Raw genomic sequence first — 48,014 nt, 5'->3', positions numbered from 1 at the left:
CGCCATTCAACGCAGCAGCGAAGCTCAGCGTGCTCGAGAATCTGAGTCGCGAGGTGCTACGGGAAGTTTCACCGCGCATGCTGGTTGTCGATGAAGTTCATCACCTCTTGGCGGGAAGTTATCGCGAGCAGCGCGCCTCACTGAACCTGCTCAAATTTCTCGCCAACGATCTCCAGATGACGATCGTCCTTGTGGGAACGCACGATGCTGAGTTTGCACTTCAGACCGATGCGCAAATGAGCAGTCGCTTTGCGCGCTTCGAGATGCCTCGATGGCAGGAGTCGGAAGCCTTCCGAGGTCTCCTGGCGGCATTCGAGCGCATTCTTCCTTTGCGGCGGCCGTCAAACCTGTCGAGAAGAGAGGTTGTCTCGGCGGTTGTAGAGGCGAGCGGAGGCTTGACCGGTGAGGTTTCGCGGCTTTTGAATTAGCTTGCGATCCGCGATGGACGGGAAATGATTGATGTCTCACACATTGAACACGCCCGGAGCTGCATGCTCTAACCGGCCGAGGCCGTGGCCCGTTGCACCGCGTCCCTTTGATGGGGAGGCATTTGGAGGCTGGCTGGGACGACTCGCTGGAAAGTACTCCATGACGGTTGAACAGCTTTGGACGCACGCAGATCTCGGTCCGATGCCAACCCTGACGCAAAGGAAATGGCTACTGTTTCCGCCAGTGCCGATCGAGACCTTGGAACGTCTCTCACAGCTAACCCGCGTGAGCGTGGATCGCCTGAGAGCTATGCAGACCCCAATCGGTTGGATCTACGAAAGACGTCGCTTACCGTATTGCTATCCCTGTTTGATCCTGAATCCTACCGATGTCGGTTCGCCATTCTGGAGACTCGAGTGGCTGGATCGGGCCTCTTCAATGTGCGTGCAACATCCCGGCAAGCTTGAAACGACCTGGTACTGGAATCTCTATTACCTTGGTAACTTTAATCAACTGCTTCGAAGAGCGCACGCAACGCCCCACCGGGACCTTGTTTCGCATGGGAAAGATACAGTCGCACGAATGCTGAGCGTAAAAATGCTACGGTCGCATGAATGTTGAGCGTGGCTCGCACGAATGACGATCTTCAACAACAGATGTTGAGAAGTCTTGGAAAATAAAAACGCAATTAACCACCAGAAAAACAGCCGCGACAAGCAAAGAGAGCTTCCGGGGAAGGGGCCATCGACGTGATGGTGTCACCTCTGCATAATTTCACTTTCGTGAAAGTTATTCCACATCTATGCCGAGGCCGCTTCCTGATCCAACTCCGCCATCACGCGCGACAATCCGAAGCATTGACCAGCTTGGCGACCGGATACGGGCAACGCGGGCAAGGGTAGGCATGCCCATTGACCAGGCTGCCGCTGCGCAACGGCCTTTCGGCGTTGGACGACAAATTCCGCGACTGTGGCTCTGCGGACTGGTAATTCGACTACTGTGGGTTGAATGTTAGTTTCTGCGTATCTCCATGACTCAACCTACGGAGCGCGAATTTGCGATTGCGCGAGTTCTGCGTCCCCTTGGAAGGGGACCGCTCTCGCGCAAGCAAGCAGATTACGCTGGCAAACTGCTCAGGATGCATCGGTCCACCGTCTATCGTCTTCGGCAACGATTTCTTGCTGATCCAGTCGCGAGTGCGCTGAGCCCATATGACCGCGGTCCGAGATCCGGAAAGGGGCGACTGCCGGCGCAAGTCGAAAACATCGTGAACGATGTACTATCCACTTGGCTGCCGCAGCAGCGCTATCTGGCGCACCCGCTGTTTGAGCTGACCATTGAAATCCGCAAACGTTGTGCCGCGGCTGGCGTCACCGCACCAGCCAGGTCAACCGTTTCACGGCGTTGGGCCGCTTATCGCAAGGAAGAGGCGCTTCTGCATGCGGCGTTACCGGCGGCAGCAATTCCGCCTGGCAGTCTCGTCGCGCGTTACCCGATGGACATCGTTCAGGTCGATCACACGCTGGCCGATGTGATCGTGGTGGATGAGCTATATCGGCGCCCTATCGGTAGGCCATGGCTTAGCCTTGCTGTTGACGTTGCCACACGATGTGTCGTGGGAGTGTATGTGGGAATGGACCGCCCGAATGCGGCCACGGTCGCTCTCCTATTGACGCGCGTCGTGCTTCCTAAGGTGAACTGGCTCGCCAGTCTCGAGGTCAGTGCCGATTGGCCGATGCACGGTATCCCGAAAGTGCTTCACCTCGACAACGCGGCCGAGTTCAAAAGCAGGGCGCTGCGTTCCGGGTGTAGCCAGTACGGGGTGGAGTTGATGTATCGTCCCGCCGGACGCCCATACTTTGGCGGACATATCGAACGATTGAATCGGACCCTCATGGAGCGCGTACACAGCTTGCCGGGATCGACTGGTTCGTCCCCGAAGGGGCGCAAAGCCAGGCCGCCTGAACGAGAGGCATCCCTGACTATCCGAGAATTTGAGAAATGGCTGGTCCTGGAGGTCGCGCAGCGCTATCACCATAATGCGCACCGGGGGTTGCGCGGAGCCACTCCCTACTCCATGTGGGCCACACTTGGCGGCGAGACGCCTCCGAAGTTGCTTCCCGATACGGCGTCCGAAGCTTTGCGGTTCCTGATCCAGTTCCTGCCGATGACACATAGAACGGTCCAGGCGGATGGCCTCACGCTATTCTACATTCGGTACTGGCATCCAATCTTTACTGCGTGGCGGGCAACCAAGCAGAAGGTCATTACACGGTTTCACCCCGAAGATCTCTCCAAAATTTTTGTCAGCGTTGATGGCAAACGGTACCTCGAGGCGACCTTTGCCGACTTGCGCCGCGATCGCGTTTCGTTATGGGAGCAACGCAGCGCATTGCGGCATCTGCGCGCCCAAGGACAGGAATACGTCAGCGAGGCTATGCTGTTCATGGCCATTGATGAACAGCGCCGCATCGTTGCGCGCGCAAGAACACAGTCGTTGGGTGCAAGCCGTCGACGCAATGTCTTGAAGGATCCGGTGCCAAGGAACGCTCGGCAAGAGAACTCTCAAGTTCGGCAAGGCGAAAGCGCATCGGTGAGACCCACTGAGGCGTCCGTCGACTACAGCAAGCCAGCCATAGCGTACGATGTAGAGCAATGGTGATCCGTAATGGGCGCGCTACTCACACATCTGTTGCCTACTGCCAGACCGCTGGCACAATGCGATGACAATGTCCGGATTCGAGGACTAGCCCGTAACCGGTGGATCGACTACCCGCGTGCCACGCAGGCGCTGGAGATTCTTGAACGACTCATCCAGACACCAGAGCGCGAGCGTATGCCATGCCTGTTACTGCACGGGGACTCCAATATCGGAAAAAGCGCAGATAATCTCCAAGTTTCAGCGTCATCATCCGCCCGAGTATGACGAGGAGAAGGGCGTGGAGATGTGCAAAATCGTCGCCATGCAGATGCCGCCGACACCTGATCAGCAGCGATTCTATGCGTCACTGCTTTTCGAGCTGGGTGCGCCTTTCAATGCTACGGCCCGCCTGTCCGCGCTCGAGAAGCTGACCCGAGAGCTGCTTCGGAAGGTAGCGCCGCGGATGCTGATTGTTGACGAGGTCCATCACTTGCTCGCAGGAAGCTACCGGGAACAGAGGGCATCCTTGAATCTGCTAAAGTTCCTGGCAAATGATTTGAAAATCTCCATCGTCCTCGTTGGCACCCAAGACGCCGTGATCGCGTTGCAAACGGATCCGCAGATGGTGAGCCGGTTCACACGCTTCGAAGTTCCCAGGTGGCACGAATCAGAGGCCTTCCGATGCCTCCTTGCTGCATTCGAACGGATTCTGCCTCTTCGACGGCCGTCGAACCTGGCGCGGCAAGAGATGGTTCACGCGATTCTGGCGGCGAGCGGCGGACTAACCGGGGAGGTATCGCGGGTGCTCAATGTTGCGACTGAACTCGCCATTCGCGACGGCGGAGAGGTGATCGAACTTGGCCACATCGAGAATGCATCGCGAGGTATCCCGTGCTGAGCTTGTGAGACCTTGGCCGGTGGCGCCACGTCCGTTTGACGACGAGGCCTTTGGCGGTTGGCTGGGGCGCTTGGCAGCAACGTATCGAATCAGCGTTTCCCAGTTATGGGCGAGTGGGCACCTTGGGGAATTCCCCTGCTTGCCCCGCTGTGGATGGCTGCTGTTTCCGCCGGTTGATGAGCCGGTGCTTGCCCGTCTCGCAGCTTTGACACACGTTAACATCGACAGACTAGTGGCGATCCAAACGCCCGCGGCATGGGTGTCCGAACGCAGCGGCCTCCCGTTCTGCTTCGAGTGCCTCGCTCTGAATCCCTTCGATGTCTTTGCGCCTCGCTGGAAACGTGAGTGGCTGAATCCGGTGGCAATGGCCTGTGAAATTCACGATCACCGCTTCCGGTCATCTCATCGTTCAGATTACATCAGCTCAAAAATCTCAGTGCAGTGATGCGTTGCGTAGGGAAGCGGTACGCGGGGGATCGCGACCCGTTATGAAGCCCCCTTGGAACGCCAAGGTCGCAGTATTAGTGGTCACCATTCGCAGAATTATCGATCTGCAACAAATCTCTCGCACCGTTACTGAGGAAGGGGGTAAAACGCAATTAATCGCCCATTTTGAACGACGACCATGAACTTGCGGATAGGCAGCCGGGGAACTTGAAGCCCGGCGCGCGTGCGCTCGACGGTCAACTCACGCTCCATCTCGGCAAGACTGGTCATCACATGGGAGAGGAACCGACCTGGCAGCGGGCCGGTATCGATGGCCTCGGTCAGGCTCTTGAACTGGACTCCTTGCCGACGCAACTCACCTATCAGATCGACCAGTTGCTTGACGCTGCGACCCGATCGATCCAGCTTCCCTCGGCGAAGAGTTTGTCGTTCGAGACCTTGAAGGTTTCTACCCGATGCGGCTTGAGTCCGTGCGCCTGCCAGATGCGCCGCACGCTCGCCGCACTGATACCGCTCGCCGCTGCCATGCTTCGCGTGCTCCAATGCGTCGTGTTATCGGGGCGTTGCTGCGTGGTCAGCGCCACGATGGCCTTGACCTTGCGCGCCGAGATCTTCGGTTTGCGCCCAGGGCGCGTGTGGTCGTGCTCAATACCCGCCACACCGTCGGCGATATAGCGAGCCCGCCAGCGCGCCACCGTACCTCGCCAGACACCGAGCTCCGCACCGATCTCTTTGTCTGTCTGGCCCTGTGCCGCGAGCAATATCATCTTGGCACGCTCGGCCAGTCGAACCGGGACCATCCGGCCAGCCGCCCACGTTTCTAACTGTTTGCGCTGGCCTTCGCTTAGCTCAACTGTTGCCGCGATTCTCATGGGTTTTCCCTCATTCCATACACATGGAGACTCACAAATTGCGATTAAGTTGCATTATTTATGGCGCACTACACTAGTGCCGCAGTACCAATGTAACTGCCTTGGTCAGCCTGTATCAGCGGCTTGAATGCTGGAACGCCTGCAACGCTCCGACCGATGTCCTTCGGATTGTACGGGCGTCGCATTAGAACCGTTCCGTCGGGTCGCAGCAACGTGAGCGAGCCGTGGTCGCCAAGAGTCATCCCGTCGAACAGGCGGCGGAAGTAGTTCAGCCGAAGCGTTCCGACGACGATACCTGCAAACTGGCCGTGGCTATCCGTCAACCGCTGGCTCAGCCCGACTGACATCTCTGTCGTCGTGAGATGCGGTGAGAATGGCTTGCTGATCACAAGCCCAGCATCGGCCGACTGCTGTTGAATCGTGAAGTAGTCCCGGTCACTTAAATTGACCTTTCTGGGAGGGACCGAGCGCGAATCAATTTCGACATCGCCCGCACTGTTCGTGACCAAGAGCGCGCCCATATCCTTAGCGTTGGTTGACCTGTCGAAGAGGACGCGCTGCCGAATCTGTGATGGCAATCGCAACACAGCCGGGTCGTTAACACCGTCAATGACGGCATTTATCGATAGTTCCTAGACTTCGATGTTGCGTTCAATATCACGCTGCAGAATCAGGGAAAGATTGTCAGCGGTGTCGCGAGCACGTGCGAACGCGTCCAAGCGCATTTCGTAAAGCGCTATTGCAGTAATGCACGCCATGGTCAAGGCGGCAGCAAGCGCCCCTATGATGAAAAGAGTGGGGCGAGCCAGAAAGTCTCGGAACGGGTGTGTGCTCGGATTCTAACTGCGTATCTCAAACCGTCTAGCGGAATCGAGGGGCCAATTTCCTACGGTTCCTTTCGAGCCATGTTGCGATTGCGGTTTGTTGTTAGCCAGCGGGCAGGGTCGCGTGAACTGTGGGTCAGTATTTCCACGACGTCGCCAGCCCACGTCCGGACACTTGCGAAGCTTGCGATAATCGGCTCCCTTGCGCCGTTCAGGCATGCCGCTTACCGACTTCTGCAATCAGCGGCGCCACAGAGTGTGCAATCCACAAGTTCGTCGGCAATCGCTTCAGGCGATAAAGCACCGTCCGGCCGGTACCAGCGCACCGTGCCATGCAAGGCGCTGAGAAAGAAGCGGCAAGCCATCGCGTCCGCGCGTCTGATGTGGCCACCCTCCTTGAGGCGAGCGAACGCGGCTTGCCACAATGCCTCGAAGCGGTGGCGAATCGCCAGCACGGCTTCGAGCTGCGGGCCTTCCAGGTAGCGCCATTCATCCACCACCATCGGAACCATCCCGCCTGACGCCTCGAGCAAGCGTCGCAGATGCGCGCGCGCCAGCGCGCGGAAGTAATCCAGCGCCGGCATCGTCTGGGAATCGATCGCCTCAAGCTCAGCCAGGCATGCCAGCAGTCCTTCTTCCACGCCGGCGAAGAGCAGGTCCTGCTTGCTGGCGAAATGATAGAAGGGGCTGCCTGATTGCATGTTGATGGCCCGCGCGATGTCGCGCATGGTCGTGCCGTGGTAGCCCTTTTCCTTGAACAGCAACGCCGCTGCGATGACGAGGTCATTTCGGCGATTGACGTCATTGATTTCTTCGCGTTTCGGTCGCGCCATATCTCTTGCTCGATGTCACTCCGTTCGGTGGCGGGCGTCATTCTAGACGCTAGACGCGATGCCTGAAGCCGTCGGCTCGACAAGCCCTGATCTGTCCCGCACTACAGTTCGAAGTGTACGCCACAAATAAACCAATCACTTGCTTTTTTTATTTCCTGTTCCTACACTTCCTCCCGCTGCGATCAGCTCCCTGCCAGGTGGGACCTGAAGTAGCCAAGATGGAGGAGACAAGTGGACGAGAATTTTTGCGTCGAACGTAGTGGCCACGTGCTGGCAGTGACGTTTGGAGCGCATGAAGTGCGCAACGTGATGAACGAGGCGTGGTTCTGCGAGTTGGAACAACGCCTCTATGAGGCAGAGCAGGATCAGCAGACCCGCGTGGTCCTGCTGCGCGCGCGGGGCGAAGCATTCTGTGCCGGCGGCGATCTGCGTGGCTTTCAGGCCGGGCCTTTGCCGGAGGGCTATGTGCGCTCGGCCTTTGCCCGGCTGCTGATGCGCCTGGACGACTTCGAGAAGCCGATCGTTGCCGCCGTGCATGGCAGCGCAATCGGTGGTGGCACGACGCTCCTGCTGCATTGCGACTTCGTCTTCGCGGCCGCGGGGACGACGTTCCAGTTGCCGTTCACCCGACTTGGCCTGGTGCCGGAATTTGGCTCGAGCTACCTGCTGCCGCTGCATGCCGGCTTGCGGCTCGCCAACGAACTGGTCCTGCTGGCCCAGCCATTTGACGCCGAGAAGGCCTTGCGCGCCGGCATCGTCAATGAAGTGCTCGCTCCGGAAGCCGTATTGGCGCGCGCCGAGGCGACAGCGACGTCACTGGCGGCGCTCCCGCCCGCCGCCATGCGGGCCAGCAAGCGGCTGCTCAAGATGGGCCACCGGGCGGGCCTGGCCGCCGCCATGGCGGCCGAGGGTAAAGCGCTGGAGGCCTGCTTTGCCTCCGCGGAGATGCAGGAGGCCATCGCCGCCTTCTTCGCGCGGCGCCAGCCCGATTTTTCCCGCTTTTCCTGATTGGAGAGAGAGTCGATGTCTGAATCCATTCTTGTCGAGCGCCGGGACAACGCGCTCTGGCTCACCCTGAACCGGCCGGATGCCCACAACGCGCTGAATCGCGCCATGACCGCGAAACTGGCCGACGCATTTCGTGCGGCGTCCGACGATAACTCCATTCGCGCGGTAGTGCTGACGGCGGCAGGGGATCGCACCTTCTGTGCAGGTGCCGACCTGAAAGGCGATGCCGGAAGCACGTTCGCCACGGGGCGCGCGGAGAATCCGCTGGTACAGGTGTACCGGGCCATGCGCGCCTGTCACAAGCCGATCATCGGGCGCGTCAATGGCAGCGCCCTTGGCGGCGGGCTGGGGCTGGTGTCGGCCTGCGATCTGGCGCTTGCCGCGGAGCATGCGCGCTTCGGTACGCCCGAAGTCAAGGTAGGCGTGTTCCCGATGATGATCACCACCTACCTGATCCGCCAGTTGCCGCGGCGCCGCTACTGGGAGATGGCCTTCTTGGGCGAGGCGCTGAATGCGGAAGAGGCCGAGCGTTACCACCTGATCAATCGTGCCGTGCCGGCCGTGGAACTGGACCGCCATGTCGCGGATGTCATCGCCCGGCTTGAAGCCAACTCGCCCAATGCGCTGCGACTGGGCAAGCAGGCGCTCGACCTGATGCAGGACATGTCTGTGGACCAGACCCTTGCCTACGCCGAACTGATGATCGAGCGGCTGGCCGGCAGCGACGAAGCGCGCGAGGGCATGGCCGCCTTCGCTGAAAAGCGCAAGCCGCGCTGGGCTAGCATCGAAGGGGCGTGCCATGACTGACCGCAGGATTGCTATCGGCTGCTCCTCCGGCTTTTGGGGGGACAGCTTGGAAGCTGCTGCCCAACTGGTCCATCGCGGCAAGATCGATTATCTGGTGTCTGACTATCTTGCCGAGATCACGATGTCGCTGCTTGCCCGGGCTCGGGCAAAGAACCCCGAGCTGGGTTATCCCCCTGACTTCGTCGAGACCCTCGCTCCGCTACTGCCCGCCATTGCCGAGCGCGGCATCCGCGTGGTGTCGAACGCTGGGGGTATCAACCCGCGCGCATGCCGCCAGGCGCTGGCCATGGCAGCCGAAGCGGCGGGCGTGACGCTGCGCATCGCTGTCATCGAAGGCGACGACCTGATGTCGCGGGTTGAGGAGATCGCCGCGCTCGCCCCAACTGAAATGTTCACGGGAGCGCCGTTTCCCCGGCGATTGCAAAGCTGCAATGCTTATCTCGGTGCGCGTGCCATTGCCACTGCGCTGGACCTGGGCGCCGACATCGTGCTGACCGGCCGCTGTGTGGACTCGGCGGTCACGCTCGGCATCCTCATGCACGAGTTTGGCTGGCAAGACACTGACTATGACCGGCTTGCGGCCGGCAGCCTCGCCGGCCATGTGATCGAATGCGGCCCGCAATGCACGGGCGGGTTGTTTACCGACTGGGCCGAGGTCCCGGGCTGGGAGGACATGGGCTATCCCATCGTCGAATGCGCGGCCGACGGCAGCTTTACGGTGACCAAACCAGACGGCACCGGCGGCATGGTGACCACTGCTACCGTGGCCGAACAGATCGTGTATGAGATCGGCGACCCTGCCGCCTATATCCTGCCGGATGTCGTGTGCGACTTCACCGAGGTCAAGCTCACGCAGGAAGGACCCGATCGCGTTCATGTGCGGGGCGCGCGCGGCCGCGCGCCGACGCCCACCTACAAGGTGAGCGCCACCTATGCCGACGGCTGGCGCGTGATCGCCACGATGATGGTGGCCGGGCGGGACGCCGCAGCCAAGGCCCGCCGCATGGGGGTGGCGATCATCGAGCGCACCCGCCGGTTGAACCTGGCGGCAGGACGTGCGGACTATCGCGAGACCTCGGTTGAAGTGATTGGCGCCGATGACACCTACGGCGCTACCGGCCGCCATGCCGACAACGCGCGCGAGGTAGTACTGAAGATGGGGCTGCGCCATGACGACAAGAGCGCGCTGGATCTGTTCGGGCGCGAGATGACGCAGGCAGGGGTCGCAATGGCGCAGGGCACCACCGGGTTGTTTGGCGGCCGGCCATCGCCCTCGCCGGTGGTCCGGCTGTTCTCCTTCCTGCTCGACAAAGGCATGGTGCCGGTCCAGGCGGAACTGGGAGGCACTGTTATGCACGTGCCTGTTGCATCCGGGAAGCCTCTCCAGCAGCGGGAGCCGGCGCCAGTGGACTCGCCTGTCATGCAGCCCGGTTTCCCGCAGGTGGTCGAGGTACCACTGATCGCCCTGGCCTGGGGCCGCAGCGGCGACAAGGGCAACGACGCCAACATCGGCATCATCGCGCGGCGCGCGGAGTTCCTGCCGGTTCTGCGTCGGGAACTGACGACCGAACGGGTCGGCGCCTTCTTCGGGCATTACCTCACCGGGACCGTGTGCTGCTGGGAGTTGCCCGGCTTCCATGCGCTGAATTTCCTGCTGGGTGGTGTCCTGGGCGGGGGCGGCATCGCGTCGTTGCGCTATGACCCGCAGGGCAAGAGCTACGCGCAGATGCTGATGGACCTGCCGATTCGCGTGCCTGCTTCGTGGCTGGCGCCGGACGGACCACTGGAAGGGTACGCGGCAAGCATTCAGGTATCGAACATCAAGCAACAGCCATCCGGAGCCCTCCTGCCATGACTCCAATCCATACGGTGTTGATTGCGAACCGCGGTGAAATCGCGGCACGCATTCTCCGCACCTGCCGCCGACTGGGCAAGCGTGCCGTCGTTGTCTATCACGCAGCGGACCAGGATTCGCTGGCGGTACGTCTGGCCGATGAGGCCTACCGGATCGACGGGGCCACGCCAGTGGCTGCCTATCTCTCGATCGACAACATTCTTGCGGCCTGCCGTGCGACGGGGGCAGATGCGGTACACCCGGGCTTCGGGTTCCTTTCGGAGAACGCCGGGTTCGCCCGCGCCCTCGATGCGGCGGGTATCCGTTTCATCGGCCCCGGCGCCGACGCGATCGATGCGATGGGCGACAAGATCCGTTCCAAACGGATCGCGCAGCAAGCGGGCGTCAACACGATTCCCGGCTACGACGGCGAAATCCGCAATGCCGACCATGCGCTCGACGTGGCAAGCTCGATCGGCTTTCCGGTCATCCTGAAAGCCAGCGCGGGTGGCGGCGGCAAGGGCATGCGGGTCATTCAAGACGCCGAGCCGGAAGCCTGCCGCGCGGCATTCGAGCGCACCACCAGCGAGGCGCAGGCCGCATTCGGCGACGCGCGCGTGTTCCTTGAGAAGTACATCGAGCGCCCGCGTCATATCGAGATCCAGGTATTGGGCGATCAGCACGGCAACGTGGTGCATCTGGGCGAGCGCGAGTGCTCGATCCAGCGCCGCCACCAGAAGGTGATCGAGGAAGCGCCATCGTCGTTCGTGGATGCGTCGCTACGCGAGGCAATGGGTGCCCAAGCGGTGGCCCTGGCGAAGGAGGTAGGCTACACCTCGGCGGGTACGGTGGAATTCGTGGTGGATCCTTCGGGGGCGTTCTACTTTCTCGAGATGAACACGCGCATCCAGGTCGAGCATCCCGTCACCGAAATGATCACCGGCCTGGATATCGTCGCCGAGCAGATCCGCATTGCGGAGGGCGAGCCGCTGGGCTTCGGCCAGGACGAGATCCAACTCAAGGGGCATGCGATCGAGTGCCGGCTGTGCGCAGAGGATGCCGAGCGCGATTTCATGCCGGCGACCGGAAAGCTGCGGATGTTTCGCCCCCCGGAGATGGACGGCTTCCGCCTCGATGCGGGCGTGCAGGAGGGCGACATCGTGACCTCGGCATTCGACCCGATGCTGGCCAAGCTGATCGTGCGCGGCGCGACGCGTGCCGAAGCCATCGGGCGCATGCGTGCCGTGCTGGGGCAGACGGTAGTGCTTGGCGTGACCACCAACGCAGCCTACCTCGAACGTGTCCTGGCACATCCCGAGTTCGCCGCCGGCAACACCTACACCAGCTTTCTGGAAGAACACAAGGCTGCGCTGCAAATACCGGCGCCTACGCCGGAGCAGGCCGCAGTGGTGCTCGCAGCGGCCTTGCTGAGCAACCGCACGCTGGCCGATGCGCGCTTTGCACCACCAGCAATCCATGGCGCGATGCAAAACTGGAGAAACGAATGAAGCTGACAGCGGAACTGGGTACCGGCGGGCGCCATCAGGTTGCGCTGGCGCGTCATGCTCGTGGCGGGCGGGTCGATATCGACGGCGTGGCGTCCGATGTGGTGAAGGATGAAATGCCGGACGGCAGTCTTGCACTCACGCTGGGCGGCCGCACGCATGTCGTCTGGGTCGCCCAGCATGGCGAGACTGCCTATGTCCACGCCTTTGGGCGCGCGTGGACGGTCACGCTGCGGGATCCGGTGCGTGGCGGCGGCGCCGACGCGGAAGAGGGCGATCTCTGCCTGGCGCCGATGCCTGGCACTGTGGTCGAACTGGCGGTCGCTGTCGGCGATCGCGTCAGCGCGGGCCAAACCTTGATTGTCATCGAGAGTATGAAAATGCAACTCAACCTCGAAGCGGCCCGCGACGGCGTGGTCGCCGAGCTGCCCTTTGCGAAGGGGGATGTGTTCGACCGCGACGCACTGCTGGTGCGGCTTGAAGCAAGGGAGGCATGAGCATGCGCCGCATCGAATCCCGCATCAATACCCGCTCTGAGGGCTACAAGGCCAATCGCGCGCACAACCTGCGCGTGCGCGAGGAATTCCTGGCGATGATGCACGACGTGCGCCATGTGCGCCCGGAGCGCGACGTCAAGCGCTTGCGCGATCAGGGCAAGCTGCTGGTGCGCGAGCGACTGGAACTGCTGCTCGATCCGGGCACGCCGTTCCTCGAGCTGTCGCCACTGGCAGCCAATCATGCCAAGTATGACGCGCACATCAAGGGCGCGGGTATCGTCTCCGGCATCGGCGTGGTCAACGGCCGCGAAGTGATGGTGCTGGCCAATGACAGCGCCATCAAGGGCGGCGCTGTCTATCCCCTGGGCGCCAGGAAATCGATCCGCGCCCTCAGGATCGCGCTGGAGAACCGCCTGCCAATCGTGCACCTGGTCGACAGCGCGGGGGCCTACCTGCCCATGCAGATGGATATTTTCCATGAGGGCGGCCACATGTTCTACAGCCAATGCCGCCTGTCGGCCGCCGGCGTGGAACAGGTCGCGGTGGCCATGGGCCATTGCACGGCGGGCGGTGCCTACGTGCCGACGCTGTCCGACTATTCGATCATGGTGCGCGGCTCCAGCGGCGTTTTCCTGGGAGGCCCGCCGCTGGTCAAGGCTGCCACCGGCGAGGACATCAGCGCAGCCGAACTGGGTGGTGCCGACGTCCACACACGCATCTCCGGTACGGCAGACTATGCAGTGGACTCGGAGACCCAGGGCATCGCGCTGGCGCGTGAGATCGTCGGCACGCTGCGCCGCCGTCCCAAGCAGGCGGTGGACACCCGCGAGCCGGAGGCGCCCTACTATGATCCGGACGAGCTCTACGGAATCATTCCGGACGACATCAAGAAGCAATTCGACATGCGGGAGGTCATTGCGCGTCTTGTCGATGGCAGTCTGTTCCACGAGTACAAGCCCGACTATGGCACCACGCTGGTATGCGGCTACGCCTATCTGTGGGGCTACAAGATCGGCATCCTGGCCAATAACGGCGTGCTGTTCAGCGAGGCGGCGGAGAAGGCCACCAACTTCATGGAACTGTGCGACCGCGATGGGGTGCCGCTGCTGTTCCTGCACAACATCACCGGCTTCATGATCGGGCGCGACTACGAGCATCGCGGCATCACCAAGGATGGCGCCAAGATGATCATGGTGCAGAGCAACGTGCGCGTGCCCAAGTTCAGCGTGCTCTGCCATGCATCGTTCGGCGCCGGCAACTACGGCATGGCTGGTCGTGGCTACGAGCCGCGCTTCCTGTTCGCGTGGCCGCATTCGCAGTGCGCCACCATGGGCGCAGAGCAGGCAGCCCGCACGCTGTCGCAGATCAGGATCGCGGCGCTGGCGCGCGAGGGGAAGCAGCCGGACCCGGCCGAGATCCAGGCCATCCACGACCAGATCCAGCACGACTACAACCGCAGCAACAGCGTGTACTACCAGACCTCGGAGCTTCGCGACGACGGCGTGCTCGATATGGTCGATACGCGCAATGCGCTGGGGGTGGCGCTTTCCGCTGCGCTCAACGCGCCGTTCGCCGAACGGCAGCAGGGCATCCTCCGCATCTGAGCCGAACGTATAACAAATATCAGGAGACGTCGTGACATCATCACCTTCCCAATTCGCGCTCTCGCCGGAGCAGCGTGAGGTCTACGATCAGGCCTTCCGCTTCGCCAGGGCTGAGCTGGCCCCGCTGTTGCCCCGCATGGATAACGAGGACTGGTATCCCGAGCATCTGATGCCCACGCTCGGTGCCGCCGGCTACCTCGGCATCACCGCACCGCCCGAGTTTGGCGGGTCTGACATGGACCTGTTCTCGGCCGGCATGGTGGCGGAAGCCTTCGGCTACTGGAACGCCAATGCAGGCTTCATCTGGGGGCCGCACGAAAACCTCTGCCTGAACAACATCCTGCGCAATGGCACCGACGCGCAGAAACAGCGCTACCTCCCAAGGCTGTGTTCCGGCGAATGTGTGGGCGCGCTGGCGCTGACGGAGCCAAACGCCGGTTCGGATGCGCTGGGCAGCATGCGCACCACGGCACGGCGCGATGGCGACGATTATGTGCTCAACGGCCGCAAGATGTTCATCTCGAACGGTCCGGTGGCCGACGTCATCCTGGTCTACGCCAAGACCGATCCGGCGCTGGGCGCCAAGGGTATCTCGGCCTTCATCGTGGAAAGAGGATTCCCCGGCTTCAGCGTGGCACAGAAGCTGGTCAAGATGGGCTGGCGCGGTGCCCCCACGGGCGAGCTCGTGTTCGACGAGTGCCGCGTGCCGGCCCGCAACCTGATTGGAGCCGAGAACCAAGGCGTTGCCGTGGTGATGAGTGGACTCGACATCGAGCGGGCCTTCCTGGCCTTGCCGTGTATCGGCTCGGCCCAGCGCTGCCTGGACCTGTCGCTGGAGTATGCCAATACACGCCAGCAGTTCGGCAAGCCGATTGGCGCATTCCAGATGGTGCAGGCGATGCTGGCGGACATGTACGTTGAACTCGAAGCCGCGCGTGCCCTGGCCTACCGTGCGCTGATGGCCTGCAACGAGCTGGAGCGGGGCGGTGGTGGCCGCGGCGATATCCATAAGTTATGCGCGGCCTCCATCCTGCGGGTTGGCGAGATGCTGCTCTCGGTCACCGACAAGGCCGTGCAGATCCATGGCGGTTCTGGCTTCATCTGGGAGACGGAAGTCAATCGCCATTACCGCAATGCCAAGCTCGCCACGATCGGCGGCGGCACCAGCGAGGTGCGGCGCGTAATCATTGCCGAGGAGCTGTTGCGCGCGGCGCGCTGACGGCGGGCCAAGACCCCTACAACTGGAGTTCTTTCCATGACCGTATCTTTCGACTTCACTGGTCGGCACGTCTTTGTCTTCGGCGGCACCACCGGTATCAATCTGGCCATCGCCCACGCCTTTGCGCAACATGGCGCCAACGTGACCGTGGCGAGCCGCAAGCAAGAGAACGTGGACGGCGCGGTGGCGGCGCTGAGCACGCATGGCGCACAAGTGCTTGGGCTGACGGCCGACGTGCGCGACTTCGATGCCGTGGGCAGTGCCTTCACGACGGCCCGCGAGCACTTCGGCAAGATCGATGTGCTGGTTTCCGGCGCCGCTGGAAATTTTCTCGCCGAGGTGAATCAGCTTTCCTCCAATGGCTTCAAGGTGGTGGTCGATATCGATCTCAACGGCACATTTCACGTGATGCGCCAGGCGTTTGCTCACCTCGCCAGCCCGGGCGCTTCGGTCATCAACATCACGGCACCGCAGTCGATCGTTCCGATTCGCTATCAGGCACATGTCTGTGCCGCCAAAGCAGGGGTCGACCAGCTCACGCGAGTGCTTGCGATCGAATGGGGTGGCGCCGGTATCCGTGTCAATGCCATCTCCCCGGGACCGATTGCCGATACCGAGGGGATGCGCCGCCTTGCGCCTCAGGACGATGGGAGCGGTTCCCCGGTGGAGCGCCTGGTCCCGCTCGGCCGGCTTGGCACGGCCGCGGATATCGCCAACCTGGCCATGTTCCTCGCTTCACCTGCGGCGTCCTATATCTCGGGGGCCATCATTCCCTGCGACGGCGGCGGCGCGATCGACAGCGTCAAGCCGATGATCGAGGCGGCGGCAAAGGAACAGATGGCGCACCCGGCAGGCTGAGCTTGCAAGGTATGAGCGACGCGAAAATAAGAGGAGACAATGATGGAAGACTTGCTCGTGTCGGCCGAGAGCCGGCGTATCCGCCGTATCGCCCTCGGCGACGTGCTGTACCGGTCCGCCGCCAAGTTCGGCGCGCGGGTGGCCATTGTGGACGGCGATGACCGCTTGTCCTACCGGGAGCTGGATGACCTCAGCTCGCAATTCGCCCACTATTTGCTCGAGTCGCATCCAGGCCGCGTTCAGGTGGCTACGCTGTGCGCGAACTCGGCCGATATGCTGGTGGCCATCAACGGCATTCACAAGGCAGGCCATGTCTGGGTGCCAATCAATATCCAGCTCGATCCGGCCCAGATCGGCTATATCCTGCGTCATGCGGAAGTCTCGTGCATCGTTGTCGATGAGGCGATCTGCCAGCAGCCAAGGATAGCGGCTTTGCTCGGCGAAATTGCCTTGCCGGTCATCATCGCCTGCACCGACGGCGGGAACGCCGACAGGACGACGCTTGCTACTGCGGCGCTTGGACGCCCGACGGCCTTGCCGGAAGTCGATATCGACAGCCAGCAACCCGCGTTAATCATGTACACGAGCGGTACCACGGGAAACCCAAAAGGCGCGGTCCATTCGCACGCATCGGTGTACAGCGCCATTCTTGCCAATTTATCGACGTTCGCGTTTACCGACGAGGACGTGGTGAGCGGGATATTGCCGTTGTTTCATTGTGGCCAGCATGTGGTCGCAGCCACCGCCTTCGCGGCAGGGTCATGCTTGGTGGTCGCGCGCGGCTTCAGTGCCCCGGCGGTCATCGCGACCATCGCACGGGAAAGGGTTTCCGTACTCGTTGGCCTGCCCATGATGTATGGGGCGATGCTGGCGGATCCCCAGGCATCGATGGCCGCCTTTTCGTCGCTGCGGCTTTGCATTTATGCCATGGCACCCATGCCGCGCTCGCTTGTCAATAGAATCGCCGAGACGATGAGCGCCAACATCATGCTGGTGACGGGCCAGACGGAAATATATCCGGTCACCATGAGCTTCCGCCCGGTTCAGCATCCGCAGCGCGATGCCAATTACTGGGGCGTTTCGACCGCGACCTGCGAAACCGCGATCATGGATGAGGACGGCGAGCTGCTGGCGCCGGGAGAGATCGGCGAAATCGTGCATCGCGGGCCAAACGTGATGCTTGGCTATTTCAAGGATCCTGCGGCCACCGAGGTTGTCCAGAAATTCGGATGGCACCATACCGGCGATCTGGGAATGATCGATGATGGCGGACAGTTGCTGTTCCTCGATCGCAAGAAAGACATGATCAAGACCGGCGGCGAAAACGTTGCCAGCATCAAGGTCGAGTCCACCATTCTTGGTCACCCGGCGGTCGCAGGCGCCGCCGTGGTGGGATTGGCTCATCCCCACTGGAGTGAAGCCATCTGTGCGTTCGTCGTGCTCAAGGCAGGTGCAAGCTGCAGTGAGCAGGAGTTGATCGCCCATTGCCGCGCCAGTCTCGGAAAGTTCGAGGTCCCAAAGGCCGTGAAGTTTATCGACGCACTTCCCCAGACTGCCACCGGAAAGATTCAGAAGCATATTCTGCGGTCGCAGTATGCGGACTGTTTCGCTGCAGAGGTGCGGTGAACAACGGGGGCTCGGGCGGGACGCGCCATTAAGCTATTCGAGGGCTGTCCACCATGCCGTAAGCCTGCTGTGTGAATCTATCAACGGATTTCCTGCTGAGAGCACTTTCAGTCAGGGACATACCACCACATGAGGGGGATGTGAGCATGATTGAACCGATCACCATCGATCGCGTCTGGATGGCACTCAAACGAAATGTGGCTCTGCAACCGGACCGAGCCGCGCTGTTTTACCAGGGACGCGCCATCACCTTTGCAGAGCTTGACCGGGACTCGGATCATCTTGCATGCGGCCTGCTTGACCTGGGCTTCGGCAAGGGTGACCGGCTTGGGATACTTGGCGTTAACCAACCGGAATGGCTGCTGGCGTATCTGGCGGCGGCGAAGATCGGGGCAATTCTGGTCGGGCTCAGCGTGCGCTACCGTGATAGCGAGATCGAATACATCATCAACCATGCGAAGGTGAGGGCGGTCATTGCGCCAGCGGTAGTGGGCGATATGGATTACGTTGCTTACTTCGCCGGCATGGGCGAACGGCTGCCTACCGTGCGTAACTATTTCTTCACGGGAAGTCCCGACCTGGCGGCTGGCCGGCGACTGGAGTCGCTGCTTGCCACCGTGGTGGACCAAGCCAGGATTGGCCGAGCGCAGGAAAACACGGTCCCGGAGGATCCGCTGGTCCTGATCTACACGTCGGGAACCACGGGCCGACCAAAAGGGGCATTGATTACGCACCGCAGTCAGCTGGCCTCGGCAGCGGCGCAATGCAGTCACCTGGGTGCGGGGCCAGACGACCTGATGATGCTTGCCTTGCCGCTCAACCACGTGGGTGGCCTGACCTGCGGCTTCCTTGCGACGCTGTTAGGTGGCGGCACAAGTCTGCTGATTCCGACCTTCAGTCCCAAGCAAGTCGTCGCGGACATGCTGTCATTTCCGCCCACCATCGTTGTCGGCGTGCCGACCATGCACATGTTGCTGCTGCGGGAGGAGGCGCTCGGCCGGCTCGACCAGCAGCGCGTCAGGCTGGTGATCACAGGAGGAGCGAACGCGGACCCTAACCTCTTGCAGCAACTTCAGCAGATGTATCCGCAGGCGAAGGTGATGAATCTCTATGGCTTGTCCGAGACGTCCGGGGCGGCCTTGATGTCGCCATGGGACAGTGATTTTGACGCTACGGTCCGCTCTGTCGGAAAGCCGTTGCCCGGCGTCGAATTGCGGATCGTGACGCCAGATGGGCGTGACGCGGCGACAGGGGAAACCGGAGAGCTGTGGATTCGTGGCGAATTGACCGTTGCTGGATATCTGGATATGCCAGCCGAATCGGCCGCCGCCTTCTCCGATGGGTGGTTACATACAGGGGATCTCGGTTATCGCGACGAAGCGGGGTTCGTGACGCTGATGGGCCGAAGCAAGGAAATGTTCGTGCAGGGCGGCTTCAATGTCTACCCTATCGAAGTCGAGAATGTGCTGTTGCGTCATTCCGACGTGCTGATGGTTGCCGGCATTGGCGTTCCGGATCCAGTGCTTGGGGAAGTGGGCTGTTACTACGTAGTTCCCAGGCCGGGCACGCAACCATCGGCGGAAGCGCTGATCGATTACTGTCGCATGCTCTTGGCCGATTACAAGGTGCCACGCCAGATCTTGTTCCGCAATTCCCTGCCAATGACACCAGCAGGAAAGATCATGAAGGCACAGCTGTTGGTGCCGCCGGCTGCGACCTCCAGTACGTAACGCGCGGGGTACGGCCACGCGGTACTGGATTCGATCCGCGCAGCGCAGCGCCTGACTTCGGCGCTTCTACCCGCTGCCGGGCTGGTTGCCCTCTGGGGCTATTCGGAAGGAGGCATGGCGTCAGGCGCTGCCGCTGATTTGCAGACGAGCTATGCGCCGGAGTTGCAGGTGAAGGGGGCCTATGTCGGTGCCTCCCCGGCCAATCTTCAGCTATTGGCGCCATGCCCGGATGGCAAACCGGCCGCCGGTGTCCTGCTGTACATGGTCAACGGTATGAACGCTGCCTATCCGAAAGCGGGCTTCCTTGACATGCTTAACGCTGCCGGGAGGCAGCGTCCCAGGTGCTTAATGAATGCAGGACCGGACGCTTCTCCAGCACGCCCTCTTGCAAACTTCGACGCTGACCAACGACGGTCGCCCGTCCAGCACATCTGGCCGAGCAACCGCTTGCCTCAACAGTGAATCAGCAATTGGTGGGGCTCGTCGCGCCGACCGTGCCGGTATTCGTCGTGCACTCCCAATTCGACGATATCATGCCATAACCAAGCCGGACGCGATATGGCCGTCAGATGGTGCAACCGTGGCGCGACCGTTCAGTTCACAGCGCTGACGGCACCCCAGCACGTCGCCGCGGTACTTGCGTCGCCCGTCTTGCGAGCCTCGCGCGCACATACGCCAAAATGCCGGCGCCGCGCGCTTGAGCAAGTCGTTCCCCACACTCGGATAGAGCCGCAGCAAGTGATAGGCCGGCGCACAGTCATCCACGCACAGTCTTCCAAACAGAGGAGAGCACCGCTGGGTAGTAAAAGCCGCATGCCCAACGTCGGAGAGAACGGAGGTAGAAATGGGCAGGCGGGGCGAAAGAAGTGTTGGTGAGGCACGCGTAGCGTGGAAGGCCAGAACGCGAGGCCAAGTTGCTATTTTGCGATTCACCGTCGATATCTCTGCTCTACTATTGTTGATCTTTGATGTCCATCGCTTACGAGTACGCCTCCGGAGGAGGCCACATCAGCGCCTCGTCCAATGTGCAGCACAGCGCGAAGGCCTGCTGGCTGAGAGGACGGTGACTTAGGGGGAAGCACTTGCAAGCCCGTCAGGCTTCATACCCATCTGCGTACCCTCCCTTTGTAAGCCTCGTACTCTGCCCCAAATAGAGACGCCAACACACGTTCTTCCGGAATGATTTGGAACCGAGTGATGTAAAGCACGAACACGACAACCCATAGGACAGCGAACGGATTCGCCAGAAACACTGCCCATGCCAACAGGGTAAGCAAGAGCCCGACATACATGGGGTTGCGCGTATAGCGGTACACGCCTCGGATGACCAACGAGGACGCCAAGCTTGCCTTAACCGGGTTCACGGTGGTCTTGGCGCGCCGAAACGCAACCATTCCGGCGATGCTGATGCCTTGGCCGACGCACACCAAAACGACCGCGCAGAGCACGCGGGCCGGATAGGGAATCTGCACAAGGCCCGCGACGGCTGGCGTCAGCCACATAAGAAGCGCCAGGACAAGCGCCACGATGGGGGGAGGAACCTTCAGTTCAAGCACGCTCATATCACTCCATGATGAGGCCTAGCGCCCGGCATGACCCGCCATGCACACACCTGAATGGCGGCAAGTCTTGCGGATCGCGCCCTCGCCGGGATCGCCCTTCTGGCGATAGCCCGCGGCAACCGGAGAAGGGAATCTATCCCCTCAAACCAGCATCGATTGCTGGGCGAAGATACCCGCCATCGCGCCCTGCGATGATGCCAGGGTGACCGAGGGCAACAAGGGCGTGGCGAGGTCGCCGGCGGCGTAGATGCCGGGCATGCTGGTTTGGCGGCGCTCGTCGACCTTGAGGGCGATGCCGACGGGCGTATCCACCGTGGCGAGGCCCAGTGATTCATGCAGGCTTGCGGACGGCTTGTTGCGCGGATGGGCGAACAGGATGTCGACCGCGATATTGCGGCGGGTATCGAGATTGACGGTGGTGATATGGCCCTTGTGATGGGCGATCTCGATGATCCGGCCATCGACGACAGGTATGTTGCGGCGCGCCAGATCGGCCTGGATATCGGGCGGAATGTCGTGACCATCGGCGAAGACAGTCAGCTTGTCGGTCCAATCGTGGAACAGCCTGACAGACTGGTGCGACTGCGGGCCGGACCAGACGAGGCCCCAATGCTGGCCGGCGACTTCAAAGCCGTCGCAATAGGGGCAGGGCACGATGGACGTGCCCCAGCTTTCGGCAAAGCCCGGCACATGAGGCATCTGGTCGGCGACGCCATAGCTCAGGATCAGGCGGCGCGCCCCAAGGCTTTCGCCATCACCAGTGAGGACGGAGAAATCGTCGATGGCGCCGGAGACGCCGTCGGCCCGGGCACTGACCAGCCGGATCGTGGGGTAACGCGCCAGCTGCTGCCGCGCCTCGGCCAGGATGTTCAGCGGTGGCTTGTGATCGTGGCCGAGCAGGCCATGCGAGTGGCCGGCGAAGCGATTGCGCGGCAGGCCGGTATCGAGAACGGTGACCTTGCGGCGGGCGCGGCCGAGCTGCAGGGCGGCGGCGAGGCCGGCGAAGCTGCCGCCGATGATGATGACGTCATTCATGGTGATGGGCTCCGTGTTGTGGATGGAGGGGATGGGCTGGCCCTGGCGCGCAATATCGTCCAGCGTTACGCGCTCGAGACGGGCAGCGGGGCCGGCCCGCGGCTGCGCCAGGAGGAGGAAGTCATGGGTCGAGTGGTTATTGGACTGACATGTACAGTAATGTGGTGCTGATATAGAAAACTGTCAAGTACAATAAATATTCCGCGAGTCCGCCATGCTTGATGACCCGCTGCTCGCGCGGCCCGCCCTGCCCACCGTGGCGGTGATGTTCCTCGTAACCCTGCTCAGCGTGGCGGAGACCTATTTCGTGAGTGCGCTCGGCACGGACGCGATCGCCGCGGCGTCGCTGGTTGTGCCCGTGATTGTGCTGATGGTCCAGTCGATCGTCTGTTGCGTTATGGGGGCTCCTCGGGTTGCCGCCAGTTACTGGACTGTCAAGTTCAATCATGTGGGTGAGCTATAATGAACTGTCAAGTCCACTAAATCTGCCCATGGCCCGCCCCCCTGTTCCCGCTCCCAAGCCCCAACGCGGGCGGCCACGCGATCCCGAGCGCGGCCGGCGCATCCTGGAAGCGGCGCAAAGGCACTTCAACGAGCATGGCCTGGAGCGTGCCAGCGTGGATGCCATCGCCGCGGACGCCGGTGTGTCAAAGATGACCGTGTACAGCAACTTCGGCTCCAAGGAGAGGCTATTCCAGGCGGTCGTGCGTGACAGGACGGCGACGGTGGTGGCTGGCGTCCCGGGCGCTGGGGCGCTGGACCCGGACCAGCCGGAGAAGGCGCTGCTGGCGATCGGCGCCCGGTTTCTCGCACTGGCGCGCGGGGACGACGCCCTGGGCGCGTTGCGCGCTATCTACGGCGTCGCGGGGGCGCAGCCGGAAGCCTGCCTTGCGTTCTACAAGGAAGGCCCGGAGCGTGTGAACGGCGAGCTGGCTGCATACCTGCGCCGCGCCCACTCGGCGGGCACGCTGAAGGTGCGGAACCCGCTTCAGGCAGCGGACCTGTTCCTGTCGATGTTCCTGGGCTCCGGGCACATCCGCGGACTGCTGAAGCTCGAGATGCCGGATTCCCGAGAAAACGGGGCTCTTCTGCGCGAGGCCGTACGGGTCTTCATGGCGGCCTACGGCGCGTAGGCTCCACAATGCGGCCTGAGGTCGCGAGCACGCGGCGGGAAGCGAAAATCTCTGCATGTGCGCGGCTGACCTCGCGATGGCGGGCGGCCTGCTGGCGTAGAACAAAGTAATTCTGGGTCTCCCGCACTTTGTGTTACGGGTCGGCTCGAGGACTTGATTTCGGGCCGATTTTGGCCGTACGTTGATCGTTACCATGAGCCAAGTTCTCGGTGGGATCGATCGTATTCTCGCCCGTGTGGGAAAGCGCTTCGTCTCGAGCGACGCGCAAGGGGTGGCACGTTGTCCTGCCTGCCATCGCTGGAGTAACCGACTCCACGACCGCTATGTGCGCAGATTGGAAAAACGTCCGATGCTCGAGCAGCGGGTCATTCTCGCTATCGAGGTGCGTCGCTTCAAGTGTATGAACACCAACTGCCCTCGTCGTACGTTTGCCGAGAACATCCACGCCTTGGCCGGTCGCCGTTCGTCACACAAATTGCGGAAGACCCATCTCTACTACACTTCACGATGACTGGGCGATTCCCACGGTCACCAATACGGAACGATCATCGTCGATTTGGAGCGAAGTGAGCCGAGCGAAGTGTTTGACGGCAGGGAAGCAACTGCAGTGACCGCGTGGATGCGTGCATACCGATCGATCGAGATCGTCGCCAGGTTTCGGTCGTATGCAGACCTCTGCGGTCGGGCGCTTCAGGGCCTGCAGGTCCAGCAGCCCCTGGACTCGTTGGTTCGAGCCTGCAGCAACCCGCCGCGCCTCCAGACCCGCATGCCACTGAAGTCAGCCTGCGAGCCACCTGGCCGGCACCGTCACCAGCGGCGGAAACAGCACAACATCACGACGAACTCCGCCAGCATGAACGGCAGAACGCCCTTGGTCACCTCATCCATCTTGATGCGTCCCACCCCTGCCACGACATTAAGCACTGTTCCGACCGGCGGCGTGATTAACCCGATGGAATTATTGATTGATGAACAGGACGCCAAAGTAAACCGGATCTATGCCTGCGGCCTTGATCACCGGCATGAGCACGGGTGTCAAGATCAGGATTGTGGGGGTCATGTCCATCGCGGTGCCCACGGCCATGCAAAGCAGCATGATGGCGATGAGCAGCCGCGTCTGGTTACCCATGAAGAGCTCCAGCATGCCGATCACCTTGGTGGGCAAGTCCGCCACCGTAATTAGCCATGCGCTCACCATGGCCGCAGCTACCAGGAACATTACTACTGCCGTCGTCCTGGCTGCTGTCACAAAGATTGCCACGAGCTGGCTAAACCTGAGTTCGCGGTAGACCACTGTCGCCACGAACAGCGCGTACACCGCGGCCACGACGGCGGCTTCGGTTGGCGTGAAAACACCCATGCGCAGGCCCACCAGGATGATCACGGGCAGCATCAGGGCCCAGGTTGAGTCGCGCAGCGCTTTGAGGACTTCGGCACGGGTTTTGCGCGACCGCAGGACTGATCTCCGGCTATCGCGGTTCGCCGCTGGGTGCGTATGACCAGCAGCTTTGGAAGGCATCAAAGCTGCTCGCAGAGCACGACGTGGTGTTCCAGCCAGGATTAAATGAGGATCTCGCCGCCACAGCGCTGTGGGGCGCGCAGATGCATCGTGCGTTCGGTGCCGCCAAGGTCGATGGCGTGTTTGGAATTTGGTACGGCAAGGGTCCTGGTGTGCACCGTACCGGTGACGTGTTCCGCACTGCCAACATGATGGGCACTTCGGCGCTGGGCGGCGTGCTCTCCGTATTGGGGGACGACCATGCTGCGCAGTCGTCGATGTATCCCCATCACACCGATGGGATTTTCCATGCCGCCTCGATGCCGGTGTTGCAGCCAGCCAGCGTGCAAGAGGTGATCGAACTCGGGTTGGCCGGCATCGAGCTGTCGCGATTTTCGGGCTTGTGGGTGGCGCTGAAGACCATTGCGGAAGTGATTGAGACCGCGGCCACGGTCGACTTCAACGCGTTTCCCGTGTTCGTCCAGCCCCATGACTTTGTGCTGCCGCCGCACTCGCTGAACTGGGACCCTGGCATCGCCTGGCCTGCTCAGCGTGCTGAACTCTGAGCGCAGGTTGATCGAGGCTCGGCTACCGGCCGCGCGCGCATGGGCGCGCGCCAACCGGCTGGATCATATCGTTGTCGATGCGCCGCAGCGGCGGCTGGGGCTTATCACGGTGGGCAAGGCCCACCAGGACCTGATGCAAGCGGTACGCGATCTGGGCCTGGTGGAGGACGACCTTGCCACACTCGGCATCTCCATCTACAAAGTCGCCATGAGCTGGCCGCTGGAAACCCAGGGCGCGCTCGCCTTCGCGGCTGGTCATGATGAAGTGTTGGTGATTGAGGAGAAGCGGGCGAACGTCGAGACACAACTAAAGGATGCGCTGTTCCACTGTCGTGCTGAGGCGCGCCCGCGCGTCTGTGGCAAGGTCGACGCGCACGGTGCACCGCTACTTCCCGAGGTATCGGAATTCAACCCCCGTCTCGTGTCACGCGTGCTGCTGGCCCGGATGGCTGCGACTGGCATCGACGCGCCGCGCGTGCGGGACCGGATGGCAGAACTGGAGGCGACGGCAAGACCAGTGCCCGCGGGCGTTATTCCGATCCGCAAACCGTACTTCTGTTCGGGCTGTCCCCACAATAGTTCGACCCGCACGCCGGACGGCTCAGTGAGCGGTGGCGGCATTGGCTGCCACGTGATGGTACTGTCCCAGCCCGATTTGAAGACATCGACCTTCAGTCAGATGGGTGGCGAGGGTGCGCAGTGGATTGGCGCGGCACCGTTCTCGCAGACGCCACACATCTTCCAGAATCTGGGCGACGGCACATACCAGCATTCAGGCCTGCTGGCGATCCGCGCGGCAATTGCCGCCGGCACGCACATCACCTACAAGATCCTCTTCAATGACGCAGTGGCGATGACTGGGGGACAGCCGGCCGAAGGCGCGCCGGATCCGCTGCGCATCACACGCCAATTGCGCGAGGAGGGTGTGGCGCGCATCGCGCTGGTTTCGGACGATCCTACCCGCTGGCAGACCCACGCCGACCTCGCCAAAGGCGTGGAGGTCTTCCACCGTGATGCACTCGACGCCGTGCAACGCGAATTCCGTGCGATTCCGGCAGTCACAGCGATCGTCTACGAGCAAACCTGCGCCGCCGAGAAGCGACGCCGGCGCAAGCGCGGTACGATGCCGGACCCCGACCGTCGTCTCTATATCAACCAGGCCGTCTGCGAGGGATGCGGCGATTGCTCAGTTCAGTCCAACTGTATCGCGGTGGAGCCGGTCGAAACGCTACTCGGCCGCAAGCGTGCCATCAACCAGAGTGCATGCAACAAGGACTTCTCTTGCACCAAGGGATTCTGCCCTAGCTTTGTTGAACTCGAAGGCGCCCGTCTGCGCAAGCCGGACGCCAAGGCGCTGCTGTCACGCGAGGACGCGCTGCTCGCACAGATAGGAGAGCCGGTCATTCCGTCGCTCGAACAGCCCTTCAATATCTACGTGACAGGCATCGGCGGCAGCGGCGTCCTGACCATGGGCGCGCTGCTGGGCGCGGCAGCACATGCTGACGGCCGTGCCGCGACTGTGCCGGACTTCACCGGCCTGGCGCAGAAGAACGGCGCCGTGGTCAGCCAAGTGTAAACGCTGCCGCGCGCCGGACTGGCACGGATTTGACGCAAGCGGCGCAGCGCAGCGCCTGTTCGGGGACACGCTGCCCATGCACACGCTGCTGCTTGGTTATGCGTGGCAGAAAGGTCTCGTGCCGCTGTCGCGCAGCGCGATCGATGGCGCGATCGTGGCCAACGGCGCCGCTGTGCCGCTCAACCAGCGTGCCTTCAACTGGGGACGGATCCGCGCTGAAGGGGGCGAGACTGAGGAGATGGCAGACTCCTCTGCCATGCCAAAAGTTTTGCCACAAACGCTTGATCACGTGATCGCACATCGGGTCCAGGAGCTGACTGCCTACCAGAACGCCGCCTATGCACAGCGCTATCGTGACTTGGTCATGTTGGCTCGCCGGGCGGAAGCCGCTGCCAGGCCGAGGAGTGAGGATTTCGCGATGGCCGTGGCGGTCAACGCCTATCGGCTGATGGCATACAAGGACGAGTACGAAGTGGCGCGCCTGTATTCCGGCGAAGCGTTCCGGGCATCGCTTGCGGCGCAGTTCGCGTCCTCCAGCAAGATGTCGCTGTGGCTGGCCCCGCCACTGCTGTCACGCACCGATCCGGCCACGGGCCGTCCGCGCAAGCGCCGCTTTGGCCCATGGATCTTCCCTGCGCTGGGCTTGTTGGCCCGTCTGCGCGGGCTGTGCGGCACGGCTGCCGATGTATTTGGCTACACAGCGGAGCGCCGCGCCGAACGCGCGCTGGTGGCAGAGTATTTTGATGACATTGGAAAGCTCGTAACGAAGCTGACCGAAAGCTACGACACTGCGTTGGCATTGGCACAGTTGCCGCAGCAAGTCCGTGGTTTCGGACCGGTGAAGGAAGCCGCCATGGATTCGCATCGCAAGCAACGCGAGGAGCTGATGCAGCGCCTTACGATCAACTGGGCAGAATCCGCCGGGCATCGGTTTCATCCTGAATTAATTTCAGCCTTTGAACATTCGAAGCAGGAAATCAAAACATGAAAATCGCGAGCAACGTTTTCGTTGTAACCGGCGGTGGATCCGGTTTGGGCGCAGCGACGGCGAGAATGATCGTCGAAAATGGTGGCAAGGTCGTACTGGCCGACCTTAATGAAGAGTCAGGTGCAGAAGTAGCGGACACACTAGGGCCCAATGCCCCCTTCGTCGCCACGGATGTGACCACAGAATCCAGTGCGAAAGCCGCCGTCGCCGCGGCTGCGGAAAAGGGACCGTTGCGTGGTCTGGTCAATTGCGCCGGCATCGCACCAGCGGAGAAAGTGGTAGGAAAGAGCGGCCCTCATCGGCTGGAGTCTTATGCGCGCACGATCCAGATCAATCTGGTGGGTACATTCAACATGATCCGCCTGGCGGCGCAGGCAATGTCTTCGTCGGAACCAGAAAGCCAGGGGGAACGAGGAGTCATCATTAACACGGCGTCCGTGGCTGCCTACGACGGCCAGATCGGGCAGGCGGCCTACGCTGCCTCAAAGGGTGGCGTCGTGGCGATGACCCTGCCTCTCGCACGTGAGCTTTCCCGCTTCAGCATCCGTGTGATGACAATTGCGCCAGGAATCATGGAAACGCCCATGCTGATGGGCATGCCTGCCGAAGTGCAGGAGTCGCTTGGCAAGATGGTTCCTTTTCCGCCGCGGATGGGACGGCCCGCTGAGTTTGCCAAGCTGGTTGAACAGATCCTGGACATGGCCAAGTGCTGGATCATATGTTCTTTGACGGCTTGGAGGACGCCTACTTCGAAAAAGGGCGTCTTATGGGAGCCTTCGCCGAGGACTGTGCTGACAGCTACGGCTTCACCAGGCAGGAACAGGACGCCTACGCGACCGAGTCCACAATCCGGGCGCAGGATGCCATTAAAGCTGGCAAGTTCGATTGGGAAGTGGTCCCCATATCCATGTCTGGGAAGGCGGGCGACATCGTCGTTCGTCACGACGAGCAACCGCCGAAGGCTCGGATCGACAAAATACCAACTCTAAAGCCTGCGTTCCGCAAGGACGGCACCGTGACGCCGGCGAACTCCAGTTCAATTTCCGACGGTGCTGCCGCACTAGTCATGATGCGCCGCTCTGCTGCAGAGAAGCTAGGTGTCACACCAATCGCGACCATCGTCGGCCACGCTACGTTTGCCCATGAGCCGCGCTTGTTTCCGACGGCACCAGTTGGTGCGACGCGCAGAGTAATGGACAAGGCTCGGTGGTCCGTCGGCGACGTCGATCTTTGGGAGGTCAATGAAGCCTTTGCCGTCGTGGCAATGGCTGCCATGCGCGATCTCAGCCTCGACCACGCGAAGGTGAATGTCCATGGAGGTGCGTGTGCCTTGGGCCACCCCATCGGCGCCTCCGGTGCACGTTTGCTTGTTACGCTGATTGGCGCGTTAAGAGACAGGGGAGAAAAGCGTGGGATCGCCAGTCTCTGCATCGGGGGTGGCGAGGCCACGGCGATGGCGATCGAAATGAACTGATTAGGAGAGCAGAAATGATCCTGACGCAGGAACAAGAGATGATCCGGGAAAGCATGCGCAACTTTGCACAGGAGCGTCTTGCCCCGTACGCGGGTGATTGGGATCGAACCCACACCTTTCCGGCCAAGGCACTACGTGAGCTCGGTGAGTTGGGCGCATTGGGCATGGTAGTACCGGAAGAGTGGGACGGCGCTGGAATGGACTATATGAGTTTGGTCCTGGCAATTGAAGAAATTGCAGCTGGAGACGGCGCCACGTCGACGATTGTCAGCGTACAGAATTCGCTCGCTTGTGGCATCACGCTGAAGTATGGCTCGGATGAACAGAAGGAAACGTGGCTTAAACCCCTTGCGCGTGGAGATAAGCTAGGCTGTTTTTGCTTGACAGAACCGCACACCGGCTCCGACGCGTCCGCGCTTCGCACGACTGCCGTGCGGGATGGCGATCACTGGATAATCAACGGAGTCAAGCAGTTCATCACCACGGGCAAGTATGCCGATGTGGCGATCGTATTTGCGGTGACAAATAAGTCAGCTGCCAAGAAGGGAATCTCATGCTTCCTCGTGCCGACTACCACACCCGGGTATATCGTCGCGCGTGTGGAGGAGAAGATGGGCCAACACGCGTCCGATACGGCCCAAATTCTCTTCGAGAACTGTCGCGTGCCGGCGAGCGCGATGATGGGTGCTGAGGGCGAGGGCTACAAAATCGCACTTTCCAACTTTGAGGCGGGTCGCATCGGCATTGCTGCCCAGTCCATAGGCATGGCCCGGGCAGAGCTTGATGCTGCAGTGTCCTACGCCAAGGACCGGGAGACATTTGGCAAGCCAATCATTGCGCACCAGGCGGTGGGGTTCAGGTTGGCGGACATGGCGACCCAACTCGATGCGGCTCGCTTGATGGTTTGGCGAGCGGCCATCCTTAAGGATGCTGGAAAGCCGTGCCTGAAGGAGGCATCAATGGCAAAGATGTTCGCTTCTGAAGTTGCAGAGAAGGTCTGCTCGGATGCCATTCAGATTCATGGTGGCTACGGCTATGTCTCTGATTTTCCGGTCGAACGCATCTATCGAGACGTGAGGGTGTGCCAAATCTACGAAGGCGCCAATGACATTCAACGTATCGTGATCGCTCGTGCCATCCAGGAGTAGATGGCGGCTCCGTGCACCTCGGCCGTTATTGTCGGAGCGCTGAAGTACCACCATCCTGTCAGTGGATGATCGGAGTCTGGCTTAAGCGCCCGACATGCGTTTGGATGCGATCCCAGCGGCAGTGCTGTCCTGATAGATGATCGGCTGCGTGTCGGGGTCCACGCCTAGCTGCGTGAGGTCGGCGATCACGCGTTCGGCGTCATCGGTGATGCTGGGCGCGTTCGGACTGTCTTTCTTGTCGATGATCCACACACGCCACTGATCGCGGCCCAATCTGTAGCTGGCTCGGTTCATGATCGGGGCGGGCGTCATGGCGTCGCGGCGAGGGGTCGGCACATGGGCGTGTCTTCGACCGGCAGGCGGCCTGCGTCCCGACGCGGCAGTCGCGGCCTCGTCTGATTTGCGGCGGATCAGCGATGCATCCTAGACTTCGAATCCGGACCGTAAGGTGCTGATCTTATGGAACCATAGGTCGAACGCCTGCCAGTCGGTACAGAATAATGCGTCGATTCAGCTTTGGACTAAAAGCCGTCAAGCATGGCGCCTCCTCCGATCGTCGTGGTGTCGGTGAGCACTATTAGCGCGTATGGAGGATCGCGCCGTGGAGATGAAAACAATAGCGCTACCTTGCGGAATAGGCCACCAGAGATCTCAGATAAGCGTGACGTCATCGATCGCCAGATCGCCCACCAGCATGTAGCCCGGCGCATGCGTGATACACAGTGGCAGTCGCGCCTGCATGGCCGCGGCCTGTGGCGTCACGCCGCAACCCCAGAAGACTGGGATCTCGCCTGGCAGGATGGCGGTGGGCTCGCCTTCATCGGGACGGTCGATGTCCGTAATGCCGATCGCCAAGGGATCGCCGGCGTGCACCGGTTTGCCGTGCGCAGCCGGCATCGTGGCACAGATTTCGCTGGCGCGTGCGGCCTGATCGGGCGGATAGGGACGCATCGATACCACCATTGGCCCGTTGAACGGCCCCACCGGTGTGGTTTCGATGCTGGTGCGGTACATCGGCACGACCTTGCCTTCATCGACATGTCGTACCGCCAGGCCCGCGCGCTGCAGTGCATCTTCGAAGGACAGCGAACATCCCAGCACGAAGCCGACGAAGTCATCGCGCCACAATGCGCTGATGTCGTCGCACTCTCCGGCCAGTTTGCCATCACGCCAGACCCGGTAGCGCGGTAGGTCGGTGCGCAGATCGATGTCCTCGCCTAGCTCCGGCACCAGTGGCGAGCCCGGCTCGGTCATGCCGATCAGCGGGCAAGGCACGCGGTTGGCACGGCAATAGCCGAGGAAATCATCGGCCCACTGGCGTGGCAGGATCATCAGGTTGCCCTGCACGCAGCCGGGCGCCATGCCGGCTGTGTGCCCGCGCCACGCGCCGCTGCGAATGGCGGCGCGCGCGCCGGCGGGGCTGGCTGCCCAGTCGGGCATCGCAACGGTGGTGTCACGCATGCCGTTCGCTCCTGGTTGGGGTCGCATTACCGCAGGGCCTCGCGCGCGGTTTCCCTGACGCCCAGCAGCCCAAGCAATGCGATGACCGAGCCGCCAATCAGCAGGTACGCAGGCGAGAGCAGGTTGCCGGTGGCGCCGATCAGTGCGGTGGCCACGTATGGCGTCACGCCGCCGCCGAGGATCGCGCCGAGGTTGAAGCTGAAGGCCATGCCCGAATAGCGCACGCGGGTCGGGAACTGCTCTGCGTAGGTGGGATAGCCGACCGACTGCACGATCGGCATCGGCAGCGCCACGATCAGCATGGCGAGGAAGGCCAGGCCGATGCTTTGCTGGTCCATCAGCATCATCATCGGCACCACCAGCACGGTGTAGCCCACAAAGCCGATGGCGAGCACCTTGCGCCGGCCGAGGCGGTCTGACAGGCCGCCCCAGAACGGCATCAGCACCGCCATCGTGAGGCTGACCAAGGCCATGATCCAGTAGACGGTGGTCTTGTCGTACTTGAGGTATGTCGTCATGTAGATGTTCATGAACACCAGGCCCACCCAGTAGCCCACGTTTTGTCCGAAGGACAGCACCAGCACCTTGAGCACGGCGGGCGTGTGCAGGCTGAAGACTTCCTTCAGCGGTGCCTTGGGGGGTTCGCTGTGTTGCTGGAACTGCTGGAACGCCACCGATTCTTCCACGCGCTTGCGCACGAGGAACGAGATCATCACCATCGGGATTGCGCTCAGGAACGGGATGCGCCAGCCCCATGCGGTCATGGCTTCGCTACCGAGGATGTAGCTGGTCAGGCCGCACACGGTTGCCGCCAGCGCGCCGCCGATGGCAACGCCCACTGGCGTGAACGCGCCAAAGAAGCCGCGCCTGCCGGCCGGCGCCGATTCGGCCACGTACGCGGCCGCACCCGTGACTTCGCCGCCGGCGAAGAAGCCTTGCACCAGCCGGATCAGCAGGAGCAACAGGGGGGCCGCAAGGCCCGCGCTCGCGGCAACGGGCAGTACGCCGATGGCGGCGGTGGCCACGCCCATGCCGATCACGGTCACCAGCAGCACGGCGCGGCGGCCGATGCGGTCGCCGAGGCGGCCCAGCACGATGCCGCCGATCGGGCGCATCAGGAAGGCACTGCCGAATACTGCCAGGATCGCCAGCAGCGATGCAGTGGCGTTGTTGCTCGGAAAGAACAGTGGCCCGATGGTGGCGGCCAGGTAGCCATAGATGCCGAACTCGTAATACTCGATCGCGGTGCCGGCAGCGGCGGCCACTGCGGCCTTGCGTGCCACGGCGACATCGCCGCTCGCGGGGGCCGGGGTGTGGGCTAAGGTTGGGGCGGCAGCAGGAGCCGAGGCGGCACCATCCGGCAGCGGCAGGGTGGAAGTGGGGGCGTTAGACATGATCACGTTTCCAGAAGCAGGGTGAAAGAAGCCACGCCGGCTGCTGGTGGCAGCCCGCGGGTCCCAGGGGTCTGAGCATGAATACCCGGTACGCTGCGCCGCCGTCATTGCGGCTGCGTACCTGTTGTTGTTAATGGACTGTTTGTTTTATCAGTGCAGTCCTTGTTGAATTCACAGCGTTAATGCACGCCTGGAAGCTCTGATTTTTATTCAGCAACAAGCGTGCCAGTAGAAATCAACTTGCGAAAATCCTTGGAAATAAACGTGACTTGTCCTGGTCGGTAATGACCATGCATTTTTCTGTCTCCTTTTATTTGGCAGCGCCAGCATGAACTGACTGGGTGCATGCCGTGTTCCCTTGCGGGGCATGGCATGCACTGTTGTCGTCGTATTACTGTCTGTTCATTTTTGTCAGAACTGCGGCACTCGATTATTTGCTTCTAATAATCCGGCCTGTGCACGGCAGGCGAGGGTAGGGAGATGCTTATCTTTGGAAATTCAGCCGGCCAGAATAAAAGCGCCCAATACCTGGCCTTCCTCAACCGGCTCGCCTTCGCCGACCAGATATTCGGCCACATAACCGTCAGCGGGCGCTTCCACGGGAATTTCCATCTTCATCGATTCGATAATCACCAGCGTGGCATCGCGCGCTTGCGCGACATTGGGCGCGGCCACGATCTTCCACAGGGTGCCGGTGGTCTCGGCGACGATGGGCAAGGCATTCGATTGGTCTGGCATGGGGCGTCTTGTCTTGTGGATCGGGATAGAGTAGGGACTGTCAGCGGTCCGGCTTGGTACGCGGGGCGCGGACCGGAATGCCTTCGGCCGCAAGCGCGGCGCGAATGTCGCGCGCAAAGCCGGCGGCGCCGGGTTGGTCGCCGTGTATGCACAGCGTGTCGGCGCGCAACGGTACGTCGGTGCCTTGCTGAGAGCGCACGACGCCGTCGCGCACCATGCGCAGTACCTGGGCCACCGCTGTGCCGACGTCGGTGATCATGGCCCCCGGTTGCCCGCGTGGCGTCAGCGATCCGTCCGCCTGGTAGCTGCGGTCGGCGAATACCTCTTCGGCGACTGCCAGGCCGGTCTCGCGCGCGGCACGTACCAACGCGGAGCCGGCCAGGCCAAAGAACACCAGGGAAGGATCTACATCGCGCACGGCCTCGCACAGGGCGCGCGCCATGCCATGGTCGCGCGCTGCCATGTTGTACAGCGCGCCGTGGGGTTTGACATGGGCCAGGCGGCTGCCGGCGGCGCGGGCAAAGGCCTGCACCGCGCCGACCTGGTAGACGGTCAGGTTGTAGATCTCGCCATGCGACAGCGTCATGGCGCGGCGCCCGAAGCCTTGCAGGTCAGCGAAGCCCGGATGCGCGCCAACCGCAACGCCTTGCGCCACCGCGGCGCGCACGGTCGCGGCAATGGTTTGCGGATCGCCCGCGTGCAGGCCGCAGGCGATGTTGGCGGAGCTGATATGCGGCAGCACCGCGGCATCATCGCCCAGGCGGTAGATGCCGAAGCTTTCGCCCAGGTCGCTGTTGAAATCCATCTCAGCCATGGTCGTGCTCCAGCGCCGCGAAGGCCGTATCCTGCAACTGCGCGAGCCGTTGCGCTTCGTCCAGCTCGACCACGGTAAAGCGCACACTCTCACCGGGCATGCGCTGCGCCAGCCGCGGCAGGTCCACGGCGCAGACATGGGCGATCTTGGGATAGCCGCCGGTGGTCTGGCGGTCTGCCATCAGCACGATCGGCTGGCCATCGGGCGGCACCTGGATCGTGCCGAAGGCCACTGCTTCGGACCACATCTCGCGCGGCGTGGACAGCGCCAGCGCAGGCCCTTCGAGCCGGCAGCCCATGCGGTCAGACTGCGCGCCGATACGGAATCCGGCGCTGGTGAAGGCCGCGTGCGCGTCGGCACTGAAAGCATCCCACTCGCGCCCGCGCACCACGCGCAACGGCGCTTCGGGCGCCGCCACGATGCTGGCGGCGAAGCTTGGCTGCACCGGCGCGTCGGGCAAACCGGCACGCGGTGCGCGCAAGCCGATCACATCGGCCTTGCGCAGCGGCTTGCCCTGCATGCCGCCATATCCGCCACGCACGAACGTACTGTCGCTTCCCATGACGGGATGAAGCACGAAGCCGCCGGCAACGGCCAGGTAGGCGCGCAGCCCGCTCTTGCGCTTGCCGAAGCTCAGCGTCGCGCCGGCTGGCAAGACGCACGCCTGCCCGATCAGCAACGGCGTGCCATCGATGCTGGCGTCAAGGTCCGCGCCGCAGACGGCCACCGCCGTAGCCATGCCGAAGCGCAGGGTCGGCCCCATCAGTGTGATCTCCAGCGTCGCCGTCTCCTGCGGGTTGCCGACCAGTGCATTGGCCAGGCGATGCGCGCGCTCGTCCATCACGCCATTGGCGGGTACGCCGAGCTGCTGGTAGCCGGCGCGGCCAAGGTCCTGGAACGTGCTCAGCGCGCCGGGCTTGATTACCTCGATGGCGGGCCCGATCGGTCGTGCCGGTGTAGCCGGTGTAGTGGTCATCGGATCGCTCCCTGAGCCGGCGAGGCGGCGCCTTGCGACGCGGCGATGTCATCGAACTGTGCGGCCGAGACCGGCACGAAGCGTACCTGGTCGCCTGCGTTGAGCAGGCAGGGCGCGTTGCGGTGCGGATCGAACAAGACCAGCGGCGTGCGCCCGATCAGGTTCCAGCCGCCGGGCAGCACCATCGGATAGATCACGGACTGCCAGTTGGCCAGCCCGATCGAGCCAGCGGGCACTGCCGTGCGCGGCGTGCTGCGCCGTGGCGGCGCCAGCCGAGCGTCGAATTTTCCCACGTAGGGATGGCCGGGCGCGAATCCGAGCATCAGCACATCGACCGGCGCCGCACTGTGCAGCGCGATCACCGCTTCGGGCGAGAGCCTGCAGCTTGCCGCGACGTCCTCGAGGTCCGGCCCGTGGTCGCCGCCGTAGCAGACCGGGATTTCGACCACGCGGGTGGTGGCGGCCGAGGTGTCGAGTGGCTCGGCCAGCAAGCGGGAGAGCGTCGCGCCCAGCGTCAGGAACGGTGCCGTACCTGACGCCGCCCCGACGGCGGAAGGGCGGTAGTGGATGCCCACGGTGGTTAGCGCGGGCACAACGTCGGTAACCCCCGGCAGTGCTGCGGCAACAATGCGTGCTGCCGCCGCGCAGGCTTGCCGGTTGGCGGCGCTCAGTGCGTTGGCATCGCTGCCAACGTCGAATTCAATGATGAGCAGGCGATCGCCTGATGGCTCGATGCGCCACGGCCTGGTCGCGGCGGGGGCCAGGTCGACAGGCAGCGCGCTCATGCCTGTACCTCCCTCGCGCTGGCATGCGCGGGGGCGGGCGGGCGCGGCGCCACGCTCGCGCCGATCAGCTGGGCGATTTCGCGCGTGACGAAGGAGGTATCGACCTGCCCCGCGCGGAAGTCGCGATGCGCGAGTACATTGCCCAGGAACTCGACGTTATGGCGAATCCCTTCGATATGCGTCTCCGCCAGCGCGGCCAGCATCGCCTGGCGCGCAGCCTCGCGCCCCGTGCCCTGCGTGATGAGCTTGGCGATCATCGGGTCGTAGTAGGGCGTGATGGTGTCGCCCGCGCGCACGCCGGTGTCGACCCGCAACGCCGGCATCGCCGGCAGCGCGAAGGCCAACAGCTTGCCCGGCGACGGCATGAAGTGGCGGCCCGGGTTCTCGGCGTAGAGGCGGCATTCGATGGCAGCGCCCTGCCGGCGGATGTCGGCTTGCGCGACACGATCAAGGGTGCCGGCGGCCAGGCGGATCTGCGCCTGCACCAGATCCCAGCCGGTGACCGCTTCGGTGACACCGTGCTCGACCTGGATGCGGGTGTTCATTTCGAGGAAGAAGAACTCGCCGCTGTCCGCATCGACGATGAATTCGACCGTGCCGGCGCCGCGATAGCGTTGCGATTCGGCCAGCGCGACGGCGGCGGCGGTCATGCGTGCCAGCACTTCGGGCGGCAGACCGGGTGCCGGGCTTTCTTCGATGATCTTCTGGAAGCGGCGCTGCACGGAGCATTCCCGTTCGAACAGATGCACCGCCGTGCCGTCGCCATAGCCGAACACCTGCACTTCGATATGGCGTGCGCGCGCGACGTAGCGCTCCAGGTAGACGCTGCCGTCGCCGAACGCCTTGAGCGCAAGCGCCTGCGTGGAGGCCACGGTCGCGGCCAGCGAGTCCGGGCCCTCGACGCATTTCATGCCGATGCCGCCACCACCGCCCGCGGCCTTGACCAGCAGCGGATAGCCCACCTGGGCGGCAGCGTCTGCCAGGCCGGACAACTCGCCAGGCAGGAAGCGGATGCTGCCCGGCAGGACCGGCACACCACAGGCTGCAGCGATTTCGCGGGCGCGGTTCTTGTCGCCCATGTTCTCGATCGAGTCCACCGATGGTCCGATCCAGCGCATGCCTGCCGCTTCGGCGGCCTGCGCAAAGGCAGTGTTCTCGGAGAGGAAGCCGTAGCCCGGATGTACGCCGTCGGCGCCTTGCGCCAGCCCGGTAGCCAGGACGGCTTCGGTATTCAGATAGCTTTGTGCCGCGGGGGCGGGGCCGATGGGCACGGCCACGTCGGCCATCTGGCAATGCAGTGCACCGGCGTCGGCCTCGGAATACACGGCCACGGTCTCGATGCCAAGCGCCTTTGCGGCGCGGATGATGCGACAGGCAATCTCGCCGCGGTTGGCTACCAGGATTCTTCGCATGTCAGGCTCTTGCTGCTTGGGGGCGGACACGCGGCGCTTGGGGCGCCGCGTGCAATGCCGGCCTGCTGGCCGGTCGGATGGCGGCGAAGCCGCGCTTTCTGACTTACTTGGCGAACAGCGAGGCGATATTGGCGAACGCCTTCAGCTCCAGCGCATTGCCCGACGGATCCAGGAAGAACATGGTGGCCTGCTCGCCGACTTCGCCCTTGAAGCGGATATGCGGCTCGATGATGAAATCAAGGCCGGCGGCCTTCAGCTTGTCGGCGGCTGCCTGCCAGTCGCCCATCGGCAGCACCACGCCGAAATGGCGCACCGGTACGGCGTCGCCGTCCACCGCGCTGGTTGTGCGGTGGCCGCATTCTTCCGGCGCCAAATGGGCCACGATCTGGTGACCGTAGAAGTTGAAGTCGACCCAGTCTTCCGAACTGCGGCCTTCCGGGCAGCCCAGCAGGTCGCCGTAGAATTCGCGCGCGCTAGCTATGCTGTGGACCGGGAAGGCAAGGTGGAATGGGGGCAGGACTGCGGTGGTTTCGCTCATGGTGGGGAGACTCTTGGGAAAGGATCTGTGATCAGGTCGTGCGGCGTGCTGCAATGCGCCGCCCTGGAACCAGAGTCTATGCATGGCCAAAAATTAAGAAAAGCGATATATTTTTGACCTTAGCTCCACGAAATTCGATGAGTCGTCATGTTGCGAGAACTGCGCACCTTCATTGCCGTCGCCCGCCACGGCACCTTCGCCAACGCCGGGGCACACATTGGCCTGACGCAGTCGGCCGTCAGCGCGCAGATCCAGCGGCTGGAGTCGGAACTGGGGTTTGCGCTGTTCGATCGCACCGGCCGCTCAGCCCGCCTGAACACCGCGGGGCGCGAAACGCTGGCGCTGGCCGAGGAACTGGTGGTGCTGTATGAGCGGATCGGCCACCATGGCCTCGATATCCAGGGCGCGGGCATGGTGCGCATCGGGGCCATCGCCTCGGCGCAAGCCACCTTCCTGGCCGATGCCATTGCGGCGTTCCGGGCGGAACTGCCTGGCTGCCGTGTGCGCATGGTGCCCGGCGTCTCGCTTAACCTGCTTGGTCAGGTCGACGCCGGCGAGATCGACATCGCCGTCATGATCCGGCCTCCCTATGCGTTGCCCGCGGAACTGGAATGGCGCCCGCTGCTGCAAGAGCCCTTCGAGCTGCTGGCGCCAGCCGCGATGGCCGGCTCGGACTGGCGCGAGGCAATCGCCAGGGCGCCCTTTATCCGCTATGACCGGGCGTCGTTCGGCGGCAGGCAGGTCGACCAGTTCCTGCGCAAGCAGCGGATCACGCCGCAGGAGGCCATTGAGCTCGACGAACTCCAAGGCATCGAGCAACTGGTGGCGCGCGGGCTCGGCGTTGGCTTGCTGCCGCGCATGTTGGCAGGTGGCGCGCGGCCGCAGGGCGTGATGGCACTCCCGCTTGGTGATGACACCTTCTATCGCGAAGTGGGGTTGGTCGAGCGCGCGCGACACAGCCGGCAGCCGGTCGCGAGCCGCCTTGCTGACCATATAGGCAAGGCGGCGCAGGCGATGGTGGTGTCGAATCAAGGCGATCAGGGCTGAGTGGCGACCGGCACAGCTTCAGCCGTCAACTGCGCTCTTCCGCGCTGCAGACAATCGCGTATTGGCCAGATATTAGTCACCACGTCGGTGCCGTCGCGTGAGCCAGCGAAGACGTCTGCTCACCCCAACAGCAGCCTCGCAAAACTCAGCTCATGGCCGTCGGGATCGCTGATATGGAAGTACCGCTCGCCCCACTCAGCATCGCGCGGGGCGGCCTCGGGACGCAGCCCGTGTTCGAGCGCCCGTTGGTGGATGGCGTCGACATCGTCGACATGGAAAATGATGCGTCCCCACCACGACCATTGCCGGCTGGCAGGCTGCGCAATCAGGTTGAGATAGCCCGTGCCCGCGTGGAAGCTGGTGAATTCCGCATGAGCGCCTCCATAGCGGATCTGGAATCCGAGCGCCTGGTAGAAGGCAACGGCTCGTGACATGTTGTGGGTGGCGAGTGTCACGGCATTGATCGAAGAAATCATCGGCATTGGGGGCGTGTTTAACCGGACTAGATCAGACTAGATCCCGATTTGCAAAGGAATCCGCCGCCGCCCGAAGTGGCGCTCGAAATGTCCGAAGCGACCGGCACCCGCCGGAATGCCTTGGATAAGGGGTCTGCTTCATGGCTCTGTCTCGCACAGGAATCTGGCCGGCTCGAACGTAAGCCGACCAGAGTAGGGAGGAGGTCTGAATCGGCACAGGCAAGTCTGTAGTAGGTGCCGATGGTGCTTGCCGAAGATTTCGACGGTAGATTCTCCAGGCGGAGTCTCTGGATTCTGCGATTCTTCAGACAGCGTCTGGAGAATTTGGGGATCGAGGAGAAGCAGGAGGAGCTTTATTTGTTGTCGGTCCAGCTGATCCGATGCCGCGCCTGCGTGGTTTCATGCCGTGCATCCTCCTCGCTGTGCAGGTAACCGCTCGTCGTCGAGATCGACGAATGGCCGAAATTATCCCGCCACATAGCGCAAAGCTACCTGCCGGTCGGTCATGTGCGAGCCGGCGGTGTGGCGCAGCCAATGGGCCGAAGCACTGGCCAGCACGGCGGCCTGCGCCTCCCACTCGGGCCCGCGTGCGCGCAGGCGCGCGGCCGCGAGGCCGAACACTTCCTTCAGGACCAGGTGGAACGCGCCGCGTGACAGGCCCTTTTCTCGGTTCTCGCTGCCGATCACCGGCAGCAGCAAGGGGCGGGTCTCCTCAAACTGCGGGGTCGGCGCCAGCCCATGGGCGCGGCGGTAGCGCGCCAGTTCGGCAATCAACTCGTCGGTGGCCGGCACTAGCCGGGTCTTGTTGCCCTTGCCGGTGACCTCCAGCCACCAGCGCTCGATGCCCCGGTGTTGCCGATCGTTAATTCCCCTAACTGTGACCGCTATATCCGCCATTGTTTCGCATGGGACGATACTGGCGCATGAATGTCGAGCGAAAAAATGCAACGGTCGCACGAATGTTGAACCTGGGTCGCACGAATCTCGTTTTTCCCTACAGGATCGGGTATAGCGCGACTACTGCGCGCGTATGCGCGACAGATCACGCGGGACGTTCAGCTATGATTCCTATAGGAAATCCGCCGGCAAGAACGTTTTTTGGCAGTTGCTGAAAAGCAACGTCCAGGCCATCGATTCTCAGCGCTATTAAGACTATGTCGAAGCGACCAAAATCGTCTAATGTAAGACGAAGAAAAATTCTCAGGGGCCTTCGATGACAGAGGAGCCCGACACGCGTGAACTAGCCGCGGCGAAGATCTTCCAACCCCTTGGCGAGGCACCGCTCACGCACAAGCAGGCATTGCTTGCAGGGAAGTTATTAGGCTTACACCGTTCTTCAGTTTACCGGTTGCGCCGACGCTATCTGGCAGATTCGGTGACAGCGTCATTGGTGCGGTGTCGGCCAGGACCACCGCGCGGCCGACATTTGTTATCGGACCAAGTAGAGGCCATCGTCCAGGATGTCCTATCCGATTGGCTCCCGCGGCAGAAGCATCCAGCGCATCCCCTCCATGCCATTTGTCGAGAGGTCCACATGCGGTGCGCCGCTGCAGGCGCCACACCACCATCGCGTGCAACGATTTCCCGGCGGTGGGCGGAACACCGTGACAAAGAATGCATGAAGCTTTCGGGCGCAGCGCCGGGCCACCTTGTGGCAAAGCACTCTTTGGATATTGTGCAGATCGATCACACACTTGCCGACATCATGCTGGTCGATGAGGTGTTTCGCCACACGATTGGCAGACCGTAGCTGACTTTGGCAATTGACGTCGCGACACGATCGGTCGTGGCAATGTATGTCGGTTTCGACCGCCCTAACGCGGCGACCGTCGCTCTACTCCTCACGCGGATGGTCCTGCCCAAGGCGCCCTGGATGGCGAGCCGGGAGGTCGCCGTAGACTGGCCGATGCATGGCATGCCGAAGGTACTGCATCTGGACAATGCTGCTGAGTTCAAAAGTAAAGCACTGCAAGCGGGTTGCAATCAGTACGGAATCGAACTGATGTATCGCCCGCCTGGCCGACCCTACTTCGGGGGCCATATAGAAAGACTGAACCGGACCATGATGGAGAAGGTGCACAGCCTGCCAGGCTCGACAGGATCCTCGACAAAAGGGAGAAAAGCTCGCAAACCGGAAAGGGAGGCCGCTTTGACCCTTCGAGAGTTCGAGCAATGGCTGATGTATGAAATTGGACAGACCTACCATCACAGTGCCCATCGAGGCTTAAGCGGCGCGACGCCATACTCCGCGTGGTCGACGTTGTCTGAAGCATCGAAGCCGCGGCTTCTTCCCGACTCAGTTGCTGAAGAACTTCGCTTCCTCATTCAGTTCCTGCCGATGAGCCGACGCACCATCCAGGCTGACGGCTTGACCCTGTTCTATCTGCACTATTGGCATCCGATCTTCACCGCCTGGCGGGCGGCCAACCGTCGCGTCGTGGTGCGATACCATCCAGAGGACCTATCGAGAATCTTCGTCAGCACCGATGGCAAGGAATACGTTGAGGCAAGCTTTGCCGACTTGCGGCGTGGCCGAATCTCCCTGTGGGAGCAAAAAAAAAGGCGGTACTGAAGCATCTCCGGTCGCAGGGAGAGTCCCACATCACGGAGTCTGCGATATTCAACGCGATAGCCGCGCAACGCAGCATGATAGCGGAGGCAACAACGAAGCGGCGATCTGCAGACAGACGTGGAAGGGTAGGGGAGGCTTCACCTTTTCCGTCGAGAGGGGAAGCCAGTCAGCAGACAAATTCCTCTGATGCGTCATCGTCCACACCGGAAGTCGACTACAGCAAGCCGGCTCCAAGTTATCACGTAGAGCAACTGTGAACAGGCAATGGGTGCTTCCTTGACACACCTTCTGCCGGAGGTCCGTTCTTTAGCAAAGAGCGACGGCAATGTTCGCATTCTCGCTTTGGGCCGCGATCGATGGATCGACTATCCCCGCGCAACACAGGCGTTCAAGCTTCTGGCCTGGATGGTGAAGATCCCGCCGCGGCAGCGTATGCCGTGCGTGCTGCTGTATGGCGACTCGAACATCGGGAAGACCCAGGTCATCGCGAAATTTGAGCGACGCCATCCTCCGGAATATGACGAAGAAAAGGGCGTCGAGCACCGGAAGATTGTGTCTATGCAAATGCCACCGACGCCCGACCAGAGCCGCTTCTACACATCGCTCCTGTTCGAGCTGGGAGCGCCGTTCAACGCCGCAGCGAAGCTAAGCGTACTCGAGAAGCTGAGTCGCGAGGTACTACGGGAAATTGCACCGCGCATGCTGGTTGTCGATGAAGTTCATCACCTCTTGGCGGGAAGTTATCGCGAGCAGCGCGCCTCACTAAACCTGCTCAAATTTCTGGCCAACGACCTCCAGATGACGATTGTCCTTGTGGGAACGCAAGATGCCGAGTTTGCACTGCAAACTGATTCGCAGATGAGCAGTCGCTTTGCACGCTTCGTGATGCCTCGATGGCAGGAGTCGGAAGCCTTCCGGGGTCTACTGGCGGCATTCGAGCGCATTCTTCCTTTGCGACGGCCATCAAATCTGGCGAGGCGAGAAGTTGTCTCGGCCGTTCTGGCGGCGAGCGGAGGTTTGACCGGTGAGGTCTCGCGGCTCTTGAATGCAGCCACCGAGCTTGCGATCCGCGATGGCAGGGAAATGATTGATGTCTCCCACATCGAACAAGCCCGAAGCAGCGTGTTCTACAGGACCGAGGCCGTGGCCAGTTGCGCCGCGTCCCTTTGAGGGAGAGGCATTTGGAGGCTGGCTTGGACGACTCGCTGCCAAGTACTACTTGACGGTCGAACAGCTTTGGACCCAGGCCAATCTCGGTCCCGATGCCAACCCTGACGCAAAGGAAATGGCTACTGTTTCCACCAGTGCCGATCGAGACCTTGGAACGTCTCTCACAGCTTACCCACGTGAGCGTGGATCGCCTGAGCGCGATGCAGACCCCAATCAGTTGGATCTTCGCAAGACGCTTCTTACGGTATTGCTATCCCTGTTTGACCTTGGATCGCGCCGATGTCTATTCGCCATTCTGGAAACGCGAGTGGCTGGATCCAGCCTTTTCAATGTGCGTACGCCATCCTGGCAAGCTCGAAACGACTTGGTACTGGAATCTCCATGACGTTGGCAATTTCTATCAGCTGCTGCGAATAGCCTACGCAACGCCCCACCGGGACCTTGTTCGCATGGAAAAAATACTGTCGCATGAATGCCGAGCAAAAAAACCAACAATCTCATGAACGTTGAGCGTGGGTCGCATGAACCACGATCTTCAACAACAACAACCCTCCCTTGGAGGCTCTAACAAATAAAATGCAATTAATCGCCAGAAAGCTGCCAGCAACAGCAATGTCAGCTTCTATAGCAGCGGCCACCCCAAAGTGCGGCGGCTCTACGTTGTGCTTTGTGGCATCGCAGGTATAATTTCACTTTCATGAAAATTCGTTTGCATCGATGCCGAGACCACTCCCGGATCCAACTCCGCCATCGCGCGCAACAATCCGCAGCATTGGCCAGCTTGGCGACCGGATACGTGCAACGCGGGCAGGCGAAGGCATGCCCATTGACCAGGCCGCTAATCATAGTGGGGTTTCCGTCGGTATGCTGTCCAAGCTCGAGAACGGCAAGGGCGTCAATCTCGAGCACGCGCTGCGCGTGATGGACGGACTGGGTTTGACGATGCTGGTCGTGCCGAAGGCGCATGCAGCGTTGCTCGAACAGGCAGCAGCCCATGCGGCCAAGATGGACAAGAATGCAGCTAGGGAGCTGCAAGTCCAGTTTGACGGGTAGGCTGCAACAGTATGCGTATCCTCCACGGAGGCGGCGGCCGCTGATTCGCTATTGGCTTGGCTGTTGGGGCGTGTCAATGGCCTGTGCTTTGGCCAACCAGGCGAAACAGGCATCGAAGATGACCAGCGCGTCATGCACGCCGGCGGGCGACCGCGTCGCCATAAACGGGCACCCATTCGGATGGCTGCAGCCGTAGATCACTCTCCATGAGAATCGCGGTGGCCGGTGCAGCCCGTTAAAACCCATCAGGCCACGCGCGGCTCGCTAAACACCGAGCCGGAAGCGGTTGGCCAGCTCTTCCACGATCGATGCCTGCAGCCTGTCGCGAGATATCTTGAGCGGATCGCGATCTGCGCTCGATGCCATCCAGCGCTTGAAGTCGACGAACGCGGCTGGACTGATCGTCGTCATCCGCGCCATCCTTCCGGTCACGGAAACGATGGGCGCAGAGAATGAAGGCGCCCCCAACAGGACATTTGCGCGTCGCGCCTGGACTGCCCAGAGGTCGTCTTCGTCATCGGTCAGCTGGAGCGGATGAGGGTCAAGATCGGCGGCCTCGCGACGCAGGATGTCCACCTCGAAGCCCTTTGCGTTCACTGCCGTGAAAAGTTGATCGTCCCGAATCTCGAATGTGCTATCTACCTTGCGTAGAACATCCAGCATGGAGAGATCCAGGTTCTTCATTCGGGAAGCAAACTGAAGGCGTTTGCGCGTATCCCAAAGAAGATCGACGTCGCGAGTTGCGAGGGCGCGTTCCTGCAGGCGAACTCCGGCCGCGGCTTCATACGCATAGAGTGCGTGCGTCCCGATGACGATGAAATGCTCGGCGATATTGAGCCGTGTCATCACCTGAAGGATAGCCACGAGGATGTCCGGAGCCCGACCAACTCGGATCGCTCGGTTCAGCCGCCGGTGCCGGTCGAGCTCGTCTGCGAGCGTCTTGAGCCGGGCCTCGGCGGCTTCCTTACGCGCGTTGAAACGCGCGTACATGTCCTCGGTCGTTTCCGAACGCACCCCGAGGCTCTTCTGTTTGTTGTCCACGCCGGTCCGAATCAGGTACTCGCGGCCCTTCGTGGTTCGCCAGAGCATGCCGCCGCGAACCTCTGCGGCCTTGGCACGCGCGGATTCCCACGCTTCGAACACCGCCTTGGCGTCGATATACTGTCGCAGCGCATCCTCATCCAACTCGATCCACGGATCCATGAGTTTCAGTATAAAACAACAATATGCAAATTTTATACTGAAACTCATATCTGTGCGCCATACCGGTCCCGAGCGTCTCTGGCGGGCCGAAACCACCCGACGAAGCGCGTCGGCTACAGCAGCCGGCTAGGAAACCTCACAGATGGTGTCTGCGAAATGTAGTCGGCCGACACACCCTGATAGAACGGCTGCCGAAAATGCGGCGCCCGATTTCCTGTGGCAGCAGTAGTCATCAGCGCGATGGCGCCACGTGGCAACGCGTCGGGTGCCCTCCAGAAAACGATGGCGTCGGGTCGTGCCGGTGCCATAGTCGGCGCTGTCCCGGACCAGGGCGACCGGGATGCGGTTTGAATCAGAGGCCTTCCTCTTTGTTAATGCCCCAACCGATCCGATGCCGCTCCTGCGTGGCTTGATGCCGCGCATCCTCCTCGCTGTGCAGGTAGCCGCTGGTCGTCGAGATCGACGAATGCCCAAAGTTGTCCCGCACGTAACGCAGATCCACCTGCCGGTCCGTCATGTGCGAGCCGGCGGTATGGCGCAGCCAGTGGGCCGAGGCGCTGGCCAGGACATCGGCCTGCGCCGCCCATTCGGGCCCGCGCGCGCGCAGGCGCGCGGCCGCCAGGCCAAACACTTCCTTCAAAATCAGGTGCAGTGCGCCGCGTGACAGACCCTTTTCACGGTTCTCCTGACCAATCATCGGCAGCAGCAAGGGGCGCGTCTCCCCAGGCTGCGGGGTGGGCGCCAGCCCATGGGCGCGGCGGTAGCGCGCCAGTTCGGCGACCAGCTCGTCGGTGGCCGGCACCAGCCGGGTCCTGTTGCCCTTGCCGGTGACCTCGAGCCACCAGCGCTCGACGCCCTGGGCATCGCGCCGGCAGAAGAACGCCCCCATCGCCGTGCCGGTGACTTCGGCCGCGCGCAAGCCCCCCAGATAGAGCACGGTCAGCAGCCAGCGGCAGCGCGCCGCATGCAGCCGCTCGCGCGCGGTGGCGGTGTCGTTCGTCCCCGGCATCGCCGCGACGGCGTCTTTGACGGCGTCCCACAGCTCGTGGCTCAGGTAGCGCGTGATGCGCGGCGGCGTCGGCGCGCGCCGGCGGCGCGCGAGCGCCAGCGGATTGCCGGCCAGGTAGCCGGCTTCGGTCAGCCAGGCAAAGAGGGCGTTCAGGATGACCAGCGCGTGGCGCACGCTCGCGGGCGACAGCGGCCCGGCAAACGGGCGCCAGTCGGGATGGTGGCGGCCGAGCTTCTTGCTGCCGGCGAGCACCCAGCGCGCCGCCGGCTGCGGGTCGGCCAGGAAGCGTTCATAGACCAGCAGGTCCTCGTGGGTCAGTGACGACAACGGCTTGCCGAGTTGCAGCACGGCCCACAGCAGCAGCCGCTCGACCTCGCGGCGGTAGGCGGCGAGGGTCGCGGCGCTGTCGGCATACCGCGCGAGCCAGGCGGTGACCGCGGCCAGGTCGTCGGCCGCGGCGATACGGGTGGCGGTGGTGGGGGCGCGGTTGCTGCCGGCGGCGCCGGACAGTCCGGCCGGCAGCTGCAGGTGTTCGAGCGGGGTGGGCAGCGGGGTCGCCAGGCGTTCCAGAGGTTTGATTCGTAGCAGTTCCATGAGTGGGTATCGGCCGGGGCACATGCCTTTTGGTCAGTATAGCATGTCCTTTGACATAAGCGCACTTATGTCTAAAGTTAAGCCAAAAAAGTTTGATAATTAGCGTATTACGTAGTAATATTTATTAATAACAAGGCACTTTTTACCCCGATGGCCACCG

At 62.3% G+C, this 48,014-nt stretch carries 46 protein-coding genes and 6 pseudogenes; 32 read left to right on the top strand and 20 right to left on the bottom strand.

Annotated features, from left to right (window positions below; all coding sequences use genetic code 11):
* The 7 genes from AB1I47_RS24345 to AB1I47_RS33870 all read left to right on the top strand — a co-directional run.
* Positions 1 to 428, top strand: a 428-nt coding sequence (locus tag AB1I47_RS24345; protein WP_354686272.1) for a TniB family NTP-binding protein, incomplete at its 5' end; no start/stop codon positions are given.
* Positions 429 to 459: 31 nt separating this feature from the next.
* Positions 460 to 1,050: a TniQ family protein gene (locus AB1I47_RS24340; RefSeq protein WP_354686271.1), complete on the top strand. Its 591-nt coding sequence runs from the start codon at positions 460 to 462 to the stop codon at positions 1,048 to 1,050.
* Between the two features lie 646 nt (positions 1,051 to 1,696).
* Positions 1,697 to 3,091, top strand: a complete 1,395-nt coding sequence (locus tag AB1I47_RS24335) for a Mu transposase C-terminal domain-containing protein (RefSeq protein WP_354686270.1) — start codon at positions 1,697 to 1,699, stop codon at positions 3,089 to 3,091.
* A gap of 6 nt (positions 3,092 to 3,097) precedes the next feature.
* Positions 3,098 to 3,355, top strand: a complete 258-nt coding sequence (locus AB1I47_RS24330) for a TniB family NTP-binding protein (protein ID WP_354686269.1) — start codon at positions 3,098 to 3,100, stop codon at positions 3,353 to 3,355.
* Positions 3,297 to 3,968, top strand: a complete 672-nt coding sequence (locus tag AB1I47_RS24325) for a TniB family NTP-binding protein (protein ID WP_354686276.1) — start codon at positions 3,297 to 3,299, stop codon at positions 3,966 to 3,968. Before AB1I47_RS24330 ends, AB1I47_RS24325 begins: the two co-directional genes overlap by 59 nt.
* Positions 3,943 to 4,413: a TniQ family protein gene (locus AB1I47_RS24320; protein ID WP_354686268.1), complete on the top strand. Its 471-nt coding sequence runs from the start codon at positions 3,943 to 3,945 to the stop codon at positions 4,411 to 4,413. Before AB1I47_RS24325 ends, AB1I47_RS24320 begins: the two co-directional genes overlap by 26 nt.
* Entirely contained in the window at positions 4,340 to 4,597 is a 258-nt protein-coding gene (locus tag AB1I47_RS33870; protein ID WP_407935902.1) for a hypothetical protein, read from the top strand. Before AB1I47_RS24320 ends, AB1I47_RS33870 begins: the two co-directional genes overlap by 74 nt.
* Before the next feature lies 1 nt (position 4,598).
* Here the strand turns inward: AB1I47_RS33870 and AB1I47_RS24315 are convergent.
* From AB1I47_RS24315 to AB1I47_RS24300, 4 genes and pseudogenes are all read right to left on the bottom strand, one after another.
* Positions 4,599 to 4,847: pseudogene (locus AB1I47_RS24315) on the bottom strand (recombinase family protein); the annotation flags it as partial.
* Positions 4,826 to 5,287, bottom strand: a pseudogene (locus AB1I47_RS24310) (helix-turn-helix domain-containing protein); the annotation flags it as partial. The pseudogenes AB1I47_RS24315 and AB1I47_RS24310, both read right to left, overlap by 22 nt.
* A 68-nt stretch (positions 5,288 to 5,355) precedes the next feature.
* A complete protein-coding gene (locus AB1I47_RS24305) occupies positions 5,356 to 5,808 on the bottom strand; it encodes a PDC sensor domain-containing protein (RefSeq protein WP_354686267.1) in 453 nt (150 codons plus the stop codon).
* A 527-nt stretch (positions 5,809 to 6,335) separates the two neighbouring features.
* Entirely contained in the window at positions 6,336 to 6,944 is a 609-nt protein-coding gene (locus AB1I47_RS24300; RefSeq protein WP_354686266.1) for a TetR/AcrR family transcriptional regulator, read from the bottom strand.
* A 231-nt stretch (positions 6,945 to 7,175) separates the two neighbouring features.
* Between AB1I47_RS24300 and AB1I47_RS24295 the strand changes: the two genes are divergently transcribed.
* The 11 genes from AB1I47_RS24295 to AB1I47_RS24245 all read left to right on the top strand — a co-directional run bounded on the left by AB1I47_RS24295 (position 7,176) and on the right by AB1I47_RS24245 (position 20,094).
* Positions 7,176 to 7,952 (top strand): enoyl-CoA hydratase/isomerase family protein, encoded by a 777-nt coding sequence (locus AB1I47_RS24295; protein WP_354686265.1) that lies wholly within the window; start codon positions 7,176 to 7,178, stop codon positions 7,950 to 7,952.
* Positions 7,953 to 7,967: 15 nt separating this feature from the next.
* Positions 7,968 to 8,759, top strand: coding sequence for an enoyl-CoA hydratase-related protein (locus tag AB1I47_RS24290; RefSeq protein WP_354686264.1), 792 nt, complete (start codon positions 7,968 to 7,970; stop codon positions 8,757 to 8,759).
* The gene (locus AB1I47_RS24285; protein WP_354686263.1) at positions 8,752 to 10,614 is read left to right on the top strand and encodes an acyclic terpene utilization AtuA family protein; all 1,863 of its coding nucleotides are present in this window, start codon (positions 8,752 to 8,754) and stop codon (positions 10,612 to 10,614) included. Before AB1I47_RS24290 ends, AB1I47_RS24285 begins: the two co-directional genes overlap by 8 nt.
* A complete protein-coding gene (locus tag AB1I47_RS24280) occupies positions 10,521 to 12,101 on the top strand; it encodes an acetyl-CoA carboxylase biotin carboxylase subunit (protein ID WP_354686262.1) in 1,581 nt (526 codons plus the stop codon). Before AB1I47_RS24285 ends, AB1I47_RS24280 begins: the two co-directional genes overlap by 94 nt.
* On the top strand, positions 12,098 to 12,595 hold the full coding sequence (locus AB1I47_RS24275) for an acyl-CoA carboxylase biotin carboxyl carrier protein subunit (protein WP_354686261.1): 498 nt from the start codon (positions 12,098 to 12,100) through the stop codon (positions 12,593 to 12,595). The genes AB1I47_RS24280 and AB1I47_RS24275 overlap by 4 nt, the downstream gene beginning before the upstream one ends.
* 2 nt (positions 12,596 to 12,597) lie before the next feature.
* Positions 12,598 to 14,199 carry an acyl-CoA carboxylase subunit beta gene (locus AB1I47_RS24270; RefSeq protein ID WP_354686275.1) on the top strand — a complete coding sequence of 534 codons (1,602 nt, stop codon included), beginning with the start codon at positions 12,598 to 12,600 and terminating at the stop codon, positions 14,197 to 14,199.
* A gap of 31 nt (positions 14,200 to 14,230) precedes the next feature.
* The gene (locus AB1I47_RS24265; protein ID WP_354686260.1) at positions 14,231 to 15,418 is read left to right on the top strand and encodes an acyl-CoA dehydrogenase family protein; all 1,188 of its coding nucleotides are present in this window, start codon (positions 14,231 to 14,233) and stop codon (positions 15,416 to 15,418) included.
* Between the two features lie 36 nt (positions 15,419 to 15,454).
* Positions 15,455 to 16,276, top strand: coding sequence for an SDR family oxidoreductase (locus AB1I47_RS24260; protein ID WP_354686259.1), 822 nt, complete (start codon positions 15,455 to 15,457; stop codon positions 16,274 to 16,276).
* A 42-nt stretch (positions 16,277 to 16,318) separates the two neighbouring features.
* A complete protein-coding gene (locus AB1I47_RS24255) occupies positions 16,319 to 17,902 on the top strand; it encodes a class I adenylate-forming enzyme family protein (RefSeq protein WP_354686258.1) in 1,584 nt (527 codons plus the stop codon).
* 146 nt (positions 17,903 to 18,048) lie between these two features.
* Positions 18,049 to 19,632, top strand: a complete 1,584-nt coding sequence (locus AB1I47_RS24250; protein ID WP_354686257.1) for a class I adenylate-forming enzyme family protein — start codon at positions 18,049 to 18,051, stop codon at positions 19,630 to 19,632.
* 24 nt (positions 19,633 to 19,656) lie between these two features.
* On the top strand, positions 19,657 to 20,094 hold the full coding sequence (locus tag AB1I47_RS24245; protein ID WP_354686274.1) for a lipase family protein: 438 nt from the start codon (positions 19,657 to 19,659) through the stop codon (positions 20,092 to 20,094).
* A 638-nt stretch (positions 20,095 to 20,732) separates the two neighbouring features.
* Here the strand turns inward: AB1I47_RS24245 and AB1I47_RS24240 are convergent.
* Both AB1I47_RS24240 and AB1I47_RS24235 read right to left on the bottom strand, forming a co-directional pair.
* Entirely contained in the window at positions 20,733 to 21,194 is a 462-nt protein-coding gene (locus tag AB1I47_RS24240) for a methyltransferase family protein (protein ID WP_354686256.1), read from the bottom strand.
* Positions 21,195 to 21,335: 141 nt separating this feature from the next.
* Entirely contained in the window at positions 21,336 to 22,229 is an 894-nt protein-coding gene (locus tag AB1I47_RS24235; protein ID WP_354686255.1) for an NAD(P)/FAD-dependent oxidoreductase, read from the bottom strand.
* A gap of 214 nt (positions 22,230 to 22,443) precedes the next feature.
* Here AB1I47_RS24235 and AB1I47_RS24230 point away from each other — a divergent pair, with 214 nt between their 5' ends.
* The 3 genes from AB1I47_RS24230 (at position 22,444) to AB1I47_RS24220 (ending at position 23,873) form a co-directional block, all read left to right on the top strand.
* Positions 22,444 to 22,692, top strand: coding sequence for a hypothetical protein (locus AB1I47_RS24230; RefSeq protein WP_354686254.1), 249 nt, complete (start codon positions 22,444 to 22,446; stop codon positions 22,690 to 22,692).
* Positions 22,676 to 23,362: a TetR/AcrR family transcriptional regulator gene (locus tag AB1I47_RS24225; RefSeq protein ID WP_354686253.1), complete on the top strand. Its 687-nt coding sequence runs from the start codon at positions 22,676 to 22,678 to the stop codon at positions 23,360 to 23,362. The genes AB1I47_RS24230 and AB1I47_RS24225 overlap by 17 nt, the downstream gene beginning before the upstream one ends.
* 193 nt (positions 23,363 to 23,555) lie before the next feature.
* Positions 23,556 to 23,873, top strand: coding sequence for a transposase family protein (locus tag AB1I47_RS24220; RefSeq protein ID WP_354686252.1), 318 nt, complete (start codon positions 23,556 to 23,558; stop codon positions 23,871 to 23,873).
* 267 nt (positions 23,874 to 24,140) lie between these two features.
* Here the strand turns inward: AB1I47_RS24220 and AB1I47_RS24215 are convergent.
* Positions 24,141 to 24,809 (bottom strand): annotated as a pseudogene (locus AB1I47_RS24215) (TRAP transporter large permease subunit); the annotation flags it as partial.
* Between the two features lie 95 nt (positions 24,810 to 24,904).
* Here AB1I47_RS24215 and AB1I47_RS24210 point away from each other — a divergent pair.
* The 6 genes and pseudogenes from AB1I47_RS24210 to AB1I47_RS24185 all read left to right on the top strand — a co-directional run bounded on the left by AB1I47_RS24210 (position 24,905) and on the right by AB1I47_RS24185 (position 30,612).
* A complete protein-coding gene (locus tag AB1I47_RS24210; protein ID WP_354686251.1) occupies positions 24,905 to 25,426 on the top strand; it encodes a hypothetical protein in 522 nt (173 codons plus the stop codon).
* Positions 25,413 to 27,002: a thiamine pyrophosphate-dependent enzyme gene (locus tag AB1I47_RS24205; protein WP_354686250.1), complete on the top strand. Its 1,590-nt coding sequence runs from the start codon at positions 25,413 to 25,415 to the stop codon at positions 27,000 to 27,002. The genes AB1I47_RS24210 and AB1I47_RS24205 overlap by 14 nt, the downstream gene beginning before the upstream one ends.
* Positions 27,003 to 27,078: 76 nt before the next feature.
* Positions 27,079 to 27,990, top strand: a complete 912-nt coding sequence (locus AB1I47_RS24200; protein ID WP_354686249.1) for a DUF6537 domain-containing protein — start codon at positions 27,079 to 27,081, stop codon at positions 27,988 to 27,990.
* Positions 27,987 to 28,688 (top strand): annotated as a pseudogene (locus tag AB1I47_RS24195) (SDR family NAD(P)-dependent oxidoreductase); the annotation flags it as partial. The gene AB1I47_RS24200 and the pseudogene AB1I47_RS24195, both read left to right, overlap by 4 nt.
* Positions 28,685 to 29,464, top strand: a pseudogene (locus tag AB1I47_RS24190) (acetyl-CoA C-acyltransferase); the annotation flags it as partial. The pseudogenes AB1I47_RS24195 and AB1I47_RS24190, both read left to right, overlap by 4 nt.
* 14 nt (positions 29,465 to 29,478) lie before the next feature.
* Positions 29,479 to 30,612 (top strand): acyl-CoA dehydrogenase, encoded by a 1,134-nt coding sequence (locus AB1I47_RS24185; RefSeq protein WP_354686248.1) that lies wholly within the window; start codon positions 29,479 to 29,481, stop codon positions 30,610 to 30,612.
* An 81-nt stretch (positions 30,613 to 30,693) separates the two neighbouring features.
* Here the strand turns inward: AB1I47_RS24185 and AB1I47_RS24180 are convergent, their stop codons facing one another.
* From AB1I47_RS24180 to AB1I47_RS24140, 9 genes are all read right to left on the bottom strand, one after another.
* Positions 30,694 to 30,924: a hypothetical protein gene (locus AB1I47_RS24180; protein ID WP_354686247.1), complete on the bottom strand. Its 231-nt coding sequence runs from the start codon at positions 30,922 to 30,924 to the stop codon at positions 30,694 to 30,696.
* Positions 30,925 to 31,263: 339 nt separating this feature from the next.
* Positions 31,264 to 32,073, bottom strand: coding sequence for a putative hydro-lyase (locus AB1I47_RS24175; protein ID WP_354686246.1), 810 nt, complete (start codon positions 32,071 to 32,073; stop codon positions 31,264 to 31,266).
* Between the two features lie 26 nt (positions 32,074 to 32,099).
* Positions 32,100 to 33,467 (bottom strand): MFS transporter, encoded by a 1,368-nt coding sequence (locus AB1I47_RS24170; protein ID WP_354686245.1) that lies wholly within the window; start codon positions 33,465 to 33,467, stop codon positions 32,100 to 32,102.
* Between the two features lie 498 nt (positions 33,468 to 33,965).
* Positions 33,966 to 34,205 (bottom strand): acyl-CoA carboxylase biotin carboxyl carrier protein subunit, encoded by a 240-nt coding sequence (locus AB1I47_RS24165; RefSeq protein ID WP_354686244.1) that lies wholly within the window; start codon positions 34,203 to 34,205, stop codon positions 33,966 to 33,968.
* A gap of 40 nt (positions 34,206 to 34,245) precedes the next feature.
* Positions 34,246 to 35,019 (bottom strand): LamB/YcsF family protein, encoded by a 774-nt coding sequence (locus AB1I47_RS24160; RefSeq protein WP_354686243.1) that lies wholly within the window; start codon positions 35,017 to 35,019, stop codon positions 34,246 to 34,248.
* Entirely contained in the window at positions 35,012 to 35,995 is a 984-nt protein-coding gene (locus tag AB1I47_RS24155) for a 5-oxoprolinase subunit C family protein (protein WP_354686242.1), read from the bottom strand. Before AB1I47_RS24155 ends, AB1I47_RS24160 begins: the two co-directional genes overlap by 8 nt.
* A complete protein-coding gene (gene pxpB, locus AB1I47_RS24150; protein WP_354686241.1) occupies positions 35,992 to 36,780 on the bottom strand; it encodes a 5-oxoprolinase subunit PxpB in 789 nt (262 codons plus the stop codon). Before pxpB ends, AB1I47_RS24155 begins: the two co-directional genes overlap by 4 nt.
* The gene (locus AB1I47_RS24145) at positions 36,777 to 38,192 is read right to left on the bottom strand and encodes an acetyl-CoA carboxylase biotin carboxylase subunit (RefSeq protein WP_354686240.1); all 1,416 of its coding nucleotides are present in this window, start codon (positions 38,190 to 38,192) and stop codon (positions 36,777 to 36,779) included. Before AB1I47_RS24145 ends, pxpB begins: the two co-directional genes overlap by 4 nt.
* Positions 38,193 to 38,295: 103 nt before the next feature.
* Entirely contained in the window at positions 38,296 to 38,730 is a 435-nt protein-coding gene (locus AB1I47_RS24140; protein WP_354686239.1) for a VOC family protein, read from the bottom strand.
* Positions 38,731 to 38,877: 147 nt separating this feature from the next.
* Here AB1I47_RS24140 and AB1I47_RS24135 point away from each other — a divergent pair, with 147 nt between their 5' ends.
* On the top strand, positions 38,878 to 39,777 hold the full coding sequence (locus tag AB1I47_RS24135) for a LysR family transcriptional regulator (RefSeq protein WP_354686238.1): 900 nt from the start codon (positions 38,878 to 38,880) through the stop codon (positions 39,775 to 39,777).
* Positions 39,778 to 39,896: 119 nt separating this feature from the next.
* Here the strand turns inward: AB1I47_RS24135 and AB1I47_RS24130 are convergent, their stop codons facing one another.
* On the bottom strand, positions 39,897 to 40,253 hold the full coding sequence (locus AB1I47_RS24130) for a VOC family protein (RefSeq protein WP_354686237.1): 357 nt from the start codon (positions 40,251 to 40,253) through the stop codon (positions 39,897 to 39,899).
* Positions 40,254 to 40,606: 353 nt separating this feature from the next.
* Positions 40,607 to 41,111: pseudogene (locus tag AB1I47_RS24125) on the bottom strand (tyrosine-type recombinase/integrase); the annotation flags it as partial.
* A 355-nt stretch (positions 41,112 to 41,466) separates the two neighbouring features.
* On the opposite strand from AB1I47_RS24125, the gene AB1I47_RS24120 reads away from it, so the two are divergent.
* The 4 genes from AB1I47_RS24120 (at position 41,467) to AB1I47_RS24105 (ending at position 45,048) form a co-directional block, all read left to right on the top strand.
* Entirely contained in the window at positions 41,467 to 42,003 is a 537-nt protein-coding gene (locus tag AB1I47_RS24120) for a helix-turn-helix domain-containing protein (protein WP_354686236.1), read from the top strand.
* A 42-nt stretch (positions 42,004 to 42,045) separates the two neighbouring features.
* Positions 42,046 to 42,825, top strand: coding sequence for a Mu transposase C-terminal domain-containing protein (locus AB1I47_RS24115; protein WP_354686273.1), 780 nt, complete (start codon positions 42,046 to 42,048; stop codon positions 42,823 to 42,825).
* A gap of 276 nt (positions 42,826 to 43,101) precedes the next feature.
* Positions 43,102 to 43,995 (top strand): TniB family NTP-binding protein, encoded by an 894-nt coding sequence (locus tag AB1I47_RS24110; RefSeq protein WP_354686235.1) that lies wholly within the window; start codon positions 43,102 to 43,104, stop codon positions 43,993 to 43,995.
* Between the two features lie 717 nt (positions 43,996 to 44,712).
* Complete coding sequence (locus AB1I47_RS24105; protein ID WP_407935901.1) at positions 44,713 to 45,048, top strand: helix-turn-helix domain-containing protein; 336 nt, start codon at positions 44,713 to 44,715, stop codon at positions 45,046 to 45,048.
* 264 nt (positions 45,049 to 45,312) lie between these two features.
* Here AB1I47_RS24105 and AB1I47_RS24100 read toward each other — a convergent pair whose 3' ends face one another.
* Both AB1I47_RS24100 and AB1I47_RS24095 read right to left on the bottom strand, forming a co-directional pair.
* The gene (locus AB1I47_RS24100) at positions 45,313 to 46,251 is read right to left on the bottom strand and encodes a GSU2403 family nucleotidyltransferase fold protein (protein ID WP_354686233.1); all 939 of its coding nucleotides are present in this window, start codon (positions 46,249 to 46,251) and stop codon (positions 45,313 to 45,315) included.
* 352 nt (positions 46,252 to 46,603) lie between these two features.
* A complete protein-coding gene (locus tag AB1I47_RS24095) occupies positions 46,604 to 47,854 on the bottom strand; it encodes a tyrosine-type recombinase/integrase (RefSeq protein WP_354686232.1) in 1,251 nt (416 codons plus the stop codon).
* Positions 47,855 to 48,014 lie beyond the last annotated feature (160 nt).

This window comes from Cupriavidus necator (assembly GCF_040578825.1).
Classification (GTDB): Bacteria; Pseudomonadota; Gammaproteobacteria; order Burkholderiales; family Burkholderiaceae; genus Cupriavidus; species Cupriavidus necator_E.
Note: the sequence above shows the minus strand (reverse complement) of the source record. Positions and strands in the feature narration are given on the sequence as shown.

Excerpts from the sequence above, each read along its gene's own strand:
- AB1I47_RS24340 (WP_354686271.1), top strand. The coding sequence starts at position 460 with ATGTCTCACACATTGAACACGCCCGGAGCTGCATGCTCTAACCGGCCG.
- AB1I47_RS24330 (WP_354686269.1), top strand. The coding sequence starts at position 3,098 with ATGGGCGCGCTACTCACACATCTGTTGCCTACTGCCAGACCGCTGGCA.
- AB1I47_RS24320 (WP_354686268.1), top strand. The coding sequence starts at position 3,943 with ATGCATCGCGAGGTATCCCGTGCTGAGCTTGTGAGACCTTGGCCGGTG.
- AB1I47_RS24305 (WP_354686267.1), bottom strand. The coding sequence starts at position 5,808 with ATGGGCGCGCTCTTGGTCACGAACAGTGCGGGCGATGTCGAAATTGAT.
- AB1I47_RS24300 (WP_354686266.1), bottom strand. The coding sequence starts at position 6,944 with ATGGCGCGACCGAAACGCGAAGAAATCAATGACGTCAATCGCCGAAAT.
- AB1I47_RS24290 (WP_354686264.1), top strand. The coding sequence starts at position 7,968 with ATGTCTGAATCCATTCTTGTCGAGCGCCGGGACAACGCGCTCTGGCTC.
- AB1I47_RS24285 (WP_354686263.1), top strand. The coding sequence starts at position 8,752 with ATGACTGACCGCAGGATTGCTATCGGCTGCTCCTCCGGCTTTTGGGGG.
- AB1I47_RS24275 (WP_354686261.1), top strand. The coding sequence starts at position 12,098 with ATGAAGCTGACAGCGGAACTGGGTACCGGCGGGCGCCATCAGGTTGCG.
- AB1I47_RS24270 (WP_354686275.1), top strand. The coding sequence starts at position 12,598 with ATGCGCCGCATCGAATCCCGCATCAATACCCGCTCTGAGGGCTACAAG.
- AB1I47_RS24260 (WP_354686259.1), top strand. The coding sequence starts at position 15,455 with ATGACCGTATCTTTCGACTTCACTGGTCGGCACGTCTTTGTCTTCGGC.
- AB1I47_RS24255 (WP_354686258.1), top strand. The coding sequence starts at position 16,319 with ATGGAAGACTTGCTCGTGTCGGCCGAGAGCCGGCGTATCCGCCGTATC.
- AB1I47_RS24250 (WP_354686257.1), top strand. The coding sequence starts at position 18,049 with ATGATTGAACCGATCACCATCGATCGCGTCTGGATGGCACTCAAACGA.
- AB1I47_RS24240 (WP_354686256.1), bottom strand. The coding sequence starts at position 21,194 with ATGAGCGTGCTTGAACTGAAGGTTCCTCCCCCCATCGTGGCGCTTGTC.
- AB1I47_RS24235 (WP_354686255.1), bottom strand. The coding sequence starts at position 22,229 with ATGAATGACGTCATCATCATCGGCGGCAGCTTCGCCGGCCTCGCCGCC.
- AB1I47_RS24230 (WP_354686254.1), top strand. The coding sequence starts at position 22,444 with ATGCTTGATGACCCGCTGCTCGCGCGGCCCGCCCTGCCCACCGTGGCG.
- AB1I47_RS24225 (WP_354686253.1), top strand. The coding sequence starts at position 22,676 with ATGTGGGTGAGCTATAATGAACTGTCAAGTCCACTAAATCTGCCCATG.
- AB1I47_RS24220 (WP_354686252.1), top strand. The coding sequence starts at position 23,556 with ATGAGCCAAGTTCTCGGTGGGATCGATCGTATTCTCGCCCGTGTGGGA.
- AB1I47_RS24200 (WP_354686249.1), top strand. The coding sequence starts at position 27,079 with ATGCACACGCTGCTGCTTGGTTATGCGTGGCAGAAAGGTCTCGTGCCG.
- AB1I47_RS24185 (WP_354686248.1), top strand. The coding sequence starts at position 29,479 with ATGATCCTGACGCAGGAACAAGAGATGATCCGGGAAAGCATGCGCAAC.
- AB1I47_RS24180 (WP_354686247.1), bottom strand. The coding sequence starts at position 30,924 with ATGACGCCCGCCCCGATCATGAACCGAGCCAGCTACAGATTGGGCCGC.
- AB1I47_RS24175 (WP_354686246.1), bottom strand. The coding sequence starts at position 32,073 with ATGCGTGACACCACCGTTGCGATGCCCGACTGGGCAGCCAGCCCCGCC.
- AB1I47_RS24170 (WP_354686245.1), bottom strand. The coding sequence starts at position 33,467 with ATGTCTAACGCCCCCACTTCCACCCTGCCGCTGCCGGATGGTGCCGCC.
- AB1I47_RS24165 (WP_354686244.1), bottom strand. The coding sequence starts at position 34,205 with ATGCCAGACCAATCGAATGCCTTGCCCATCGTCGCCGAGACCACCGGC.
- AB1I47_RS24160 (WP_354686243.1), bottom strand. The coding sequence starts at position 35,019 with ATGGCTGAGATGGATTTCAACAGCGACCTGGGCGAAAGCTTCGGCATC.
- AB1I47_RS24155 (WP_354686242.1), bottom strand. The coding sequence starts at position 35,995 with ATGACCACTACACCGGCTACACCGGCACGACCGATCGGGCCCGCCATC.
- pxpB (WP_354686241.1), bottom strand. The coding sequence starts at position 36,780 with ATGAGCGCGCTGCCTGTCGACCTGGCCCCCGCCGCGACCAGGCCGTGG.
- AB1I47_RS24145 (WP_354686240.1), bottom strand. The coding sequence starts at position 38,192 with ATGCGAAGAATCCTGGTAGCCAACCGCGGCGAGATTGCCTGTCGCATC.
- AB1I47_RS24140 (WP_354686239.1), bottom strand. The coding sequence starts at position 38,730 with ATGAGCGAAACCACCGCAGTCCTGCCCCCATTCCACCTTGCCTTCCCG.
- AB1I47_RS24135 (WP_354686238.1), top strand. The coding sequence starts at position 38,878 with ATGTTGCGAGAACTGCGCACCTTCATTGCCGTCGCCCGCCACGGCACC.
- AB1I47_RS24130 (WP_354686237.1), bottom strand. The coding sequence starts at position 40,253 with ATGATTTCTTCGATCAATGCCGTGACACTCGCCACCCACAACATGTCA.
- AB1I47_RS24120 (WP_354686236.1), top strand. The coding sequence starts at position 41,467 with ATGACAGAGGAGCCCGACACGCGTGAACTAGCCGCGGCGAAGATCTTC.
- AB1I47_RS24115 (WP_354686273.1), top strand. The coding sequence starts at position 42,046 with ATGTATGTCGGTTTCGACCGCCCTAACGCGGCGACCGTCGCTCTACTC.
- AB1I47_RS24105 (WP_407935901.1), top strand. The coding sequence starts at position 44,713 with ATGCCGAGACCACTCCCGGATCCAACTCCGCCATCGCGCGCAACAATC.
- AB1I47_RS24100 (WP_354686233.1), bottom strand. The coding sequence starts at position 46,251 with ATGGATCCGTGGATCGAGTTGGATGAGGATGCGCTGCGACAGTATATC.
- AB1I47_RS24095 (WP_354686232.1), bottom strand. The coding sequence starts at position 47,854 with ATGGAACTGCTACGAATCAAACCTCTGGAACGCCTGGCGACCCCGCTG.